This is a genomic window from Kitasatospora sp. NPDC001309 (assembly GCF_042896295.1).
Classification (GTDB): domain Bacteria; phylum Actinomycetota; class Actinomycetes; order Streptomycetales; family Streptomycetaceae; genus Kitasatospora.
In genome coordinates this window covers 1-57,671 of sequence record NZ_JBIAXC010000020.1, presented here as the reverse complement: position 1 = coordinate 57,671, position 57,671 = coordinate 1, and the positions used below count along the sequence as shown (strand labels likewise).

42 protein-coding genes and 1 rRNA gene (1 of these 43 running past the window's edge) are annotated in these 57,671 nt (G+C 73.9%); 12 read left to right on the top strand and 31 right to left on the bottom strand.

Annotation, left to right across the window (positions count from 1 at the left end; all coding sequences use genetic code 11):
* The 5 genes in view from ACFY2K_RS21030 to ACFY2K_RS21010 are tightly spaced (at most 12 nt apart) and all read right to left on the bottom strand, a layout consistent with a single transcriptional unit that may run on beyond the window.
* On the bottom strand, window positions 1-167 hold the 5' end (the start) of the coding sequence (locus tag ACFY2K_RS21030) for an ATP-dependent DNA helicase (RefSeq protein WP_375889353.1). The gene continues 1,963 nt to the left of window position 1, outside the view; 167 of the gene's 2,130 nt are visible here — the first part of the coding sequence; it begins with the start codon at window positions 165-167; its stop codon lies off the left edge, out of view.
* 12 nt (window positions 168-179) lie between these two features.
* Window positions 180-2,015, bottom strand: a complete 1,836-nt coding sequence (locus tag ACFY2K_RS21025) for an IucA/IucC family protein (RefSeq protein WP_387713081.1) — start codon at window positions 2,013-2,015, stop codon at window positions 180-182.
* The gene (locus ACFY2K_RS21020; RefSeq protein ID WP_380526497.1) at window positions 1,993-3,423 is read right to left on the bottom strand and encodes a lysine N(6)-hydroxylase/L-ornithine N(5)-oxygenase family protein; all 1,431 of its coding nucleotides are present in this window, start codon (window positions 3,421-3,423) and stop codon (window positions 1,993-1,995) included. Before ACFY2K_RS21020 ends, ACFY2K_RS21025 begins: the two co-directional genes overlap by 23 nt.
* Before the next feature lie 9 nt (window positions 3,424-3,432).
* Window positions 3,433-4,107, bottom strand: coding sequence for a GNAT family N-acetyltransferase (locus ACFY2K_RS21015; protein WP_375889462.1), 675 nt, complete (start codon window positions 4,105-4,107; stop codon window positions 3,433-3,435).
* The gene (locus ACFY2K_RS21010) at window positions 3,999-5,909 is read right to left on the bottom strand and encodes an IucA/IucC family protein (RefSeq protein ID WP_375889465.1); all 1,911 of its coding nucleotides are present in this window, start codon (window positions 5,907-5,909) and stop codon (window positions 3,999-4,001) included. The genes ACFY2K_RS21015 and ACFY2K_RS21010 overlap by 109 nt, the downstream gene beginning before the upstream one ends.
* A gap of 255 nt (window positions 5,910-6,164) precedes the next feature.
* Between ACFY2K_RS21010 and ACFY2K_RS21005 the strand changes: the two genes are divergently transcribed.
* Both ACFY2K_RS21005 and ACFY2K_RS21000 read left to right on the top strand, forming a co-directional pair.
* A complete protein-coding gene (locus ACFY2K_RS21005; RefSeq protein ID WP_380526495.1) occupies window positions 6,165-7,343 on the top strand; it encodes a trypsin-like serine peptidase in 1,179 nt (392 codons plus the stop codon).
* Between the two features lie 28 nt (window positions 7,344-7,371).
* Window positions 7,372-8,556: a trypsin-like serine peptidase gene (locus tag ACFY2K_RS21000; protein WP_380590469.1), complete on the top strand. Its 1,185-nt coding sequence runs from the start codon at window positions 7,372-7,374 to the stop codon at window positions 8,554-8,556.
* Window positions 8,557-8,628: 72 nt separating this feature from the next.
* Here the strand turns inward: ACFY2K_RS21000 and hflX are convergent, their stop codons facing one another.
* The 5 genes from hflX to miaA form a co-directional block, all read right to left on the bottom strand.
* Window positions 8,629-10,131: a GTPase HflX gene (gene hflX / locus ACFY2K_RS20995; protein ID WP_375889364.1), complete on the bottom strand. Its 1,503-nt coding sequence runs from the start codon at window positions 10,129-10,131 to the stop codon at window positions 8,629-8,631.
* Entirely contained in the window at window positions 10,128-12,470 is a 2,343-nt protein-coding gene (locus tag ACFY2K_RS20990) for a RelA/SpoT family protein (protein WP_380590466.1), read from the bottom strand. The genes hflX and ACFY2K_RS20990 overlap by 4 nt, the downstream gene beginning before the upstream one ends.
* Before the next feature lie 167 nt (window positions 12,471-12,637).
* Complete coding sequence (gene dapF, locus ACFY2K_RS20985) at window positions 12,638-13,552, bottom strand: diaminopimelate epimerase (protein WP_375889369.1); 915 nt, start codon at window positions 13,550-13,552, stop codon at window positions 12,638-12,640.
* A 47-nt stretch (window positions 13,553-13,599) separates the two neighbouring features.
* Window positions 13,600-14,112 (bottom strand): hypothetical protein, encoded by a 513-nt coding sequence (locus ACFY2K_RS20980; RefSeq protein WP_375889370.1) that lies wholly within the window; start codon window positions 14,110-14,112, stop codon window positions 13,600-13,602.
* A 239-nt stretch (window positions 14,113-14,351) separates the two neighbouring features.
* A complete protein-coding gene (gene miaA / locus ACFY2K_RS20975; RefSeq protein WP_380526488.1) occupies window positions 14,352-15,287 on the bottom strand; it encodes a tRNA (adenosine(37)-N6)-dimethylallyltransferase MiaA in 936 nt (311 codons plus the stop codon).
* 179 nt (window positions 15,288-15,466) lie between these two features.
* On the opposite strand from miaA, the gene ACFY2K_RS20970 reads away from it, so the two are divergent.
* Entirely contained in the window at window positions 15,467-15,712 is a 246-nt protein-coding gene (locus ACFY2K_RS20970; protein ID WP_380526486.1) for an antitoxin, read from the top strand.
* Between the two features lie 24 nt (window positions 15,713-15,736).
* Here ACFY2K_RS20970 and ACFY2K_RS20965 read toward each other — a convergent pair whose 3' ends face one another.
* On the bottom strand, window positions 15,737-16,435 hold the full coding sequence (locus tag ACFY2K_RS20965; protein ID WP_375889376.1) for a hypothetical protein: 699 nt from the start codon (window positions 16,433-16,435) through the stop codon (window positions 15,737-15,739).
* Between the two features lie 264 nt (window positions 16,436-16,699).
* Window positions 16,700-18,202 (bottom strand): tRNA (N6-isopentenyl adenosine(37)-C2)-methylthiotransferase MiaB, encoded by a 1,503-nt coding sequence (miaB, locus tag ACFY2K_RS20960; protein WP_380595071.1) that lies wholly within the window; start codon window positions 18,200-18,202, stop codon window positions 16,700-16,702.
* A gap of 119 nt (window positions 18,203-18,321) precedes the next feature.
* Between miaB and ACFY2K_RS20955 the strand changes: the two genes are divergently transcribed.
* Entirely contained in the window at window positions 18,322-19,341 is a 1,020-nt protein-coding gene (locus ACFY2K_RS20955; protein WP_375889380.1) for a TAXI family TRAP transporter solute-binding subunit, read from the top strand.
* Window positions 19,342-19,390: 49 nt separating this feature from the next.
* Here the strand turns inward: ACFY2K_RS20955 and ACFY2K_RS20950 are convergent, their stop codons facing one another.
* Window positions 19,391-20,821: a sensor histidine kinase gene (locus tag ACFY2K_RS20950; protein ID WP_375889383.1), complete on the bottom strand. Its 1,431-nt coding sequence runs from the start codon at window positions 20,819-20,821 to the stop codon at window positions 19,391-19,393.
* A gap of 6 nt (window positions 20,822-20,827) precedes the next feature.
* A complete protein-coding gene (locus tag ACFY2K_RS20945; protein ID WP_375889384.1) occupies window positions 20,828-21,586 on the bottom strand; it encodes a response regulator transcription factor in 759 nt (252 codons plus the stop codon).
* 392 nt (window positions 21,587-21,978) lie between these two features.
* Here ACFY2K_RS20945 and ACFY2K_RS20940 point away from each other — a divergent pair, with 392 nt between their 5' ends.
* From ACFY2K_RS20940 to ACFY2K_RS20920, 5 genes are all read left to right on the top strand, one after another.
* Window positions 21,979-22,752, top strand: coding sequence for an amino acid ABC transporter ATP-binding protein (locus ACFY2K_RS20940; RefSeq protein ID WP_360237471.1), 774 nt, complete (start codon window positions 21,979-21,981; stop codon window positions 22,750-22,752).
* 160 nt (window positions 22,753-22,912) lie between these two features.
* Window positions 22,913-23,821, top strand: a complete 909-nt coding sequence (locus tag ACFY2K_RS20935) for a glutamate ABC transporter substrate-binding protein (RefSeq protein WP_375889387.1) — start codon at window positions 22,913-22,915, stop codon at window positions 23,819-23,821.
* 47 nt (window positions 23,822-23,868) lie between these two features.
* The gene (locus tag ACFY2K_RS20930; protein ID WP_375889390.1) at window positions 23,869-24,519 is read left to right on the top strand and encodes an amino acid ABC transporter permease; all 651 of its coding nucleotides are present in this window, start codon (window positions 23,869-23,871) and stop codon (window positions 24,517-24,519) included.
* Window positions 24,516-25,364, top strand: a complete 849-nt coding sequence (locus ACFY2K_RS20925) for an amino acid ABC transporter permease (protein ID WP_375889392.1) — start codon at window positions 24,516-24,518, stop codon at window positions 25,362-25,364. Before ACFY2K_RS20930 ends, ACFY2K_RS20925 begins: the two co-directional genes overlap by 4 nt.
* Before the next feature lie 122 nt (window positions 25,365-25,486).
* Window positions 25,487-27,232 carry an FAD-dependent monooxygenase gene (locus tag ACFY2K_RS20920; RefSeq protein WP_375889395.1) on the top strand — a complete coding sequence of 582 codons (1,746 nt, stop codon included), beginning with the start codon at window positions 25,487-25,489 and terminating at the stop codon, window positions 27,230-27,232.
* Between the two features lie 167 nt (window positions 27,233-27,399).
* On the opposite strand, the gene rny is transcribed toward ACFY2K_RS20920, so the two are convergent.
* The 6 genes from rny to ACFY2K_RS20890 form a co-directional block, all read right to left on the bottom strand.
* Window positions 27,400-28,836: a ribonuclease Y gene (rny, locus tag ACFY2K_RS20915; protein ID WP_387713068.1), complete on the bottom strand. Its 1,437-nt coding sequence runs from the start codon at window positions 28,834-28,836 to the stop codon at window positions 27,400-27,402.
* Between the two features lie 77 nt (window positions 28,837-28,913).
* Window positions 28,914-29,918, bottom strand: coding sequence for a regulatory protein RecX (locus ACFY2K_RS20910; RefSeq protein ID WP_387713066.1), 1,005 nt, complete (start codon window positions 29,916-29,918; stop codon window positions 28,914-28,916).
* A gap of 7 nt (window positions 29,919-29,925) precedes the next feature.
* Window positions 29,926-31,050, bottom strand: coding sequence for a recombinase RecA (gene recA, locus ACFY2K_RS20905; RefSeq protein ID WP_375889400.1), 1,125 nt, complete (start codon window positions 31,048-31,050; stop codon window positions 29,926-29,928).
* A gap of 258 nt (window positions 31,051-31,308) precedes the next feature.
* Window positions 31,309-32,517 carry an AI-2E family transporter gene (locus tag ACFY2K_RS20900; protein WP_375889403.1) on the bottom strand — a complete coding sequence of 403 codons (1,209 nt, stop codon included), beginning with the start codon at window positions 32,515-32,517 and terminating at the stop codon, window positions 31,309-31,311.
* Window positions 32,518-32,541: 24 nt separating this feature from the next.
* Window positions 32,542-32,736 (bottom strand): DUF3046 domain-containing protein, encoded by a 195-nt coding sequence (locus ACFY2K_RS20895; RefSeq protein WP_375889406.1) that lies wholly within the window; start codon window positions 32,734-32,736, stop codon window positions 32,542-32,544.
* 67 nt (window positions 32,737-32,803) lie between these two features.
* A complete protein-coding gene (locus ACFY2K_RS20890) occupies window positions 32,804-34,294 on the bottom strand; it encodes a S8 family serine peptidase (protein WP_387713062.1) in 1,491 nt (496 codons plus the stop codon).
* A 297-nt stretch (window positions 34,295-34,591) separates the two neighbouring features.
* Between ACFY2K_RS20890 and ACFY2K_RS20885 the strand changes: the two genes are divergently transcribed.
* A complete protein-coding gene (locus tag ACFY2K_RS20885) occupies window positions 34,592-39,346 on the top strand; it encodes an ATP-dependent helicase (RefSeq protein WP_387713059.1) in 4,755 nt (1,584 codons plus the stop codon).
* A 64-nt stretch (window positions 39,347-39,410) separates the two neighbouring features.
* Here ACFY2K_RS20885 and ACFY2K_RS20880 read toward each other — a convergent pair whose 3' ends face one another.
* The 9 genes from ACFY2K_RS20880 to ACFY2K_RS20840 all read right to left on the bottom strand — a co-directional run bounded on the left by ACFY2K_RS20880 (window position 39,411) and on the right by ACFY2K_RS20840 (window position 52,687).
* Window positions 39,411-39,704 (bottom strand): hypothetical protein, encoded by a 294-nt coding sequence (locus tag ACFY2K_RS20880; RefSeq protein WP_387713056.1) that lies wholly within the window; start codon window positions 39,702-39,704, stop codon window positions 39,411-39,413.
* A 75-nt stretch (window positions 39,705-39,779) separates the two neighbouring features.
* On the bottom strand, window positions 39,780-40,148 hold the full coding sequence (locus ACFY2K_RS20875) for a helix-turn-helix domain-containing protein (protein ID WP_030290911.1): 369 nt from the start codon (window positions 40,146-40,148) through the stop codon (window positions 39,780-39,782).
* Between the two features lie 316 nt (window positions 40,149-40,464).
* Window positions 40,465-40,950 carry a CinA family protein gene (locus ACFY2K_RS20870; RefSeq protein WP_380529442.1) on the bottom strand — a complete coding sequence of 162 codons (486 nt, stop codon included), beginning with the start codon at window positions 40,948-40,950 and terminating at the stop codon, window positions 40,465-40,467.
* Between the two features lie 18 nt (window positions 40,951-40,968).
* Window positions 40,969-41,607 (bottom strand): CDP-diacylglycerol--glycerol-3-phosphate 3-phosphatidyltransferase, encoded by a 639-nt coding sequence (gene pgsA, locus ACFY2K_RS20865; RefSeq protein ID WP_375889418.1) that lies wholly within the window; start codon window positions 41,605-41,607, stop codon window positions 40,969-40,971.
* Window positions 41,604-43,109 (bottom strand): 30S ribosomal protein S12 methylthiotransferase RimO, encoded by a 1,506-nt coding sequence (rimO, locus tag ACFY2K_RS20860; protein WP_375889420.1) that lies wholly within the window; start codon window positions 43,107-43,109, stop codon window positions 41,604-41,606. The genes pgsA and rimO overlap by 4 nt, the downstream gene beginning before the upstream one ends.
* Window positions 43,110-43,206: 97 nt before the next feature.
* Window positions 43,207-44,067, bottom strand: a complete 861-nt coding sequence (locus ACFY2K_RS20855; protein ID WP_380529440.1) for a helix-turn-helix domain-containing protein — start codon at window positions 44,065-44,067, stop codon at window positions 43,207-43,209.
* 319 nt (window positions 44,068-44,386) lie between these two features.
* A complete protein-coding gene (locus ACFY2K_RS20850) occupies window positions 44,387-47,086 on the bottom strand; it encodes a DNA translocase FtsK (RefSeq protein WP_380529438.1) in 2,700 nt (899 codons plus the stop codon).
* 147 nt (window positions 47,087-47,233) lie between these two features.
* Entirely contained in the window at window positions 47,234-47,869 is a 636-nt protein-coding gene (locus ACFY2K_RS20845) for a response regulator (RefSeq protein ID WP_375889428.1), read from the bottom strand.
* 297 nt (window positions 47,870-48,166) lie between these two features.
* Window positions 48,167-52,687: a HAMP domain-containing protein gene (locus ACFY2K_RS20840; RefSeq protein WP_380529450.1), complete on the bottom strand. Its 4,521-nt coding sequence runs from the start codon at window positions 52,685-52,687 to the stop codon at window positions 48,167-48,169.
* A 586-nt stretch (window positions 52,688-53,273) separates the two neighbouring features.
* Between ACFY2K_RS20840 and ACFY2K_RS20835 the strand changes: the two genes are divergently transcribed.
* Window positions 53,274-55,835, top strand: a complete 2,562-nt coding sequence (locus ACFY2K_RS20835) for a SpoIIE family protein phosphatase (RefSeq protein WP_387713050.1) — start codon at window positions 53,274-53,276, stop codon at window positions 55,833-55,835.
* Window positions 55,836-56,102: 267 nt separating this feature from the next.
* Complete coding sequence (locus tag ACFY2K_RS20830; RefSeq protein WP_375897104.1) at window positions 56,103-56,666, top strand: GPR1/FUN34/YaaH family transporter; 564 nt, start codon at window positions 56,103-56,105, stop codon at window positions 56,664-56,666.
* 11 nt (window positions 56,667-56,677) lie between these two features.
* Here the strand turns inward: ACFY2K_RS20830 and ACFY2K_RS20825 are convergent, their stop codons facing one another.
* Together ACFY2K_RS20825 and rrf are read right to left on the bottom strand one after the other, a co-directional pair.
* A complete protein-coding gene (locus ACFY2K_RS20825) occupies window positions 56,678-57,523 on the bottom strand; it encodes a phosphatase PAP2 family protein (protein ID WP_387713048.1) in 846 nt (281 codons plus the stop codon).
* Between the two features lie 61 nt (window positions 57,524-57,584).
* Window positions 57,585-57,671: ribosomal RNA gene (gene rrf, locus ACFY2K_RS20820) — 5S ribosomal RNA — on the bottom strand; the annotation flags it as partial.

Sequence of the window (57,671 nt, the reverse complement as noted above, 5' to 3'; positions counted from 1 at the left end):
GCCATCCGCATCTGGCCGGGGCGCTCCACACCGCCGACGGCCTCGACCGCGGCGTGCAGGAGCTCGGGAATCCGCGAGCGCGGGACGGCGACGGCTTCCTCGGCCGCGTCGCCGAGGTCCGTCGCCCGCTGGGATTCGGAGTCGTGGGATTCGGAGTCGTTCGTCATGACCCTTCCACCCTACGGGGCGGGGGTGACAATCCGGTCCCGTTGTCCGGGGCGGGGGCCGGGCGGCCGCACCTCCACGCCGACCAGGGCGTTCGGCACGGTGCCGTGCCGGACGGCGTGCGGGCGGTGCGGGCGGTCCTGGTAGCCGTCCATGAGCAGCCGGTTGCGGTTGAGGCAGAGCCGGTCGATCCGGGGGCGGAACAGGTCGAACAGGTCGAAGCGCTCGCGCAGCTCGGGGAAGCGGGCCTGGTAGCGGTGGATCTCCGCGCGCAGCAGGGCCCAGAACTCGGTCTCGGCGAGGCCGGCCTGCGCCTCCAGCAGCGGGGCGAGGTAGCGGAAGACGCCGATGAACAGCCCGGAGTGGATGAACTGGCACAGCCCCTGGGGGTTCTCCCGCAGCAGCACGTCGGCGACCTCGGGGGGCAGCGCGCGCAGCTCGGGGAGGTCCTGGTCGCTGAGGTTGACGTCGTCGACGAAGTCCTTGACCGCGAGCCGGGTCGGGGTGCCGCGGTCGTCGAAGACCACGACGGCGTTCTCGCCGTGCGGGGAGAAGACCAGTCCGTAGCGGTAGAGGAAGTGCAGCAGCGGCGGCAGCAGCGCGGCGAACAGCCGGGCGGTCCACCCGGCGGGGGTGAGGCCGGAGCGGGTGATCAGTTCGACGGCGAGGGCGCGCCCGTCGGAGCCGCTCTGCAGCAGGGCGGCGAGGGTGCGGGCGCGCTCGTCGCCGGCCAGGAAGGGGCCGAGCGGTTCGCGCCAGATCGCGCCGAGCAGTTCCTTGTACTGGTACGGCGAGTCGGGCATCTCCCGGTAGAGCGGGTGGTCGACGGTGACGGAGGCGATCTCGCCGAGCAGGATCACCCGGCACTCGTCCCGCAGGTACGGGTCGGCGTCGCGCAGCCCGTGCAGCCAGGCGGTGACGGCGGGCGCGGCGAGGGTGCGTTCGACCGGCAGCCCGCGCCAGACCAGGGTGTTGAGGATGGACAGCGGCAGCTTGACGGTGCAGCGCTCGGGGTGGGCGGTGTTGAAGAAGGAGCGGATGGACTGCTGGGGCAGCCGTGGGTCGCCGTCCGAGGCCAGCGGGACGATCTCGCCGGAGGCGATCCAGGGCGCGAACAGCGGCAGGACCGTCTCGTCCCACTGCCAGGGGTGGACGGGCAGCAGCAGGTAGTCGTCGGCGTCGGCGCCGAGCGGGGCGCGCAGGGCGGCCTCGTCGTCCAGTTCGCGGGCGTACAACTGCTCGGGGCGTTCCAGGCCGGGCACGCCGCGGTACTCGGCGAGCCGGCGGTGGACGGCGATCCAGGGCAGCGGCCGGGGGCTGCGGGCCTCCGGGGCCCAGCGGGCGGCGTCGGTGCCGGAGAAGCCGATCCGGCCCTTGCTGGGGACGATCCACGGGTGGCCGCTCTGCCGACCCTCCAGGGCGGGGTGGTCGAGGTCGGCGAGCTCGGCGGCGGTGAGCGCGGTGGCGAGCTGGCGGGCGTCGGCGGTCAGCGTGGCGGACAGCTCGCGGACCAGGTGGGCGGTGGTGTCGCCGCGCATCCCGAGCGCGTCCCGGGCGTACGGGAGGAAGCGCAGCGGGTCCAGGCCGTCCGGGCGGGAGCAGCGGATCGACCCGGGGTCGACCTGCCAGCTGTCGTAGGCGCCGCGCCGGGCGGCGAAGCGGTACTCGGCCTCGGGGAGCTTCAGCAGGTACTCGCCGTCGAGGGGGCCCGGGACGGGCTTGAGCAGGTCCTCGTAGGCGAACTCGCCGAGCATCTTGGCCAGCAGGGCGCGGCCGGCCCGCTGCCAGTGCCCGGCGGTGAGGTGCGGGGGCAGGTAGAGCGGCGGTTCAGCGGCCGACGGTTGCGGCACGGGTCAGCTCCTGGGGGTGGGGGACGACGGGGGTCTGCTCGATCGGAGCGCCTACGGGCCCGGCCGCGGCCGGCGCCGCGGTCGACGCCCCGGGCGGCGCGAAGCCGGTCCAGGCGGTGCGGTCGGGCAGCCGGTGGACGGTCCGGCCGGTGACGGCGTTGAGGATGACGGCGGCCCGGTGGGCGCCGAGGCCGAGGTCGGGGGCGCCGACCCCGTGGGTGTGGAGTTCGGCGTTCTGGACGTAGAGGCCGCCGGTGAGCTCGGGCCGGGTGGCGACCCGGTGGTCGAGGTCGACCCGGTAGCGCCCGGTCTCGTCCCAGTCGATCAGGTGGGCGAGCGGTTCGAGCGCGGCCGGGCGGGCGGCGCGGTAGCCGGTGGCGAGCACCACGGCGTCGGTGCGCAGCACGTGTTCGGCGCCGGAGTCGGTGTGCCGGCAGTCCAGTTCGAGTCCGCCGCAGGGCCCGGGCCGGGCCGCGGTGACGGCGGTGCCGGGGGTGATCTCGACCGGGGCGGTGTCGATCGGGCGGCCGATGGTGCGCTCGTAGAGGTGGTCGTGGATCTCGGCGAGGGTCTCCGCGCTGGCGGCCTTGTGCAGCTGCCACTGGGCGGTGACCAGGGCGTCCCGGACCGGGCCGGGCAGGCCGTGGAAGTAGCGGGTGTAGTCGGGGGTGAAGTGTTCCAGGCCGAGCTTGGAGTACTCCATGGGGGCGAGCGCCCGGGTGCGGGTGAGCCAGCGCAGCCGGACGCCGTCGTCCTGGTGGCGGCGGAGCAGGTCGAGGAAGACCTCGGCGCCGGACTGTCCGCTGCCGACCACGGTGATGTCGCGGGCGTCCGCGAGCTCGGCCCGGCGGTCCAGGTACTCGGCGGAGTGGAAGGCCCGCGGGCGGTCGGCCAGGGCGGCGAAGGCCTCGGGGAGCACCGGCCGGGTGCCGACGCCGAGCGCGAGGTTGCGGGCCCGTACGGCGGTGCGCCGGCCGGTCGCGGTGTCGGTCAGCTCGGCCCGGAACAGCGGGCCGTCCCGGTGCAGGGCGGTGACCTCGGTGCCGAAGCGGCAGTTGGGCAGCCGGTCGGCGGCCCAGCGGCAGTAGTGGTCGTACTCGCGGCGGGGCAGCTGGAAGCGTTCGGCGAAGTAGAACGGGAACAGCCGGTCCTGGGCGCGCAGGTAGTTGAGGAAGGACCACGGGTTGGTCGGGTCGACGAGTGAGACGAGGTCGGCCAGGAAGGGCACCTGCATCCGGGCGCCGTCCACCAGCATGCCGTGGTGCCAGCGGAACTCGGGGCGCTGGTCGCAGAAGAGCGTGCGCAGCCCGGGTACCGGCTCGGCGAGGGCGGCGAGCGAGAGGTTGAACGGGCCGATGCCGACGCCGAGCAGGTCGTAGGGGGGTTCGTGGGGTGTCGAGGTGTCCACAGGGGTGTCCTAGGCGGGGAGTGGCGCTTCGCGGTCGCGCACCATCAGCGCGGCGCGCTTGTCGGGCAGGTCGAGTTCGGCGGCGGCCCGGAATCCGGCCCGTTCGAAGGCCCGGACCGAGCGCCGGTTGCGGACGTCCGGTTCGGCCACCACCCGTTGGCAGTCGGGCCGGTGGCGCAGCACGAGGGCGGCGACGGCGGCCAGCAGCTGGGCGCCGAGGCCGCGGCCGCGGCTGGCGGCCGGGCCGAGCAGCAGGTGCACGCCGGTGTCGTGCGGGCGGGCGGGGTAGTGCCCGGCGAGCGGGTCGAGGTCGGCGCGGTAGACCTCCCAGTAGCTCATCGGGGTGCCGTCGAGCAGTCCGAGGCAGGGCAGGCTGCGTCCGTCGCCGTCCAGTTGGGCCCGGACGTGCCGTTCGGTGACGGCGGGCGGCCCGGCGAGCTCCCAGAAGGCGTCGACCTCGGGGTCGTTCATCCATCCGGTGAGCAGCTCCAGGTGGTCGGGCAGCCGGACCGGGCGGAGCCGGAACCGGCCGGCCGGGGTGGGGACTTCGCCCCACCCGGGCAGCTCGTCGGGCATCAGGCGCCCGCCACCGGGTTGGGGATGTCCACGTACACGGACTGGGTGGCGACCGGGCCGACCAGTTCGTCGAGGCCGTTGATCCGGGTGAGCAGGTTGGCCTTGCAGGGCAGGGTGGGCGCGTCCAGCAGCAGGGCGGGCAGGGCGGAGCCGGTGGCGGCGGCCCGCGGGCCGGCCAGGAACCGGCGCAGCCCGGCCAGCAGCACCGTCTCCTCGGCGAGGCCCTGGGAGCCGAAGGCGCCGATCAGGCCGAGCACGTGGTTGATGCCGAGGTAGTAGGCGAAGTGGTGGTCGATGACGTCGTCCGGCAGGAAGGTGTCGCTCTGCTCGCCGAGTCCGGGCAGCCGGGCGGTGAGCCGCTCGGCGGCGCTCTCCCGGTAGTAGTAGCCCTGGTTGTCGCGGTAGCGGCCGCCGCGGGGCCAGCCCTCGGCGTCCAGCAGGACGATGCTGTTCTGCTGGTGGGCCTCCAGGGCGATGCCGCCGTGGCCGTCCAGCCAGAGCACGGGCAGCACGACGGCGTCCAGGTAGCGCAGGAACCATTCGGCGGCCACGGTGCGCAGCGGGCGGCCGGTGCGGGCGGCGAGCGCGCGCAGGGTGTCGCCGAGGGCGGACGGCACGGTGGCGCCGGTGCCGCGCGGCTGTTCGGCGACGAACCCGGCGACGCAGAGGGCGCGTTCGGCCGGTCCGAAGGGCTGGGCGCGCAGCACGGTGTCCAGCCCGCCGGGGTCGCCGAGGTCGGGGTGGTCGACGCCGATCCAGGCGGGGTCGCGGACGATGTCGAAGCCGGGGTGGGCGGCCCGCCACTCGGCGGCGAGGCCGCTCTCCAGCAGCCGGTGCACCTCCAGGCCGCGGTGGAGTTCCTTGCGCAGGTTCTCCCGGCGGGAGTTGGTGATCCGCAGGCCGAGCGAGAGCTTGAGCATCCACGGGGTGCCGGGCCGGTAGACGGTGCGCACCGAGGAGGTGGGGTACCAGGGTTCGCCGGCCGGGCCGAGGTCGTGCAGCAGCCCGTCGGCGAGCAGCGCGGCGACGGTCGGGCGGTGGGCGAGCTCGCGGGCCTGCCAGGGGTGCAGCGGCAGGGCGGCGGTGCCGGGCGGCAGGGTCGCGTGGCCGCCGAGGAGGGCGGCGGTGATCCGGTCGGCGCTCTCGGCGACGGCGGAGCCGGCCGCGAGCAGGCCGCGGTCGACAGCGTACCAGTGGACCTGGAAGGAGCCGTGGAGTTCGGGCGAGTAGGCGGCGCTCTGGGCCGGTCCGAGGCCGTCGCGGCTCTTCGGGGTGGGGTGCAGGGGGTGGCCGAGCAGCAGGGCCTGTTCGGCGGCGAGGAAGGCGGAGCGTTCCGGCCCGCCGGGTTCGGCGGCGGTGCGGCGGTGGGCGAGGATCTCGGCGGTGCGCACCACCGAGTCGGCGACCCGGGCGGCGAGGTCGGCGACCTGCCCGGGGTCGGGCCGTTCGGCGGCCGCGGCGGCGAGCAGGGCGGCGGCGGTGACGGCGTCCACCGGGGCCGCGGCGCCGTCTCCCGCCGGGGCGCCGTCCCCAGCCGAGAGGGTGGCCGGGCCGAAGCGGTGCCAGCCGCCGGGCGACCAGTGCCGGACGGCGGCGGTGAGCCGGGCGGCCCCGCCGAGGACGTCGATCCGCAGTCGGCCGTCCGGCCCGGGGCGGGCCCCGGTCTCCCGGGCCCAGCAGCGCAACAGGGCTTCCAGGGCCGCCTGTTCGGCGGCGACGGCGGGGTCGGGGTGCAGCAGCGGGTCGGGCCCGGAGGCGGCCCGCTGCACAGTGGGCGGCGGTACGGGCGGGGCTCCGGTGAGGGCGGTGCTCAAGGCTGCTCCTTGGTGCGCGTGGGGGTGCGGACGCGCGCGGGTGGTGGAGAGGGTCGGCGGGCGCTCGCACCGTCGCGTCAGGTAAGGGTTACCTATCCCTGACGGGTGATCACAAGGACGGCTCACTCGTCCGGGTGAAGATCGGGGATAGTGCGTCACCGGGCGGGGCGGCCCTGCTGTGCCAACGACGGGGCCGGTTCCGCGTCACGGATCGGTGACCTCCGGGCGGTCGCGGAACCCGGGGGGCGGCCGCCGCCGTCCTCCACGGCGATGGAAGACTCCAGGGCGGCGGGCCGCCGCACCGAGGACCGACCCGACACCGTCCGACCGAGTACAGGGGGAAGCCCACCGATGCCACCGATCCACCGGTCAGCCCTGGCCGCCGCACTGGTCGCCGGAACGCTGCTGGCCGTCAGCGCCTGCGGACCGGACGGCCCGGCGGGCGCCGACCGGACCGTCGCCGCACCGCCGCCCAGCACGGACGCGAGCGGCTCCGCCGCCCCCGGCGGCGTCATCGGCGGGATCACCCTGCCGTCCGGCCTGCCGACCAGTCTGCTGGAGGGCCTGCCGAAGACCTGGGACGACCTCAAGAAGTGGAAGTACGACGACTGGGACAAGTGGGCGTCCAAGCACGTCTTCAACAACCCGGTGGTGAAGGACTTCTGGAACCCGGACAAGATGGGCGACGCCAAGCCCGCCGACCCGGCGCCGCCGACCGCCAAGCCGGCCGCCGCCGACGGCGTGACCGACCCGGAGCCGCCGGTGGTCAAGGCCGTCCAGGTGCCCCGCCCGTACCTCAAGCAGCCCTCCGGGAAGGTGTTCTTCTCCGCCCAGGGCGGCCGGGGCAACTGCTCGGCGACGGTGATCGCCGACCCCCAGCACCCGGGCAGGAGCAATCTGGTCTGGACGGCGGCCCACTGCGTGCACGAGGGCAAGGGCGGCGACTTCTACAAGAACCTGGTCTTCGTCCCCGCCTACAACAACTCGGGCGCCTCCAGCGGCGGAAAGAAGGCCCCGCTGTCCGACCTCGCCCCGCTGGGCACCTGGTGGGCCGACCAGATCGTCACCTCCCCGCAGTGGATGGTCGAGGGCGGGCAGACCGGTGACGCCGCCAACCAGTACGACTTCGCCGTGATGCGCGTGCACAACCAGAACGACACCGGCAAGTCCCTGGAGGAGACGGTCGGTTCGGCCGTCCCGGTGTGGTTCGACGCGCCCCGCGACCAGCTCAAGGTCTCGGCCACCGGCTACCCGCTGGTCAAGCCGTTCGACGGCCAGGAGCTGTACAAGTGCGACGGCGGCACGCCCGTCCGGCTGTCCTTCGACCCCAAGCGCCCGTCCATGCTGACCATCGGCTGCAACATGACCCAGGGCGCCAGCGGCGGCGGCTGGTTCGCCACCATGCCGGACGGGCGGACCGCCCTGGTCAGCAACACCTCGATCGGCACCCAGGAGCACACCTCGCTGAGCGGCCCGTACCTGGAGACGGTCGCCAAGCAGGCCCTGGACTGGATCTCCAGGAAGCAGTGACCGGCACCACCACGGGGGACTCCTCAGCTTGCGCACCATCAGCACCACCCGCACCACCGGCACCACCAGCACCACTGACTCCACCGGCACCACCCGCCGCACCCCCCGCACCGGGGGGCGGCGGGCCGCCGCGGCCGGCGCCGCGCTGCTCGCCGCCCTGACGCTCACCGCGGCCGCCTGCGCACCGGACGGCCCCGCCGCCCCCGCCCCCCCGCCCGCGGCACTGCCCAAGGCCGCGCCCACCAGCCTGGGCGACCTGAGCGGCTGGAAGCTGGAGGACTGGGCCCGCTACGTCGCCGACAGCGGCTTCGCCAACCAGGTGCCCCCGGGCTACTGGACGGCGGCCCGGACGGAGGCCGCCAGGGCCCGGCCCACCCCCGAGTACGTCCCGACCGCCGCCGCACCCCCCGGCGTCGACCGGGACGCCCCGCCGGCCGTCGTCCAGGCCCGGCCGCAGCCCCACCCGTACGGCCCGGACTCCGCCGTGGTCGGCAGGCTGCTGATGACCACGCCGCAGGGCGACGCGGCCTGCTCCGGCACGGTGGTCGCCGACCCGCTCAACCCGGGCCGCAGCAACCTGGTCCTCACCGCCGCGCACTGCCTGCACGACGGCAGGGGCGGCGGCTGGGTGAAGAACCTGGTCTTCGTCCCCGCCTTCAACCGGGACGGCCGGGCGGCCCGCGGCAAGCCGTACGACGAGCAGCAGGCCGCCCCGTACGGCCGGTGGACGGCGGTGCGCGCCATGGTGTCGCCGACCTGGCTCCAGGAGAGCGGGGTCGGCGCCCACGACCAGTACGACTACGGGATCGTCCGGGTGCGCGGCGAGTCCGCGGCCGGCCCGTCCCTGGAGGAGGCGGTCGGCGGTTCCGTCCCGGTCTGGTTCAACGCCCCGCGCGAGCAGATCACCGCGGCGGTGGTCTTCGGCTACCCGGTGGAGCGGCCCTTCGACGGCATGGAGCTGGAGCGCTGCGACTCCCCCGCCCCGCCAGGCCGGCTGTCCTTCGACCGGTCCCGCCCGCCGATGTACGCGATCGGCTGCTCCATGGGCGGCGGCGCGGGCGGCGGCGGCTGGTTCATCACCAGGGACGGCCGGCCCAACCTGGTCAGCGTCAGCTCGCTCGGCGGCCGCGGCCCGGCGGGCTACCGGGCCGGGCCGTCCCTCCAGGACCAGGCCAAGCAGGCCTTCGACTACTTCGCCAAGAACGTGAAGTAGCCCCCGGACGCGGTACGTCCGGGGGCCACCCCGACGAGCGGGGACGAGCGGGAACGAGCAGGAACGCGCCGATCAGCCCTGCAGGGCCACCGCGAAGTACTCCAGCTCGGCGGCCAGCTCGGCCGGCACCTTGGCGTGCACCAGCGTGCCGTCGGCCGTGTGCTCGGTGGCGATCAGCTCGCCCTCCTTGTGCACCCGGGAGACCAGCGCGCCCTGGGTGTAGGGCACCAGGGCCCGCACCTCGACGGCCGGTCGCGGCAGCTCGTCGTCGATGAGCCTGAGCAGCTCCTCGATGCCGGCCCCGCTGCGGGCCGACACCACGATGGCGTGCGGCTCGCGGCGCAGCAGGCGCTGCAGCACGTGCGGGTCGGCGGCGTCGGCCTTGTTGATCACCACGATCTCCGGCACGTTCTGCGCGTCGACCGAGACGATGACCTCGCGGACGGCGGCCAGCTGCGTCTCCGGCTCGGGGTGCGAGCCGTCGACCACGTGCAGGATGAGGTCCGCGTCGGCGACCTCCTCCATGGTCGAGCGGAAGGCCTCGACCAGGTGGTGCGGCAGGTGCCGGACGAAGCCGACGGTGTCCGCCAGGGTGTAGAGCCGCCCGCTCGGGGTCTCGGCCCGGCGCACGGTCGGGTCCAGGGTGGCGAACAGCGAGTTCTCCACCAGCACGCCCGCGCCGGTGAGCCGGTTGAGCAGGGAGGACTTGCCGGCGTTGGTGTAGCCGGCGATGGCCACGGACGGCACCTGGTGGCGCTTGCGCTCCTGGCGCTTGGTGTCGCGGCCCTTCTTCATGTCGGCGATCTCCTTGCGGAGCTTCGCCATCTTCTCGCGGATCCGGCGCCGGTCGGTCTCGATCTTGGTCTCACCGGGACCACGGGTGGCCATGCCGCCGCCCGAGGAGCCGGAGCCACCGCCACCCATCTGCCGGGACAGCGACTGACCCCAGCCGCGCAGGCGCGGCAGCATGTACTGCATCTGCGCGAGCGAGACCTGCGCCTTGCCCTCCCGGGACTTGGCGTGCTGGGCGAAGATGTCCAGGATCAGGGCCGTCCGGTCGACGACCTTGACCTTGACCACGTCCTCCAGCTGGATCAGCTGGCCGGGGGTGAGCTCACCGTCGCAGACCACGGTGTCGGCGCCGCTGGAGGCGACGATGTCGCGCAGCTCCTTGGCCTTGCCGGAGCCGATGTAGGTGGCCGCGTCGGGCTTGTCGCGGCGCTGGATGACGCCGTCCAGCACCTCGGAACCGGCGGTCTCGGCGAGCGCGGCGAGCTCGGCCATCGAGTTCTCCGCCTCCTCCAGGGTGCCGTCCGTCCAGACGCCGACGAGCACCACGCGCTCCAGGCGGAGCTGGCGGTACTCGACCTCGGTGACGTCTTCGAGTTCGGTGGAGAGGCCGGCGACACGGCGCAGGGCGGCGCGCTCACTGCGGTCGTACTGGTCGCCGTCGTAGTTGTGGCCGAGGTCCTCGTCGATGGCCGCGAGGTCCTCGTCCATGAGGGCTTCCGCTCGCAGACCGTCGAGGCGGCGCGGGGCGTCGGCGTGGTCGCGGGCTTCGAACGTGGAGGTCATTCTGTCCTTTGGTCGCTGGATGGCTTCGGCGTGGTCCCTTGGATCCCACCGGGGCTCCTGTGCCCTGAGAACGCCGTGGACCGGCCGTGAATTCCCCACGATGGTCGCACGCCCGGTGCGGGCCGGTCACCCCCATTTCCACCGGAGTGGCGGGTCTGCGTCCCCTCGGGGGCGTGCGGGCGGCTGACGTCGTACACCCCGGAAACCTTGAGCATCGCCCGCATCAGGGCGGGCAGCGCGCCCGGCTCGGGCAGCTCGACGGTGTAGGTGTGCCGGACCCGCAGCTCCTGCGGCGGTTCGACCTCGGCGGAGACGATGCCGACGCCCTCGGCGGAGATCGCCGCGGTGAGGTCGGCGAGCAGCCGGGGCCGGTTCAGCGCCTCGGCCCGCAGGGTCACCCGGTGGCCGGCCGCCGGGGCGTCCCCGGGCTGCCAGCGGACCTCCAGTTCGGCCCGCCCGTCGGCGCGCAGCCGCTGCCCGGCGGGGCAGGCGGTGCGGTGCACGGCCACCGCGCCGCCGCGGATCGGGTAGCCGGCCACCGCGTCCGGGGGCACGGGCGTGCAGCAGCGGGCCAGCCGCACCTGCGCCCCGGGCCGGCCGGCCACCACGACGGGGGCGGCGCGGCGCTCGCCGGGCCGGTGCGCGGGCGGGGCGGGCTGGCCGCCGGCCGGGCCGGTGCGCACCACCGGCAGCCGGGCCGGGTGGTCGGCCAGCCAGCGCTCGATGGCCAGCCGGGCGGCGGGGGTGCGGGCGTGCGCCAGCCACTCCGGGGACGGCCCGGACGGCTGGGCCCCGCCGCCGGGCGGGAGGCTCTCGGTGAGCACCGCCAGGACGTCCCCGTCCTGCAACGGGGTGGACAGCGCGGTGAGCCGGCCGTTGACCCGGGCGCCGATACATCGGTGGCCGGTCTCCTCGCCGAGCAGGTAGGCGGCGTCCACGCAGCTGGCCCCGGCCCTCAGCTGAAGCGTTTCACCGCTCTCCGTCACCACGGTGATCTCGCGGTCCCCGGCCAGGTCGGCGGTGAGCGCGGACCAGAAGGCGTCCGGGTCGGGGGTCTCCTGCTGCCACTCCAGCAGCCGGCTGAGCCAGCCGGGCCGGGCCGGGTCGGTGCGGTCCAGTTCGTCGGTGTCCTGGGCCGGACCGGCCGGGGTCGGGTCGCCGAGCGCGACCACCCCGGTCTCGGCCACCTCGTGCATCCGCCGGGTCCGCACCAGCACCTCGACCACCGCGCCGCCGTCCAGCGCGACGGCGGTGTGCAGCGACTGGTAGAGGTTGAACTTGGGGGCGGCGACGAAGTCCTTGAACTCCCCGGGCAGCGGCGTCCAGCAGGTGTGCAGCTCGCCGAGCACCGCGTAGCAGTCGGCGTTCTCCTCGACCACCACCAGCAGCCGCCCGAAGTCGGCCGGCTGCGGCTCCTGCGGCCGGCCGTCCCGCCCGGGCGCGGCGGCCCGCTTGATCAGCACCCGGTGCAGCGAGACGCAGTGCCGGGGCCGTACCGTCACCTCGGCGGCGACCCCGGTCTCGGCGAGCTGGCGGGCCAGCCGGCGGGCGAAGGGCTCCAGCAGGGCGTCCGGCTCGGACTCGTGACCGGCCATCAGGCCCCGGGTGCGGGCGTGCTCCTCGGGATGCAGGGTGGCGAAGACGATGTCCTCCAGCTCCGCCTTGAGCACCTGGATGCCGAGCCGCTCGGCCAGCGGGATCAGCACGTCCCGGGTGACCTTGGCGATCCGCACCTGGCTGGCCGGCTTCATGTGCCGGATGGTGCGCATGTTGTGCAGCCGGTCGGCGAGCTTGATCACCATCACCCGGACGTCGTCCCCGGTGGCGACCAGCATCTTGCGGAAGGTCTCGGCCTCGGCGGCGGCGCCGAAGTCGACCTTCTCCAGTTTGGTCACCCCGTCGACCAGGTAGGCGACTTCGGGACCGAACCCGGCGCCCACCTGCTCCAGCGTCAACTCGGTGTCCTCGACGGTGTCGTGGAGCAGCGAGGCGACCAAGGTGGTCGTCCCGGCGCCGAGTTGGGCCAGGATCATGGTGACGGCCAGCGGATGGGTGATGTACGGCTCACCGCTCTTGCGCTTCTGGCCGCGGTGGCTGGCCTCGGCCAGCCGGTACGCCCGGGCCAGCAGGGCGAGGTCCGCCTGCGGGTGGTGCCGCCGGTGCACCTGGACCAGTGGTTCCAGGGCGTCCGGCACGGGTGGCCGGCCGGTGGCCAGCAGGGCGGCCCGCCCGGCCCGGCCGAGCGCGGCCCGGCCGAGCTCCCCCAGGGGCCTCCTGGCCCCGGCCTGCCGTGCGGTCGTCGGCTGCCCCGTGAGGGACTGCCCGGCTTCGATGGTCATCGGCACCTCCGGCAACGTCGCCGGGCGCGGCCCCTCCCCGTGGGGTGACCCGGTGGTCCATGCTACCGAGCAGAGCACGTTCCGCGACGCCGTGATTCCCGTCCGCGACCGGTATCACCCGATCGGGGGGATTCGTCACCGTACGAAGTGGGCAAACCGGGCCATCGCTACGAGGCCCGGGCGATCGACTCCCACCAGCGCGGGTCGATCCGCCCCTCCGCCACGATCACCGCCGGACCGGTCATCTCCACCCGGCCGTCCGGGTGCTCGGTGATGACCAGCCGGCCGCCCAGCACGTCCACCGTGTAGGCGACCGCCTCGCCGGTGACCGCCGGGTCCGCGCCGTCCCGGCGGATGGCCGCCACCGCGACGGCGCAGGCGCCGGTGCCGCAGGAGCGGGTCTCGCCCGAGCCGCGCTCGTGCACCCGCATCGCCACGTGCCGCGGGCCGCGGTCCACCACGAACTCGACGTTGACGCCCTCCGGGTAGGCGCCCGCGGGGCTGGTGAGCGGGGCGGTGAAGAGGTCCCCGGCGTGGTCCAGGCTCGCCACGAAGGCCACCGCGTGCGGGTTGCCCATGTTGACGTTCAGGGCGGGCCAGCGCCGCTCGCCGACCGCGACCTCGATGCCGTCCGGCCCGGGCAGCCTCGCCCGGCCCATGTCGACGGTGACCTCGCCGGGCGTGCCGTCCGCGGCGTCCTCGGCGACCGTCGCGGTGAGCACCCCGGAGCGGGTGGCGATCGCCAGCCCGCCGGGCTTCGCCAGGCCGGCCTCGACCAGGAAGCGGGCGAACACCCGCAGGCCGTTGCCGCACATCTCGGCGATGCTGCCGTCGGAGTTGCGGTAGTCCATGAACCACTCGGCCCGGTCGGCCTGGTCCGCGGCGGCCGGGTCGGCGGCCGCGCGCACCACGCGCAGCAGCCCGTCGCCGCCGATGCCGGCCCGGCGGTCGCACAGCGCGGCGACGGCCTCCGGGCCGATCTCCAGCACGCCGTCCGGGTCGGGCACGATCACGAAGTCGTTCTGGGTGCCGTGCCCCTTGAAGAAGGGGAGGCCGGCCCGCGGGGAAGAGGATGCGCTCACCCCACCGATGGTACTGAGGGCGGCGGCGGGGCAGGCCGGGGCCCGGCTCAGCGCAGGTAGGCGACCCGCCACACCGCGAGCGCGCAGGCGGCCAGGGCGATCAGGGTGTAGACCGCGATGGCCTTCCAGCCGGCCCGCTGCGCGGAGCCCCGGCGCGGCAGCCCCGGCCACTTGTAGCCGGCGTGCCGGGCGGCCATCGCGCCCCAGCCGAACGAGGCGGCGGTGAACAGCAGCCCGAGCATCCCGACCATGGTGGCCCGCGCCCCGGCCGAGCCGAAGGCGAGCGGGAAGGCGAACATCAGCGAGCCGAGGGTGCCGAGCAGGGCGATCGGCAGGGTCTGCCACCAGCGGAGCCGGCGCAGCGGCCGGATCTCCCGCTCGTGCACGGCGGCGTCCGGCGGGGTGCGGGTGTCCAGTGCGGGCACCGCGGCCGCGTACGAGGTCGGCGCCTCCAGGCCGGTCAGCACGGGGAGGTCGCCCCTGGTCGACTCGTCGAACTCCTCGGCCGGTGCGGTGACACTCCCGCTCTGGCCGGATTCGGGGCCGGTACCCGTCGACACGCGGCCTCCCCTGACAGTTCGACACGAGCGGACTCGCGGCCGGGCACGGTCGGCCCGCGCGGGCCGACCCTTACGGCATCGATGATGGCATGTCCAGAGGGGACGTTCGGGGCCTGACGGGGTCCTCGGGTGATCCGTGGCCATCACGTGATCGGGCCGTGACCCCCGGTTCGTCCTGCACGGTCGCCTGCGCGCGCAGCTGCACCGCCGAATTGGCCGGAACGGACCCCAGGGCCCGACTACGCGGCCGGAACCCCCTGACGGCCGATCAGTTCCAGGGAGCGTTCCAGCAGCTCGACCGGGTCGGTCCCGGCCGGGCGGGAGAGCCAGTGGATGCGGTCGTCCCGACGGAACCAGGACTCCTGCCGGCGGGCGAAGCGCTTGGTGGCCCGGACCGTCTCGGCCCGTGCCTCGTCCTCGGTGCACTCCCCGGCGAAGTGGTCGAGCACCTGCTGGTAGCCGAGCGCCCGGGAGGCGGTCCGGCCCTCCCGCAGCCCGACCCGCTCCAGCGCGCGCACCTCGTCCAGCAGTCCGGCCTCCCACATCCGGTCGACCCGCAGGGTGATCCGCTCGTCCAGCTCGGGGCGCGACACCGCGACGCCGATCTGCACCGCCTCGTAGACCGCGGTGTTGCTCGGCAGGTTGGCGGTGAACGGCTGCCCGGTGATCTCGATGACCTCCAGGGCACGGACGATCCGGCGCCCGTTGCCGGTCAGGATCGCCTCGGCGGCCGCCGGGTCCAGCCCGGCCAGCCGCCGGTGCAGCGCGTACGGGCCGTCCTGCTCCAGTTCGGCCTCCAGCCGGGCGCGGACCTGCGGGTCGGTGCCGGGGAACTCCATCTCGTCGATCGCGGCCCGGACGTACAGCCCGGAGCCGCCGACCAGGACGGGGGTGCGCCCGGCGGCGAGCAGCCGGTCGATCTCGGCCCGGGCCAGCCGCTGGTACTCGGCGACGCTGGCGGCCTCGGTGACGTCCCAGACGTCCAGCAGGTGGTGCGGCACTCCCCCGCGCTCCGCCACGGTCAGCTTGGCCGTGCCGATGTCCATGCCCCGGTACAGCTGCATCGAGTCGGTGTTGATCACCTCGCCGCCGAGGCTGCGGGCGATGGCGACGGCCAGGTCGGACTTTCCGGCGGCGGTCGCGCCGACGATGCTGATCACACGGGAGCTGCTCACCGCTCCAGTCTCCCAAACCGTCGCGGCACCCGGGGCCGGGCTGCCGCCCGCCGCCGACTGCGCGAGGATGTGACTGTTCCCCGGACTGCCTCCGGCCTGCCCCGCACCCCGGCCCGGCTTTGCGAACTCTTGACCGGTCACGTGCGTTGTGCAGGAGACAGGGAACGAAGGAGATCACCATGGGCCTGATGGACAACCTCAAGGGCAAGGCCGAGGAGCTCAAGGAGAAGGCCAGCGAGCTCGCGGGCAAGCACAGCGACCAGATCGACCAGATGGTCGACAAGGCCGGCGGCGCGATCGACAAGGCGACCAAGGGCAAGTACAGCGACAAGATCGAGCACGGCGCCGACAAGGCCAAGGGCGCGGTGGGCGACTTCGCCCACAAGCCGAAGCCGGGCGACGGGGGCCAGCCCCCGCAGTCCTGACCGGCCGGGGCCCGGAGACGGGCCCTACGCCCAGGACGCCACGAAGTACCCGACCCCGTACGGCGCGTCCTGGTAGCCCAGCCGCGCGGTGAGGCCGGCGCCCTCGGCGGCGCCGGCCAGCACCTGCCAGGGCGCCCGGCCCTCGGCCTTGAGCTCGGCGGCCAGCGCCGGGTCCAGGGCCGCCAGGGCGGGCAGGTCGGCCGAGCCCAGGGCGGCGGCCAACCCGGCGTCGAAGCCCTCGGCCCGCTCGTCCAGGTAGCCGGGGGCCTTCAGCGAGCGGCAGGCGCTGCCGTCGCCGAGCACCAGCAGGGCGACCTTGTCGGCCAGCCCGGCCAGGCCCTGGCCGAGGCCGAGCATCCGGTCGACGGGGGCGTCCGCGGGCACCGCGCAGGCGTGCGTCGGCACGGTCACCCCGGCGCGCTCCAGCAGCCAGGCCCCGACGGTCAGCGAGGGCGCCAGCTCCGGCCCCTCGACCCGCCCGCCGGGCAGCTTGGCGACCAGCGGCACCCCGTAGCGGTGGAAGGACCCGGCCCCGCCCTCGGTCCACACCTCGGCCTCCGGCCCGGCGCCCACCACCACGACCAGCTCCGGCCCGGCCGCGACCAGCGCCGCCAGCGCCTCGTCACAGGCGGCGCGCAGCCCGTCCAGCTCGGGCGCGGCCCCGGCGGCGACCTCGGGGACGAGCAGCGGCGGACAGGGGCACACGGCGGCGGCTACCAGCATGCGGATCACCTTAGGGCCTGTCCGGCGGATCTTGCCAGGCGCGCGACGCCGGGCATCCCGCCTGGACGCACGCCCGAATCGCCCAAGTACGTCCAGTACGAGGCCGACTCGGGCGCACGCCCAGCCGGGCGCCCAACGCCGCGCGCTGATCTGCCAAGATCCGCCGGACAGGCCCTAGCCGGAAAGCCGAACGGCCCGGCCGGAGCTCCGAGCCGCGACTCGCGCGCTCGCTCCGGCCGGGCCGTTCGGCCTCCGTCACACGGGTCAGTCGCCGCAGCAGGCGCCGCCCGCCGGGGCGGCCGACGGCAGCTCGGCCGGGGCGCCGATCTTCGGCAGGCCGAGCATGACGCCCGCCGGCTTGTCGGCCGGCTTGGCCTGACGCTTCTCCCAGGCGTCGCCGGCCCGGGTGCGGCGCACCCCGAGGGTCGGGCCCTCGGCCAGCAGGTGGTGCGGGGCCGCGTAGGTGATCTCGACGGTCACCACGTCGCCGGGGCGCACCGGCTCGTCCGGCCTGGTGAAGTGGACCAGCCGGTTGTCGGGGGCGCGGCCGGACAGGCGCTGGGTCCTGTCGTCCTTCTTGCCCTCGCCCTCGGCGACCAGGATCTCCAGGGTGCGGCCGACCTGCTTCTTGTTCTCGTCCCAGGAGATCTCCTCCTGGAGCGCGATCAGCCGGTCGTAGCGGGCCTGGACGACCTCCTTGGGCACCTGGTCGGCCATCTCCGCGGCGGGGGTGCCGGGGCGCTTGGAGTACTGGAAGGTGAAGGCGTTGGTGAAGCGGGCCTCGCGGACGACGTGCATCGTCTGCTCGAAGTCCTCCTCGGTCTCGCCGGGGAAGCCGACGATGATGTCGGTGGAGATCGCCGCGTCCGGCATCGCCTCGCGGACCTTGCGGATGATCCCGAGGAAACGGTCCTGCCGGTACGAGCGGCGCATCGCCTTGAGGACCTGGTCCGAGCCGGACTGCAGCGGCATGTGCAGCTGGTGCATCACGCTCGGCGTCTCGGCCATCGCGGCGATCACGTCGTCGGTGAAGTCGCGCGGGTGCGGCGAGGTGAAGCGGATCCGCTCCAGGCCCTCGATCTGCCCGGCGGCGCGCAGCAGCTTGGAGAAGGCCTCGCGGTCGCCCAGGTCGGAACCGTAGGCGTTGACGTTCTGGCCGAGCAGGGTCACCTCGATGACGCCCTCGTCGACCAGCGCCTCGATCTCGGCGAGGACGTCGCCGGGGCGGCGGTCCTCCTCCTTGCCGCGCAGCGCCGGGACGATGCAGAAGGTGCAGGTGTTGTTGCAGCCGACCGAGATCGCGACCCAGGCCGCGTACGCCGACTCGCGGCGGGTGGGCAGCGTGGAGGGGAAGGTCTCCAGCGACTCCAGGATCTCGACCTGGGCCTTGCGCTCGACCGCGGCCCGCTCCAGCAGCGCCGGCAGGTGCCCGATGTTGTGGGTGCCGAACACCACGTCGACCCAGGGGGCGCGCTTGACGATGGACTCGCGGTCCTTCTGGGCCAGGCAGCCGCCGACGGCGATCTGCATGCCCTGGTGGCGGCCCTTGACCGGCGCGAGCTGCCCGAGGTTGCCGTACAGCTTGTTGTCGGCGTTCTCGCGCACCGCGCAGGTGTTGAACACGACCAGGTCCGGGTCGCCCTCGGCACCGGCCTTGACGTACCCCGCGTCCTCCAGCAGGCCGGACAGCCGCTCGGAGTCGTGGACGTTCATCTGGCAGCCGTGCGTGACGACCTTGTAGCTCTTCAATCCGCTCTCACCGCTCACCAGACCAGGGTACGGGCAGCCGCGGACCGCCTTTCCCCGGATCTTCGCGGAACGGCTCCCCGAGCTTTCCACCGGTCGTTCCCCTCCCGTTCGGCCCGGGCGCCTGGCACTATCCCTGCATGACCCCCACCGATCCGTCACGACTCGGCGCCGCCGTCCGCCGCGCGGCCCGCAGCCCGCTGTGGCGGACCGTGCTGGTCCTGGTGCTGCTGGTGGCCGGGTTCGGCGGCTGGTGGCTGTCCGCGGGCCGCTCGCCCGGCTACCCGCGCGGGGAGACCCGCTTCGCGACCGGCGTCCCGCGCGGCGTCTACGACCGGTACGGGCAGCTGCTGCAGAGCCACGTCTCGCAGACCATGCCGGGGGTGCGGCTGGCCCTGGACAGTTCCGAGGGCTCGGTGGACAACCTCCGCCGGGTGATCGACGGCAAGGACACCTTCGCGATCGCCACCGCCGACGCGGTCGCCGCCTACCAGGGCCAGGGCAAGGACCGGCTCCGGGCGATCGCCCGGCTGTACGACGACTACCTGCAGCTGATCGTCCCGGCGGACTCCCCGGTGCACCGCACCGCCGACCTCAAGGGCCTGCGGGTGGGGGTCGGCCTGCCGCAGTCCGGGGTGAACCTGGTCACCAGGCGGCTGCTGACCGCGGCCGGCCTGGACCCGGACCACGACATCACCCCCGTCCCCGGGGGCGTCAGCGACGGCTCGGACGAGCTGCGCGACCACAAGATCGACGCCTTCTTCTGGTCCGGCGGCCTGCCGACCAGCGCGCTCACCGACCTCTCCGACCACATGCGGATCCGGGTCGTCCCGCTGGGCGACCTGTCCGAGGCCCTGCACAAGGCCGAGGGCGACGGCGTCGACGCCTACCGGGCGGCCACCATGCCCAAGGGCACCTACCCGAACGCCGAGCCCAAGGACGCCGTCGCCACCATGGCCGTGCCCAACCTGCTGGTCACCCGGGACGACGTGGACCCGGGGCTGGTGGAGGGGATGACCCGGGCGGTGATCGACAGCCGGGACCAGATCGGCGCCCAGGTGCACGCCGCCCAGCTGGTCGACCTACGCACCGCCGTCTACACCGACCCGCTCCCGCTGCACACGGGCGCCGCGCGCTACTACCGCTCGGTGAAACCCTAGGAGCCGCAGGAGCCGCAGGAGCCGCGGCAGGCCGTGGCGGCCCCGGGTGCTACGGCCGTCCCGGCCGCGGCACCGCCAGCGTCACCGCGAGCCCGGTCGGCCGGACCGGGGCGAAGCCGAGCGAGCCGCCGCCCGCCGCCAGCAGGGTGCGGGCGATGGACAGGCCCAGTCCGGAGCCGTCCACGTTCTGGTGCCGCGCGCTGCGCCAGAACCGGTCCCCGGCCCGGGCGAGCTCGTCCTCGGTCAGCCCGGGCCCGGTGTCGCTGACGGTCACCGCGACCTCGTCCCGGAACACCGAGACCCGCAACAGCACCTGGCTGCCGGCCGGGCCGAACTTGAGCGCGTTGTCCAGGACGGCGTCCAGCGCGGAGCCGAAGCCGATCGGGTCGGCCATCCCGATCGCCAGCGCCGGGCCGTCCCAGCGCAGCTCGATCCCGCGCTGCTCGGCGACCGGCCGCCAGCCGTCCACCCGGGCGAGGGTCAGCCGGGCGAGGTCGGTCTGCTCGGGTTCGGGGCGGGCGTGCTCGGCGGTGGCCAGCCCGAGCAGGTCGTCCAGCACCCGGGCCAGCCGGGTGCCCTCCTCCCGGACGCCGCTGAGCTCCTCCTCGTGCCCCTCGGGCAGCTCCAGGCCGAGCACCTCGACCCGCAGCAGCAGGGCCGAGAGCGGATTGCGCAGCTGGTGCGAGGCGTCCGCGACGAAGGCCTTCTGCTGGTCCATGGCGTGCACCACGTGGTCCGCCATCTCGTTGAACGAGCGTGCCAGCCGCTGGAGTTCGGGCGGCCCGCCGCCGGGGGCGACCCGGGCGGCCATCCGGCCGGTGGCGATGTCGTGGGTGGCCCGGTCGAGGGTGCGGACGGGGCGCAGCACCCACTCGGTGAGCCGGACGGCCAGCAGCACGGCGACGGCCATCGCGGCCGCCTCGCCGCCGGCCAGCACCAGCCACTTGTGCAGCACCCGGGCCCGCAGCGCCCCGGTCGGCGACTCGCTCAGCACCACCGCGACCACGTCGCCGTCGCGCACCACGGGGGCGGCGACGGTGATCGTCCGGTCCTCGGTCCACGGCCAGACCTGCGGCGGGTTGTGGCTGCGCCGCCCGTCCAACGCCTCCTGGAAGGCCTGGGCGCCCCAGCCGACGGCGGGCACCCCCCAGTCGCGGGGGGCGACCGCTATCGACGTGCCGTCGCGCTGGAAGATGCCGAGGCGGACGCCGTACAGGTCGTAGTAGCGCTGGACCTCGGTGGCGATCGCGTGCCGCCGGCTGAGGTCGCCGGGGGCGGGCTCCGGGTCGCCCTTGCGGGCGGAGTCCAGGGTGGCGCCGGAGGTGGGCAGGTCCTGGGCGAAGCGGGCGGCGTCGTCGAGCCGGTCGACCACCACCCTGCTCTGCTCGGCCGCCGCGAACGCCGCCGCGAGCGGCAGCCCCAGGGCGGCCAGGACGCAGAGCATGAGGGCGATCAGGATGCCGAGCAGGCGGGTGCGCACGTGCGGTCAGTGCTCCGCGGGGGCGGGCGGGGTCCGGTCGGACCCGGGGGAGGCCGGGGAGTCGGGGATCAGCCGGTAGCCGACGCCGCGCACGGCCTCGACCAGGCCGGGCAGCGCCAGCTTGTTGCGCAGCGAGCCGATGTGCACCTCCAGGGTGCGGCCGTTGCCCTCCCAGCCGCTGCGCCAGACCTCGCTGAAGATCTGCTCGCGCCGGTAGACCACGCCGGGGCTCTGGGCGAGCAGCGCCAGCAGGTCGAACTCCTTGCGGGTGAGCGGCACGTCGCGGCCGTCCACGCTGACCCGGCGGCGCTCGCGGTCGATCCGGATGCCGCGGGACTCCAGCGGGCCGCGCTGCTGCGGCACGGCGTCGGGCGCGGGCACCGCGACCGAGGACGGCTGGGCGCCGCGGCGGGCGACGGCGTGGATGCGGGCGAGCAGTTCGCCCATGTCGTACGGCTTGGTGACGTAGTCGTCGGCGCCCAGGTTGAGACCGTGGATCCGGGAGCGGATGTCGGCGCGGGCGGTCACCATGATCACCGGGACTCCGCTGCCGGCCCGGATCCGGCTGCACACCTCGAAGCCGTCGCGGTCGGGCAGCCCGAGGTCGAGCAGCACGACGCGGTACGGGTCGTTGCCGTCCGGCACCAGGGCGTCCAGCGCCTCGTGCCCGCTGCGGGCGTGCCGCACCTGGAAGCCGTGCCGGCCGAGCACCGCGACCAGTGCCGCGGCCACGCGTTCGTCGTCCTCGACGAGCAGCAGTCGCATCCTGTTCTCCTCCTTCCCCCTTGTGATCACCGGACCGATCGGTCCGGGACCGGTCCTGCGCAGTATGGGCCAGCGGGCGGCCCGGCGCCAGGTTCGCCCGCGGACCGGGCTCGCGGGGGACGGCGAGCACCGGCACGGATCCCCGCTGTGACATGCCCCGTCGACGCACTCGCGAACAGTACGTACGGATCGCGTGGCCGTTTCGTGATCCTCAAGTTCCGCTCAGATCGGCTGACGGGGCACCGTCACCGCTCCTATGGTCGCCCCACCGGGGGCTGCGGCTCCGCCGGTCGCGGCTCCCGGATTTCTTATCACCATTGCCGCCCAAGGGAGTTGGAACTTCCCGGGCAGGCAGGGTTCACCCCAGTTCGACACAGTAGGGAGCAGGCGCGATGTCCGAGAGCCCGGTCGAGGACTCCACCCCCGCAGCCGCCCCGCTGGTCGTGCTGAACAAGGTCAACAAGCACTACGGCGCGCTGCACGTGCTCCAGGACATCGACCTGGAGATCCGCCAGGGCGAGGTCGTGGTGCTGATCGGCCCCTCCGGGTCGGGCAAGTCCACGCTCTGCCGGACGATCAACCGGCTGGAGACCATCGACTCCGGGGAGATCACCCTGTCCGGCCGCCCGCTGCCCGCCGAGGGCCGGGAGCTGGCGCGGCTGCGCGCCGAGGTCGGCATGGTCTTCCAGAGCTTCAACCTCTTCGCGCACAAGACCGTGCTGGAGAACGTCGTCCTGGCGCAGGTCAAGGTGCGCAAGGTGCTCCGCGGGCACGCCGAGAAGACCGCCCGCGAGCTGCTCGACCGGGTCGGCGTCGGGGCCCAGGCGGACAAGTTCCCGGCCCAGCTCTCCGGCGGCCAGCAGCAGCGCGTGGCGATCGCCCGGGCGCTGGCGATGAAGCCGAAGGTGATGCTCTTCGACGAGCCGACCTCGGCGCTCGACCCGGAGATGGTCAACGAGGTGCTGGAGGTCATGCGCCAGCTGGCCGCCGACGGCATGACCATGGTCGTGGTCACCCACGAGATGGGCTTCGCCCGCTCCGCCGCCAACCGGGTGCTGTTCATGGCCGACGGGAAGATCGTCGAGCAGAACACCCCGGACGCCTTCTTCACCGCGCCGCGCTCCGACCGCGCCAAGGACTTCCTCTCCAAGATCCTCCACCACTGACGCCCGGGGCCGGCCGCAACCGGCCGGGACCGTTCAGGACCGCCTCCCAGACCACCGGGGCCGCCGCCGGCAAGGACGCCGGCCGACCCCGCACGTGTACCGACTTCCAGACGCCAGAGCCCGGTCGACACCGTGGCCCAGCCCCAGGAGACCAACCCTCATGAGGACTTCCCGCACCCTCGCCGTGGCGCTCTGTGCCGTCGCGCTCACCGCCACCGCCGCCTGCGGCAAGGACGGCACCCCCGCCGCCTCCAACAACGCGGCGAGCGCCAGCAACGCCCCGGCGCTGCCGACCTACACGGTCAAGACCGACGTCAAGATCGACTCCGCGGTGCTGGCCGAGGCCAAGAAGCGCGGCCAGCTGATCATCGGCGCCAAGGCCGACCAGCCGAACCTCGGCTGGGAGGACGTCGCCAGCGGCGACCGCAGCGGCTTCGACATCGAGATCGCCAAGATGGTCGCCGCCGACCTCGGCTTCACCCCGCAGCAGATCAAGTGGCAGACCCTGGTCTCCTCGCAGCGCGAGCCGGCCATCGCCAAGGGCCAGATCGACTTCTACGTCGGCACCTACAGCATCAACGACGAGCGCAAGAAGACGGTCTCCTTCGCCGGCCCGTACTACATCGCCGGCCAGGACTTCCTGGTGAAGAAGGACAACACCTCGATCACCGGCCCGGAGAGCATCAGCGGCAAGAACGTCTGCACCGCCACCGGCTCGACCTCGATCAAGAACATCCAGCAGTACAACCCGAAGATCACCCAGTTCGACACCTACTCGGCCTGCGTCGAGAAGCTGCTCTCCGGCGAGGTCGACGCGGTCACCACCGACGACGCGATCCTCAACGGCTACGCCTCCAAGTACGCCCCCAAGCTCAGGGTCGTCGGCAAGCCCTTCACCAAGGAGAACTACGGCGTCGGCCTCAACAAGGACGACAAGGCGCTGCGGGACGCGATCAGCGACGCCCTCAAGGCCCACGAGGACAACGGCGACTGGAAGAAGGCCTACGACGCCACCCTCGGGGCGTCCGGCTCGGCCGCCCCGGCGGTCCCGACCCTCGACCGCTACTGATCCGCACACTGTCCGCCCCTGACCATCTGTGAGAGGAGGGCCGCCGGATGGGGTTCCTGTTCGAGCAGGACAACTTCGCGTTGTTCCGCGACGGCTTCCTGCAGACGATCGAGCTGAGCGCGCTCAGCGCCCTGCTCGCCCTGCTGCTGGGCACCCTGCTGGCGGCCTTCCGGGTCTCCCCGGTGCCGGTCCTGCGCGCCTTCGGCACGACCTGGGTGACGCTGTTCCGCAACACCCCGCTGACCCTGCTGTTCTTCGCCGTCACCTTCGGCCTGCCACCGCTGGGCGTGCACTTCAGCCACCTCGTCTTCGCGGTGCTGGCGCTCGGCGGGTACACCGCCTCGTTCGTCTGCGAGGTGATCCGCTCCGGCATCAACACCGTGCCGCTCGGCCAGGCGGAGGCCGCCCGCAGCCTCGGCATGAACTTCTTCCAGACCCTCACCCTGGTCGTGCTGCCGCAGGCCACCCGGACGGTGCTGGCCCCGATGAGCAGCGTGTTCATCGCGCTGCCGAGGAACTCGGCGATCGCCGGCGCGTTCAGCGTCGGCGAGCTGTACAGCGCCCAGCAGACCTTCTCCGAACGCGGCTACTCGATCTTCGCGATCTTCTTCTGGGTGGCCTGCGCCTACCTGCTGATCAGCGCGACGGTCGCCTCGTTCTTCCGTTTCCTGGAATCCCGACTGGCGGTGGCCCGATGAGTGTTTTCCAGCGCCAGGCGTCGGCGAGCGTCCTCTACGACACCCCCGGCCCCCGGGCCCGGGCCCGCTACCGCCTGTTCGGCGTCCTCGGGGCGATCGGCATCGCGGGCCTGCTCTGGTACGTCGTCTCCGCGCTCGCCGACAACGGCCAGTTCGACGCCGACCTGTGGGACCCGTTCCAGTACACCTTCGTCCAGCAGATGATCGTGGACGGCCTGCTGTCCACCCTCAAGGCCTTCGGCCTGGCGGCCGCCCTCTCGCTCACCCTGGGCGCGCTGCTGGCCGCCGGACAGCTGTCCGACCACAAGCCGGTCCGCTGGACCTGCACCTCGGTCGTCCAGTTCTTCCGGGCGATGCCGCTGCTGATCCTGATCGTCGCGCTCTACTACGCGTTCTTCGCCAAGGACCCGATGTGGGCGCTGGTGCTCGGCCTCACCCTGTACAACGGCGCGGTCCAGGCGGAGATCATCCGCAGCGGCGTCAACGCCGTGCCGCGCGGCCAGGGCGAGGCGGCGTACGCCCTCGGGATGCGCAAGACCCAGGTGATGTCCGGCATCCTGGTGCCGCAGGCCGTCCGCTCGATGCTGCCGACGATGATCGGCCAGCTGGTCGTCACCCTCAAGGACACCTCGCTGGGCTACATCATCACGTACAACGAGCTGCTGTTCATGGGCAAGAAGATCGCCAGCCAGCCGTTGAACGCCGCGGGCTTCCCCTACATCCCCGTGGTCCTGGTGATCGCCCCGATCTACATCGTCCTGTGCCTCCTGTTGACCGCGCTCGCGCGGTGGATCGAAGCACGTGGCCGTCGCGGCGCGAACCGGCGCACTTCATCTGCTGCTTGACGGACACCCAGGCGAACTGTTGCATTGCTCTTCGTGACACCTCCCGGGAGCATCCACGCGGCATATGCGGCAGCGGTAACTGACGCCGGCCCATGGGCCGGTTCGTCCCCGGAGGTCCCCGCATGGATCCGGTGATCGTGGTCGGGGCCGGACCGGTCGGTCTGGCCCTGGCCCTCGCGCTGGCCCGGCACGAGGTCCCGACCGTCGTCCTGGACGAGGGCTCCGGGCTCTGCCCGGAGGGCCCCCGCAGCGTCGTCCTCGGCGCCGACACCACCGCCTTCCTGACCCGGATCGGCTACTCCCGGGCCGTCTCCGACTCGGCCCTGTGGGACACCTTCGAGGTCTGGCGCCGCCGTCAGGAGGTGCTGAAGATCGACCTCACCGACTCGCCCACCTTCCACCTCCCCCAGCACCGCCTCCAGCGCGGACTGCGGGACGCCCTGACCGGCACCCCGCTGGTCCGGCTGGTCCCGCTGAACCGGGTGGTCGAACTCGAACAGGACCGCGACGGGGTCAGCGTCCGCACCCACGGCACCCAGGACGGCTCCAGCACCTGGTGGCGCGGCAGCCACCTGGTCGGCTGCGACGGCGCCCGTTCCGCCGTCCGCAAGCTGTTGAAGATCCGCTTCCCCGGCCGCCCCGCGGTCGACCGCAACGCCATCGCCACCGTCCGGGTCGACCTGCCCTTCGACGGCGCCCGGCTGCACCGCGAACCCCCGTGGCGCGGCGACCGCGAGGCCACCGCCCGCCCGCTGCCCGACGGCGTCTGGCGGATCGACTGGCGCCTGCCCCCCGGCCGCCCCGCCCCCACCGAACAGGTCGACCCGCACGCCACCTGGCCCGGCGTCGTCACCGGCGACACCCTGCTCACCCGGGTCACCGCCACCCTCACCGGCTGGTGCGGCGAACTCCCCCGCTACGAGCTGCTCGCGGCCGCCGACCACACGGCCCAGCAGCGCCTCGCCGCCCGCTTCCGCAACGGCCGCTGCTTCCTCGCCGGCGACGCCGCCCACCTGCACGGCGCCCTCGGCATGCAGAACCTCGCCGACGGGCTGCGCGACGCCGACAACCTCGCCTGGCGGCTCGCCCTCGCCTGGCACCTCCACTCCGGCGGCCCCCAGCCCGGCGGCTCGCTGCTGGACGGCTACGAGGCCGAGCGGCGCGGCGCGGTCGGCGCCCGGCTGCGCGCCGTCGACCAGTCGATGCCGCTGCTGCGCCCGCTGCGCGGCTGGCAGCAGACCCGCCGCTCACTGCTGGTCGGCGGCTTCCGCAAGCACGCCCCGATGCTCGCCGACGGCCAGCTGGGCAGCGGCCGCTTCGGCGGCGCGCCCGCCTACCCGGCGGCGCCCTCCGGCGTCCCCGGCCGGGTCCCGGTCCAGCGCGGCGCCCGCGGCACCACCTCGCTCAGCGAACTGCTGCCCGCCACCGCCCCCGGCGTACTCGTCCCGGACCTCCCGGTGCTCGCCGCCGACGGCACCCCGGACCACCTGCACGCCCGGCTGGGCGCCACCTTCCTACTGCTGCTGGTCGCCCCCGGCACCGCGGTCTGGTCGGCCGAGCACTGGCTGGGCGCCGGCCTGATGCCCCGGCTCGCCGAGGTCTGCGCCGCGCTGCCGGTGCCCGCCGAGGTGCTGGTCACCGAGGAGTACCCGGGCGCCGGGCCGCACACCGTCCTGCTGATCCGGCCGGACGGGCACCTGGTCGGCGTCACCCAGGGCGCCGCCGCCGAGGACCTCCTGGCCCTCGCCGACCACGCCCGCGGCGGCCCGGCCCCGATCGCCGGCCCGCCCGGGCCGGAACCCGAGCCCGAGCCCGGGACCGCGCCGGAACCCGAACCCCAGCAGGTCGACTCGGCGAGCCAGAGCTAAGGCCTAGGGCCTGTCCGGCGGATCTTGGCAGATCAGCGCGCGGCGTTGGGCGCCCGGCTGGGCGTGCGCCCGAGTCGGCCTCGTACTGGACGTACTTGGGCGATTCGGGCGTGCGTCCAGGCGGGATGCCCGGCGTCGCGCGCCTGGCAAGATCCGCCGGACAGGCCCTAACCCGCCACCGCCGTGGCCCGGCTCTCCCGCACCACCGTCACCCGGATCTGGCCCGGGTAGGTCAGCTCCGCCGAGACCTGCCGGGCCACCTCCCGGGCGATCAGCTCCGCCCCGAGGTCGTCCACCGTGTCCGGCCGGACCATCACCCGCACCTCGCGCCCGGCCTGCATCGCGTACACCTCGGCCACCCCCTCGTGCGAACGGGCGATCTCCTCCAGCCGGGCCAGCCGCCGCACGTGCAGCTCCAGCGACTCCTTGCGCGCCCCCGGCCGCCCGCCCGAGCAGGCGTCCGCGGCCTGGGTCAGCACGGCCGTCACCGTCCGGGGCTCCACCTCGCCGTGGTGGGCGGCGATCGCGTGCACCACCTCGGGGGACTCCCCGTGCCGCCGGGCGAAGTCCGCGCCGACCGCCGCGTGGCTGCCCTCGACCTCGTGGGTGAGCGCCTTGCCGATGTCGTGCAGCAGCGCCGCCCGGCGCACCGGCTCCGGGTCCACCCCCAGTTCGGCGGCCATCATCCCGGCCAGGTGCGCGGACTCCAGCAGGTGGCCGAGCACGTTCTGCCCGTAGGAGGCGCGGTAGCGCAGGGAGCCCAGGGTGCGGACGAGTTCGGGGTGCAGCCCGCCGATCCGGGCGTCCAGCAGGGCGTCCTCGCCGGCCCGGACGCAGCGCTGCTCGACCTCGGCCCGGCTGCGCTCGTGGACCTGCTCGATCCGGCTCGGCTGGATCCGGCCGTCCTCGACCAGTTGCTCCAGGGTGAGCCGGGCGGCCTCCCGGCGGACCGGGTCGAAGCAGGAGAGCTGCACCGAGGCCGGGGTGTCGTCGATGATCAGGTTGACGCCGGTGACCGCCTCGAAGGCGCGGATGTTGCGGCCCTCGCGGCCGATGATCCGGCCCTTCATCTCCTCGCCCGGCAGCCGGAAGACGGTGACGGCGGTCTCCGCGGTCTGCTCCGAGGCCAGCCGCTGGATCGCCCCGGCCAGGATGGACCGGGCCCGGCTCTCGCCCTCCTCCTTGGCCCCGCGCTCGATCTCCCGGACCGTGACGGCCGCCTCCCGCCGGGCCGACTCCTCGGCCTCGCGCAGCAGTTGGGCGTGCGCCTGCTCGGCGGAGAGCCCGGCGGCGTGCTCCAGGGCCGCCGCCCGGCGGGCCGCGAGCGCCTCGACCTCGCCCCGGGAGTGCTCCAACTCGGCCGAGCGCGAGGCCAGTTCGTCCTCGCGCTGGCGCAGCCGGCGGAGCTCCTCGGCCAAGTCCTCCTCGCGCCGCGCGAGTTCGTCCTGCCGGCGGCCGGCCTCGGCCAGCGCCTGCCGCCGGGCGGCCTGTGAGCGCCTGAACACCAGCACGACCAGCACCGCGATCACCAGCAGGACGGCGACGGCCGACCCGACGATCGGCACCAGGGAGCCACCGGTAGCGGTGCCCGCCGAGATCCTCATGCGTGCGAGGCTAGGTGCGGGTCACGAAAGGGTCAAGACTCGGCCTGGTCCGGACCAAGAAAGCCACCGAACTGCCACTACTCCCCCGCGTGTCCCGACGGGTCCGCGGCCGCTTCCTCCTCCAGCGCGGCGCGCACCACCCGGAAGGCCAGGCCCTCGGAGTAGCCGCGCCGGGCCAGCACGCCGACCAGCCGCCGGGTGCGGACCTGCGGGTCCAAGCCGCGGGTGGACCGAAGCTTGCGCTCGACCAGCGCCCGGGCCGCGTCCGTCTCGTCGTCGTGGTCGACCTGGACGAGGGCCTGCTCGACCAGGTCGGCGGCGACGCCCTTGGTGCGCAGCTCCTGGGCCAGCGCCCGCCGGGACAGGCCCCGGACGGCGTGCCGGGACTCCACCCAGGCCGCGGCGAAGGCCGCGTCGTCGATCAGCCCGACCTCTTCCAGCCGGGTGAGCACCTGCTCGGCGACGTCCTCCGGGATCTCCCGCTTGCGCAGCGCGTCGGCGAGTTGCTTGCGGCTCTTGGCGGTGCCGGTGAGCAGCCGCAGGCAGATGTCCCGGGCCCGGGTCTCCGGGTCGGCCTGCTCCTCGGCCCGCTTGCGGGAGGTGCGGGCGGTGCCCTTCTCCTCCACCGGCACGCCCTCGTCGGAGCGTTCGCCGCGCCGGGCCCGGCGCGGGCGGGCGGGCGGGGCGGCCGCACCCCCGTGACCGGCCGCCCCGGCCTCGCGCCGCCGGCCGACGGCATCCGGCTCCTCGGCCGCCAGCGCCGAGCGGCGCCGGCGCCGGCCGGTGGGCAGCTCGGAGGCGGCGACCAGGCCGAGCGCCTCGACCGAGGGCTCCGCCGGCTCCGGGCCGGACGCCGCGCCGCGCACCGCCCGGGCCGGAGCCCGGTCGAACTCCGGCTCGGGGCCGGATGTCCACTGCTCGGTGGCCGCGCGCGCCCACGACCGGGTCGCCGACGGTCGCTGCTCGGGCTCCGGCGCCGGTTCGGGCTCCGGTTCCTCGGCGACCGCGGCGAACCAGTCCGGCGGGCCGTAGTCGTCGTCCTCGGGGCCCGCCGGGCCGCCGCCCACCACGTCGTACTGCATCAACGGCTCAGGCCTTGGCAGCCGCCGTCTTCTTCGCCGCGGCCGTCTTGGCGGCGGTCGCGGCGGTCGCGGTGACCGGCTTGGCCGCGCCGTCGGCAGCGGCGGCCTCCGGCTCGCCCTCGGCCGGCTCCTCGGTCTTCGGACCGATGCCGAGCTTGCCCTTGATCTTCCGCTCGATCTCGTCGGCGAGCTGCGGGTTGTCCCGCAGGAAGTTGCGGGCGTTCTCCTTGCCCTGGCCGAGCTGGTCGCCCTCGTAGGTGTACCAGGCGCCGGACTTGCGGATGAAGCCGTGCTCGACGCCCATGTCGATCAGGCCGCCCTCGCGGCTGATGCCGATGCCGTAGAGGATGTCGAACTCGGCCTGCTTGAACGGCGCGGCGACCTTGTTCTTGACGACCTTGACGCGGGTGCGGTTGCCGACCGCCTCGGTGCCGTCCTTGAGGGTCTCGATGCGGCGGATGTCCAGCCGGACCGAGGCGTAGAACTTCAGCGCCCGGCCACCGGTCGTGGTCTCCGGCGAGCCGAACATGACGCCGATCTTCTCGCGCAGCTGGTTGATGAAGACGGCGGTGGTGTTCGACTGGTTCAGCGCACCGGCGATCTTGCGCAGCGCCTGGCTCATCAGACGGGCCTGCAGACCGACGTGCGAGTCACCCATCTCGCCCTCGATCTCGGCGCGCGGGACGAGCGCCGCGACCGAGTCGATGATCACCAGGTCGACCGCGCCGGAGCGGATCAGCATGTCGGTGATCTCCAGGGCCTGCTCACCGGTGTCCGGCTGGCTGACCAGCAGGGCGTCGGTGTCCACGCCGAGCTTCTTGGCGTACTCGGGGTCGAGCGCGTGCTCCGCGTCGACGAAGGCGACCGTGCCGCCGGCCCGCTGGGCGTTGGCGGCCAGGTGCAGCGTCAGGGTGGTCTTACCGGAGGACTCGGGGCCGTAGATCTCGACCACCCGGCCGCGCGGGATGCCGCCGACCCCGAGGGCGACGTCCAGGGCGGTCGACCCGGTGGAGATCACCTCGATCGGCTCGTTCGCCTTCTCGCCGAGGCGCATCACCGAGCCCTTGCCGAACTGTCGCTCGATCTGGGCGAGCGCGGCCTCGAGGGCCTTCTCCTTGTCCGTACCTGCCATGGCTTTTTCCCTCGGGTTCTGTGCTGTGCGCTTCATCGTCCTCGACGCTAGCGCGTCCCACTGACAAACGAGCCCCACCCGGCTCGCCCTGTGGAAAACTCCACGCCGGAGAGTACAAAAGAACATCTGTTCGATTCAAGCCCCGCACTCACCCGAACACGCCGCGGGGCGGGCGGCCGGATCCCTCCCGACCACCCGCCCCGCCGACCGCCACCCCGTCGAGCGTCATCCCCGTCGAGCGTCACTCCCCGCCGACCGTCATCCCCCGTCGCCGCCGACCATCCGCCGCAGCCGCCGCGCCGCCTCCCGGCGCAGCTCCCGCCGGGCCCGCCGCTGCTCCCCCCGGTCGATCCGCGGGTCGGTGGCCACCTCGTACCGCCGCACGTACGTCCCGACGAAGCCCTGCAGGGTCGCCGCCGCCGGGATCGCGATCAGCGCGCCCACCGCACCCAGCAGCGCCGCCCCCGCGATCACCGCCCCGAAGGCCACCGCCGGGTGCACGTCCACCGTCCGGGCGGTGATCCTCGGGTGCAGCACGTAGTTCTCGACCTGCTGGTAGACCACCGTGAAGACCAGCACCCACAGCGCGTCCACCGGCTCCAGGGTGAGTGCCACCAGCACCGGCAGCGCTCCCGCCAGGTACGTCCCGATGGTCGGCACGAACTGGGACATGACGCCCACCCAGATCGCCAGCGCCGCCGAGTACGGCAGGTCGATCAGCGCGAACATCACCCAGTGCCCGGCCGCCGACACCACCGCCAGCACCGCCCGCGAGTACAGGTAGCCGCCGGTCTTGGCCAGCGCGATCTCCCAGGCCCGCAGCACCTCGCCCTGCTTGGCCGGCGGCAGCAGCGAACAGACCGTCCGGCGGACCCGGGGCCCCTCGGCGGTGAAGTAGAACGTGAACAGCCCCACCGTGAAGGTCTGGAACAGCCCCCCGAGCAGGGTGGAGGACACCCCCCAGACGTTGTCGGCGGCCTGCTGGACGTAGGTCTCCAGCGTCCCCGAGTCCTTCAACAGCCGCTTCTGCAGCTCCCCCAGCGACAGCTCCTGGTGGAACGTCCGGTTGACCCAGCCGATCAGGTTGTCCACCAGGTGCGGCAGGTCCCCCGCGATCTTCGCCACCTGATCCACCAACAAGGTGCCCAGCGCCGCCAGGAATCCCACCACCGCGACCCCGACCGCGACGAACACCAGGAAGGTCCCCACCCCCCGGCGCACCCCCCGCGCCGCCATCCGGTCCACCGCCGGCTCCAGCGCCAGCGACAGGAAGAACGCCACCAGCAGCATCACGAACAGGTCGATCAACTGCCGGAACGCCCAGTCCGCGAGCTGGAACAGCCCCACCAGCACCAGGAACAGCACCATCGCGCGCGGCAACCAGGGCGGCATCCCGCCCCACGACCGCTCCCCCTCGACACCCCGCACCGGCTCGCCCCGGCGCTTCTGCTCTCCGCTCGTAGTCACCCGGACAGTCTGTCCCACCGCCCCTCAGCGCAACTGCGCCGAAACCCCCTGGGTCTCACACACCACCCGCCACACGTCCTTGGCCTCCCACCCCGCCTCCAACGCCTGGTGCACCGTCCGCCCGCCCAACTCACTCATCACGTGATCGGACGCGAACGACTCCGCGTACCCCTCCCCGAAGTGCGCGTACATCCGTCGCCAGAACTCGGTCAGCCTCATGCCCCCAAGTATCCCGAACCCCCCACGCCCCCACCCACCCCCACGCACCGGCCCCGCGCAGCGGCCCTCACCGCGGCACGACCACCACCCCCACCCCGACGTACTGCCGGTCGCCGCACCCCCGGGCCCCCACCGGACACCCTCCGGCCGCCGCCCCGGCCGCCGCCGCCCCCACCACCACGCCCGCCAGCTCCCCCGACCCGGCCCCCGGGTGCAGCGCCGCCGCCACCGCCACCGCCCCCGTCACGTGCGCCGCCGCCATCGAGGTCCCCGCCAGCGCCGCGTACTGCCCGCCGGGCCAGTCCGAGACGATCGCCCCCTGCGGCCCCCCGTCCGGGTCGCCCCCCGGGGCCGCCAGCGAGACCCTGCCCCGCCCGTAGTTGGTGTAGGAGGACGGCCGCCCGTCCCGGTTGACGGCCGTGACGGTCAGGACCCCGGGCAGCTCGCCGGGAAGGCGGATGCACTCGGTGCCCAGGTGGCGGGTGAGGGGCGGCCCGGAGACCCGGTCGTTGGGGCTGCGCCCGTCGGTCCGGGCGGCGCCGAGGTCCTGTCCGTCGTTGCCCGCCGAGGCCACCACCACGGCCCCCTTGCGCTGGGCGTACGCGACGGCCCGCCCGACGGCCGCGATCAGGGCCGCCTGGTCCCGGTCCTCGGGGCAGTTGTACTTCCACGGGTCGGCGAAGTAGCTGTCGTTGACGGCCTTGGCCCCGTGGTCGGCCGCCCAGAGCATCCCGCAGACGATGTTCTCCGCGTAGTACTGCCCGAGCGGCCCGAGCAGCCGCACGGCGGCGATCCGCACCCCGGGGGCGACCCCGGTGACGCCCTGCCCGTCGCGGGCCGCGCCGATGATCCCGGCGACGTGGGTGCCGTGCCCGCTCTCCGTCACTCCGGGGTCGGGCCGCCAGGCGCCGGTGCGGGCGTCGGGGCGTCCGTCGGCGCAGGAGGCCGAGGCCTTGGGGTCGACGGCGGCCCGCAGGTCCGGGTGGGTGTCGTCGACGCCCGAGTCCAGGACGGCGACCAGCACCTTGCGCATCGCCTCGGCCCCCGGCGCACCGCCTCCGGCGGCGTCCCCGGTCCGCCCCTGCTCCGCGTGCACCATGCTCAGGTTCCACGCCCCGCCCTCTCCCGGGTCCGGAAGGGTCGCGGTCCCGCCGTCCCGCCCCTCCGACCCCCGGACACCCCACCCGCCGCCTCCGGCGCTCCCGCTCCCGACGGCCCCGGCACTGCCGCCCACGGCATCCCCCGCCGCGAAGTCCCCCGCCCCGTCGACCGCCCGCGGCGGCCCCACCACCGGCGCCGTCCGGGTGGCCCCGACCGCCGCGATCCCGGGCCGGGCCCGCACCCGGTCCGCGAAGCCGCCGGTCGCGTACGCCAGCACCGCCCCGATCTGCGGGTACTCCTGCACCACCTGCCCGCCCGCCGCCCGGCTCTGCGCCCCGGCCAGGGCGGCGCCCGCCGCGTCGTCCTGCCGGGCCAGCACCAGATAGCTGAGGTACGCCCGCCCGGGCCCGGAGGCGTACGGCACGGCGCCGCCGAGCACCAGCGCCGTGAGCAGCATCGCGAGCAGCACCCAGGTGGGCCCGCAGACCCTGCGCCGACGGCCCCCCGGGCACCGACCCCCGTGAACGGCCCCGGACCGGTGCGCCTGCGCCATCCCACGCCCTCCGCTTCTCGCTCCGGTCTCGGTCACGGTCACGGATGGATCACGCGCCCGATTCATCACGATATGAGCGGATCATCATTCCCGCTCCCGCAACTGCACCCGCCCCCACCTCCGGCACCCCGACCCCGACCACTCACCCCGTCACGCCCCACCACCACCCCACGTGTCAGTCCCACCCGGCACCATGGGGGCATGGCGCCCCCGCACCCGACCCCGCCCGGCGACCCCACCGGCCCCGGCGACCCCACCGACCCGCTGGCCGGCTTCACCCCCGCCACCCGGGCCTGGTTCTCCGGCGCCTTCTCCGCCCCCACCGCCGCCCAGTCCCAGGCCTGGCAGGCCATCCAGCAGCAGACCGACGTCCTGGTGGTCGCCCCCACCGGCTCCGGCAAGACGCTCGCCGCCTTCCTCGCCGCTCTCGACCGGCTGAGCAGCACCCCGCCCCCCGCCGAGCCCGAGCGCCGCTGCCGGGTGCTCTACGTCTCCCCGCTCAAGGCCCTCGCGGTGGACGTCGAGCGGAACCTGCGCGCCCCGCTGACCGGCCTGCGCCAGGCCGCCGTCCGGCTGGGCCTGCCCGAGCCCGAGGTCCAGGTCGCGATCCGCTCCGGCGACACCCCGGCCGCCGACCGCCGCCGCTTCGCCACCCACCCGCCGGACATCCTGATCACCACCCCCGAGTCGCTGTTCCTGCTGCTCACCTCGGCCTCCCGGGAGGCCCTGCGCGGGGTGGACACGGTGATCCTGGACGAGGTGCACGCGGTCGCCGGCACCAAGCGCGGCGCCCACCTGGCCCTCACCCTGGAGCGGCTGGACGAGCTGCTGGACCGCCCGGCCCGCCGGATCGGCCTGTCCGCGACCGTGCGCCCGGTCGAGGAGGTGGCCCGCTTCCTGAGCCCCCAGCGCGGCGCCGTCGTGGTCCAGCCGCCCTCCACCAAGGAGTTCGCCCTCTCGGTGGTCGTCCCGGTCCCCGACCTGGACGACCTGCCCGCCGCCCCGGCCACCGGCGGCGCCGCCGACTCCGACCCGCAGCGCCAGTCCTCGATCTGGCCGCACGTCGAGGAGCGGATCGTCGACCTGGTCGAGGCGCACCGCTCGACCATCGTCTTCGCCAACTCCCGCCGCCTGGCCGAGCGCCTGTGCAACCGGCTGAACGAGATCGCGCACGAGCGCGCCACCGGCGCCGCCGCCCCCGAGGCGCACGCCCCGGCCGCGCTGATGGGCGGCTCGGGCGCCGCCAGGGGCGTGCCCCCGGTCATCGCCCGGGCCCACCACGGCTCGGTCTCCAAGGAGCAGCGCTCCCTGGTCGAGGAGGAGTTGAAGGCCGGCCGGCTGCCCGCCGTGGTCGCCACCTCCAGCCTGGAGCTGGGCATCGACATGGGCGCGGTGGAACTCGTCGTCCAGGTCGAGTCCCCGCCCTCGGTCGCCTCCGGCCTGCAACGCGTCGGCCGGGCCGGGCACCAGGTCGGCGCCGTCTCCACCGGCGTCTTCTTCCCCAAGTACCGGGGCGACCTGGTGCAGTCCGCCGTGGTCACCGAGCGGATGCGGGAGGGCCGGATCGAGGCGCTGCGGATCCCGCGCAACCCGCTGGACGTACTGGCCCAGCAATTGGTCGCGATGACGGCCCTGGACACCTGGCCGGTGGACGAGCTGCTCACCGTGGTCCGCCGCGCCGCGCCCTTCGCCACCCTCCCGCAGTCCGCCTTCGACGCCGTGCTGGACATGCTGGCCGGCCGCTACCCCTCGGACGCCTTCGCCGAGCTGCGCCCCCGCCTGGTCTGGGACCGTGTCGCCGGCACCGTCACCGGCCGCCCCGGCGCCCAACGGCTGGCCGTCACCTCCGGCGGCACCATCCCCGACCGCGGCCTGTTCGGCGTCTTCATCGCCGGCTCGGCGGCGTCCGGTTCGACGACGGAGAAGAAGAAGGGCGGCGGCGGTCGGGTCGGGGAGCTCGACGAGGAGATGGTCTACGAGTCCCGGGTCGGCGACGTCTTCACCCTCGGCACCACCTCCTGGCGGATCGAGGAGATCACCCACGACAAGGTACTGGTCACCCCCGCCCCCGGCGTCCCCGGCCGGCTCCCGTTCTGGAAGGGCGACACCCTCGGCCGCCCGCTCGAACTCGGCCGCGCCCTGGGCGCGTTCACCCGCGAGCTGGGCGCCCTCGCGCCCGAGGCCGCCACCGCGCGCCTCCGGCGGGCCGGCCTGGACGACTGGGCGGCCGCCAACCTGCTGGACTACCTCGCCGAGCAGCGGAAGGCCTGCGGCCACCTCCCCGACGACCGCACCATCGTGGTCGAGCGCTTCCGGGACGAACTGGGCGACTGGCGGATCGTCATCCACTCCCCCTTCGGCGCCCAGGTGCACGCCCCCTGGGCGCTCGCCCTCGGCGCCCGGCTGCGCGAGAAGCACGGCCTGGACCCGCAGGTCATGCACGCCGACGACGGCATCGTGCTCCGCCTGCCGGACGCGGACCTCCTCGCCCCCGACTTCGATTTCAGCAGCCCCCCGGACCAGGCCGCCTCCGACGAGGCCCCGGTCGGCGCCGACGCCGCCCTGTTCGAGCCCGACGAGATCGAGCAGCTGGTCACCGAGCAGGTCGGCGGCTCCGCCCTGTTCGCCTCCCGCTTCCGCGAGTGCGCCGGCCGCGCCCTGCTGCTCCCCCGCCGCAGCCCGGGCCGCCGCACCCCGCTGTGGCAGCAGCGCCAACGCGCCGCCCAACTGCTCGAAGTCGCCTCCGAGTACGGCTCGTTCCCGATCGTCCTGGAAGCCGTCCGGGAGTGCCTCCAGGACGTCTTCGACGTCCCCGGGCTGGTCGAGCTGATGGCGGACCTCGAATCCCGCGCCGTCCGCCTGGTCGAGGTCACCACCGCCGAGCCCTCCCCCTTCGCCCGCTCCCTGCTGTTCGGCTACGTCGCCCAGTTCCTCTACGAGGGCGACTCCCCGCTCGCCGAACGCCGGGCCGCCGCCCTGTCGTTGGACTCCCGGCTGCTGTCGGAGCTGCTCGGCCAGGCCGAGCTGAGCGAGCTGCTCGACCCGCAGGTGCTCGCCGAGCTGGAGGCCGAGCTCCAACGCCTCACCCCCGAGCGCCGGATCAGGGACGCCGAGGGCGTCGCCGACGCGCTGCGCCTGCTCGGCCCGCTCTCCGAGGCCGAGTTGACGGCGCGCGGCGCCGAGCCGCTCTGGCCCCTGGAGCTGGAGGCCGCCCGCCGGGTGATCCAGGTCCGGATCGCCGGCGAGCAGCGCTGGGCCGCGGTCGAGGACGCCGGGCGGCTGCGCGACGCCCTGGGCACCCCGCTGCCGGTGGGCGTCCCCGAGGCCTTCACCGAGCCGGTCAAGGACCCGCTGGGCGACCTGCTGGCCCGGCACGCCCGCACCCACGGCCCGTTCACCGCCGCCGAGGCCGGCGCCCGCTACGGCCTCGGCACCGCCGTCGTCACCGGCACCCTGCAACGGCTGACCGCCGCCGGCCGCCTGGTCCAGGGCGCCTTCCGACCCGCCGAGAGCCAGGTCTCCCCCGAGCGGCACACCGCGACCGCCGAGTGGTGCGACGCCGAGGTGCTGCGCCGGCTGCGCCGCCGTTCACTGGCCGCGCTGCGCCAGGAGGTGGAGCCCGTCCCGCCGCGCGCCCTGGCCGCCTTCCTCCCGCAGTGGCAGCACCTGGCCGGCCACCGGCTGCGCGGCCCGGACGGCCTGCTCCGGGTGGTCGAACAGCTCCAGGGCACCGCCCTGCCCGCCTCCGCCCTGGAGAAGCTGATCCTCCCGGCCCGGCTCGCCGACTACTCCCCCGGCCTGCTGGACGAGCTGACGGCGGCCGGCGAGATCGGCTGGTGCGGTGCCGGCGCGCTGCCCGGCAAGGACGGCTGGCTGAGCCTGCACCTGGCCGAGAACGCCCACCTGCTGCGCCCGGAGCCCGTCCCGCCCGCCCTCACCCCGCTGCACAGCGCCCTCCTCCAGGCCCTGGCGGGCGGCTACGGCCTGTTCTTCCGCCAGCTCGTCCAGCAGCTCCCGGAGGACACCCCGGAGCCCGAGGTCGTGACGGCCCTCTGGGACCTGGTCTGGGCCGGTTACGTCAGCAACGACACCCTGGCCCCGCTGCGCGCCCTACTCGGCTCCGGCCGGACGGCGGGCGCCACCGCCCACCGCGCCCCCCGGGCGACCCCGCGCGGCCGGTACGGCGGCGCGGGCCGCGCCTTCGGCCGGGAGGGCGGGGCGCTGCGCAGCGGCCCGCCGACGGTGGCCGGGCGCTGGTCGCTGCTGCCCGCCTTCGCCACCGATCCGACCGTCCGGGCGACGGCCAGGGCGCAGAGCCTGCTGGACCGGCACGGTCTGCTGACCCGCGGCACGGTGGCCGCCGAACGGGTGCCCGGCGGCTTCGCCGGGGTGTACCGGGTGCTCTCCGCGATGGAGGAGCGCGGCCGGGCCCGCCGGGGCTACTTCGTCGAGGGCCTGGGCGGTGCCCAGTTCGCCATGGAGGGCGCCGCCGACCGGCTGCGCTCGGTCAACGGCCGACTGGAGCGGGCCCGGGCCACCGAGTGGCCGGCCGCTCCGGCCGCCGAGCCGCCGCAGCTGCTGGTGCTGGCCGCCGCCGATCCGGCGAACGCCTACGGCGCCGCGCTGCCCTGGCCCGAACCGCCCGCCGCCGCGGGGGCCGCGGACGCCAAGGCGCACCGCCCGGGCCGCAAGGCGGGCGCCCTGGTGGTCCTGGTGGACGGTGAGCTCGCGCTGTACGTGGAGCGGGGCGGCAAGTCCCTGCTGGCCTGGCCGGAGGACGACGCGACCCTGGCCCTGGCCACCGGGGCGCTCGCGGGGGCGGTCCGCGCGGGCGCGCTCGGCAGCGTCACGGTCGAGCGGGCCAACGGCGGGCCGGCCCTGGGCTCCGAGCTCGGCCGCGCCCTGGAGGAGGCCGGCTTCCACGCCACCCCCCGCGGGCTCCGGCTGCGCCCCTGAGGAGTGCCGGAGAAGCGCCGGAGGCCGCGGAGTCAACGACCCCGCGGCCTCCGGCCACGTCGATTCACCCGATCGGCGGAGGCTGCACCTCCACCCGGCCCACGGCCTCCTCGTGCCCCTGCGGGCGCCGGGCCGGTCCGGTCGCATTCCGGTCGGCATGGACCGGGATCAGACCGAGTCCCCAGCCGCCGGCCGCCAGCAGGCCGAGCACCGCGCCGTCGGCGAGCTGTCCCCGGACGGCCACCAGCCACCAGGCGAGCCCGCCCGCGAGTGCCACCAGGACCCAACGGGCCGGCCAGGGCATCAGACGCCGCAGCCGTATTCGGGCCACCGCGCACACCGTCGCGAGTCTCCGCACGACCGCCCTCCTCCGCTCGCCCCGGGGTTCCTCGGGCCCGTCGTGGGACGGGCACCCGGGAGGTGCGAGGCCGGGTCAGGCAGCGACCACGTCCATCGCGGCGGCCTTGGGCGACATGTTCGCCCGGTCGGCGCCGGGGGCGGGCAGCGGAACCGGTTCGAGCACCGGCCTCAGCAGATCACCTTCGGAGAGGGTGGCCATCGCCGCAAGTTCGGCGAGCGACAGTTCGTCGCTGACCTCGCGCATGACCTCGGACATCCGGACGTCGAGTGCGTCGCAGATGGCGGAGAGCAGCTCCGAAGAGGCCTCCTTCTGTCCCCGCTCGACCTCGGAGAGGTACCCGAGCGAAACCCTGGCGGCCGCCGACACCTCGCGGAGTGTGCGGCCCTGGCGCTGGCGCTGCCGACGCAGTACATCGCCCAGTAGGCGACGGAGCAGGATCATCGGTGCCTCCCTCCTCGGACTGCGGATCGAGATGTCACGCCCCCACCGTACCGCCTTGCCCGCTTCGCGTGCGGGGACCCTGGTCGTGTTCACTGTGGGCTGCAAGGCCGTCCCCCTCCTCGTGCCGGTGTCGTACCCGGGTTCGCGGGCCCCTCGTGGTACCCGACTCGGCCCGCCCCGCCACCGTCACGCAACTCGTTCGCCACCTGGTTTCTGCCCAACCAGGCCGTTGGATGTAACACGATCCTCCAGCTGTGTCATACCCCGTGCGCGGGTTCGGCAGATCTCGGTTCGGTGGAGATCCGCCCGCGGGCCGTCATCGAGCGAGCCGGCCGACGAGCAGCTCCAGTGCGGCGGTCACCGCTCCGTGACGGATTGTGGCACGGGCGCCCGACAGCAGGGGCGAACTGACCAGAGTTCCCCCCGGACCGGCGACCGCCAGGTGTACCGTGCCCACCGGCTGCCCGCCCTGCGGCTCCGGACCGGCCACGCCGGTCGTCGCGAGCCCGTACGTGGCCCCCAGCAACCCGCGCACGCCTTCGGCCATCTGTCGGGCCACCACCGGGTGCACGGGACCGTACACGTCCAACAGGCCCTCGTCCACACCGAGTACCGAGGCCTTCACCTCGGTCGCGTACGCGGTGACCGACCCGCGGAAGGTCGCGGACGCCCCCGGGACGTCCACCAGGGCGGCGGCCAGCAGCCCGCCGGTCAGCGACTCGGCGACGGCGAGCGTGCCGCCCTCGGCCCGCAGCGCCGCGTGCGCCCGCTCGGCCAGCCCGTACAGCTCGTGGTCCGTCACCCCGGCCCCCTCCGTCCGTCAGCGGTCCGCGCGCTCCGCGGCCGTGCCCTCGCGGCGCAGGCGCAGCGCCTGGCCGATGTAGTCCAGCGCGGTGGCGACGGTCAGCAGCACCGCCGCGGCCATCAGGACCGCCCGCCCGGTGGCCAGCCAGCCGGTCAGCGGCAGCACGTACATGCCGACCGCCGTGCCCTGGGTCAGCGTCTTGAGCTTGCCGCCGCGGCTGGCCGGGATGACGCCGTAGCGGATCACCCAGAAGCGCATCAGGGTGATGCCGAGCTCGCGGGCCAGGATCACCACGGTGACCCACCAGGCCAGGTCGCCGAGGACGGAGAGGCCGATCAGCGCCGAGCCCATGATCGCCTTGTCGGCGATCGGGTCGGCGATCTTGCCGAAGTCGGTGACCAGGCCCTTGCGGCGGGCGATCTCGCCGTCGAACAGGTCGGTGATCATCGCGATCGCGAACGCCGCCCAGGCGACCGCGCGCCACTTGGGGTTGTGCCCGTCGTCGGCGAACAGCAGGGCCACGAAGACCGGGACGAGCAGCACCCGGACCATGGTGAGCACGTTGGCGATGTTCCAGACCCCCGGCGCCGGCGGAACCGCGGCCGCCGGTCTGCCCGGGTGGGCCGCGGCCGGGGCCCCGGGCCCCTTGGTCATTCCCCGGCTCCCGGAGCCTCGGCCCCCGACGTCGCGGGCCGGCGCACCTGTTCCAGCGCCTCGGCGATCAGGTCGACGCCCTCGCTGGCCACCACGGTGGCCCGCCAGAACTGCCCGATCCGCGGGTCCTCGACGCCGTGCAGGGTGGTCAGGCCGTCGGTCTCCGGGGCCTGGTGGGCGGAGCGGCCCTCGACCACGCCGTCCTCGATCGACTCGATCAGCACCTCGACCTCGGTGCCGATCCGCTGCTCGGCCCGCTGGGCGGTCATCTCCTCGGCGAGCCGGCTGAGCCGGGCCAGCCGGTCGGCGACGACGTCCTCGGGCAGCTTGCCGTCGTAGGTCGCCGCCTCGGTGCCGTCCTCGTCGGAGTAGCCGAAGACGCCGATCGCGTCCAGCCCGGCCTCGGTGACGAAGCGCTCCAGCTCGGCGAAGTCCTCCTCGGTCTCACCGGGGAAGCCGACGATGAAGTTGGACCGGGCGCCGGCCTGCGGGGCCTTGTCCCGGATGGTCCCGAGCAGTTGGAGGAACTGGTCGGTGGAGCCGAAGCGGCGCATCCGGCGCAGCACGGCCGGCGCCGAGTGCTGGAAGGACAGGTCGAAGTACGGCAGCACGTCGGCGGTGCCGGTCATCGCGTCGATCAGGCCGGGGCGCATCTCGGCCGGCTGGAGGTAGGAGACCCGCACCCGCTCGACGCCCTCGATCGCGGAGATCTCGCCGAGCAGGGTCTCCAGCAGCCGGATGTCGCCGAGGTCCTTGCCGTACGAGGTGTTGTTCTCGCTGACCAGGACGATCTCGCGGACGCCCTGCCCGGCCAGCCACTGGGCCTCCTGCAGCACGTCGGAGGGGCGGCGGGAGATGAAGGAGCCGCGGAAGGCGGGGATGGCGCAGAAGGAGCAGCGCCGGTCGCAGCCGGAGGCGAGCTTGACCGAGGCGACCGGGCTGTCGTCCAGCCGCTTGCGCAGGGTGCGCGGGCCGGAGGCCGGGGCGAGGCCGTCGGGCAGGTCGGTGATCGGCTCGGCGGCGGCCTCGGCGCCGTGGCCGGGCAGCGCGACGGCCTCGGCGGCGGACTGCCGCTCGGCCGGGCTGATCGGCAGCAGCTTGCGGCGGTCGCGCGGGATGTGCGGGGCGTGGTGGCCGCCGGAGAGGATGGTCTGCAGGCGGTCGGAGATGTCGGAGTAGTCGTCGAAGCCGAGCACCCCGTCGGCCTCCGGCAGCGCGTCGGCGAGCTCCTTGCCGTACCGCTCGGCCATGCAGCCGACCGCGACGACGGCCTGGGTGCGGCCGTGCCCCTTGAGGTCGTTGGCCTCCAGCAGGGCGTCGACGGAGTCCTTCTTGGCGGCCTCGACGAAGCCGCAGGTGTTGACGACGGCGACATCGGCCTCGGCGGCGTCGTCGACGAGCAACCAGCCGTCGGCTTCCAGTCGCCCGGCGAGTTCCTCGGAGTCCACCTCGTTGCGGGCGCATCCGAGCGTGACAAGGGCGACAGTGCGGCGTTCAGGCATAGGGCCAAGATTAACGCGCGGCCTCCGGTGCCGTTCGCCCCGGAGGCCGCGTGCCACGAATCAGCTGATCATCGACGGCCCTCGACGGGCCCTGTGGTCAGCCCGCCTGCGGGTCGCCGGGGGTGTACGTGACGTGCACCACCTGGCCGTCCTTGCCGAGGACGCCGAGGTCCTTGCCGTTGACGTACGCGTGCACGGCCCCGCCGTTGCCGAGCACCAGCTTGATCTGCTTGGGGTCGGTGAAGGTCTGGTCCTGGCCGTCGCTGATGTTGTTCTGGAACAGCGACTTGCCGCTGCCGTCCGTCGCGGAGACCCAGCTGGTGCCCTCGGCGACCAGCTTCACGGTGACCTTGTCGGCCGGGACGGCGGCGATCGCGGCGGCGCTCGGCGCGGGTGCCGGCGGCTGGACGGTCGGCGTGACCGGGGCGACCGAGCCGGTGCCGGAGCCACTGGGCAGCGGCGCGCTGGCCGAGCCGGTGGTGCCGTGGCCGCTCTTGCCGCTGACCAGGTTGAAGCCGATCAGCGCGACCACCGCGACGATCGCGGCGACCATGGCGGCCGCCCAGTTCGGCCGGCTGCGGCCGGGGACCTTGATCGGGCCGCTGTCCATCAGCTGGGTGGCGGGGCGCTTGGAGGCCGGTGAGCCGCCGTGCGCGGCGTCGTAGCGGGCGACCAGGGCCTCGCCGTCCGCGCCGACCGCCTGGGCGATCGCGCGGATGTGCCCGCGGGCGTAGAAGTCGCCGCCGCAGCGGTCGAAGTCGTCCTCCTCGATGGCATGGACGATCGGCACCCTGACACGGGTGGCGGTACTCACCTGGTCCACCGTGAGTCCCGCCTCGATCCGGGCGGCGGACAGCACCCGGCCGATGCTCGGGGCATCGGCCGCCTGCACCACGTCGTCGGTCGGCTCGACGGACGACGGGGCGTTCTCGCGGTCGGAGGACTTGCCGATGGTCACGGGGCACGCCTTTCGAGCGGATGGCCACCTGCTGGAGAACAGTCTAGGGGCGTGGGTGGATCGTTTCTCAAGCGGAACGGGCCCGAATGCGCGTACCCGCCCCGGCCGGGCGCCGGCCCCCCGCTGAACGGCCGTCAGCGAGGGCGCGCCGGGAAGGCCGGAGTGCGCTTTCCGGCCTGTGACGCCGCGTACGCACATTCGGTTCCCCGCACCGCGCCTACCCTCCTCCGAACGAGTGAATCCACCCGGAGGGCACGATCCGTCAGCCCTGCGGGGCCGGTGCCCGGCCCCGCGGGCACGCCCGGCCCCACGGCCCCGCTCAGCCCCGCAGGATCACCAGCACGCCGTCCAGCTCGTCCGGCTTGACCAGCACGTCACGGGCCTTGGAGCCCTCGCTCGGGCCGACGATCCCGCGCGACTCCATCAGGTCCATCAGCCGGCCCGCCTTGGCGAAGCCGACCCGGAGCTTGCGCTGGAGCATCGAGGTCGAGCCGAACTGGGTGGAGACCACCAGCTCGGCCGCCTGGATCAGCAGGTCCAGGTCGTCGCCGATCTCCTCGTCGATCTCCTTCCTGGGCCCGCCCCCGACCGTCACGTCGTCCCGGTAGACGGCGGTCAGCTGGTCCTTGCAGTGCTGCACCACCCGGGCGATCTCCGCCTCGGTGACGAACGCGCCCTGCATGCGGACCGGCTTGCTCGCGCCCATCGGGAGGAACAGCGCGTCGCCCTTGCCGATCAGCTTCTCGGCGCCGGGCTGGTCCAGGATGACCCGGGAGTCGGCCATCGCGGAGGTCGCGAAGGCCAGCCGGGACGGCACGTTGGCCTTGATCAGGCCGGTCACCACGTCCACCGAGGGCCGCTGGGTGGCGAGCACCAGGTGGATGCCGGCCGCCCGGGCCAGCTGGGTGATCCGGACCACCGAGTCCTCGACGTCGCGCGGCGCGACCATCATCAGGTCGGCCAGCTCGTCGACGATCACCAGCAGGTACGGGTACGGCCGCAGCTCCCGCTCGCTGCCCAGCGGCGGGGTGACCTTGCCGGCCTTCACCGCCGCGTTGAAGTCGTCCACGTGCCGGAAGCCGAAGGCCGCCAGGTCGTCGTAGCGCAGGTCCATCTCGCGCACCACCCACTGGAGGGCCTCGGCGGCCTTCTTGGGGTTGGTGATGATCGGCGTGATCAGGTGCGGGATGCCCTCGTACGCGGTCAGCTCGACCCGCTTGGGGTCGACCAGCACCATCCGCACCTCGTCCGGGGTGGCCCGGGCGAGGATCGAGGTGATCAGGCAGTTGATGCAGGAGGACTTGCCCGCCCCGGTCGCGCCGGCCACCAGGATGTGCGGCATCTTGGCGAGGTTGGCCATCACGGTGTGGCCCTCGACGTCCTTGCCCATGCCGACGACCATCGGGTGGGTGTCCTCGGCGGCGGTGCGCGAGCGCAGCAGGTCGCCGAGGTTGACCATCTCACGGTCCCGGTTGGGGATCTCGATGCCGACCGCGGACTTGCCCGGGATCGGGCTGATGATCCGCACGTCCGGGCTGGCCACCGCGTACGCGATGTTCTTGGCGAGCGCGGTGATCCGCTCCACCTTGACGGCCGGGCCGAGCTCGACCTCGTAGCGGGTGACCGTCGGGCCGCGGGTGAAGCCGGTGACCTTCGCGTCGACCTTGAACTCGGCGAAGGTGCCGGTGAGCTGGGCCACCACCTCGTCGTTGAGGGCGCTGCGGGCCTTGGCCGGGCCGCCGCGCTCCAGCAGGTCGAGCGAGGGCAGCGCGTAGGTGATCCCCTCGCCGAGCTGGAGCTGCTCCATCCGCACCGGCGCCGGGCCGTGTTCCGCGGGCGCCCCCGGGCCGCCGCTGCGGGCGGCCGGGACGGCGGGCTCCTCCGGCGCCGCGGTGAGGTCCTTGACCTGGTGCATCATGTCCGCCACGGCGGAGGAGGCGGGCACCCCGTAGACCAGGGCGCCGTCCAGGTCGGCGGCGGCGCCGGCGGCCAGGTCGCGGGTGGCGTACGGGTCCAGCGGCTCCTGGTCCGCCGGTTCCTTGTCCAGGGAGATGCGGCCGACGGCCTCCGGCTGCCCCTCGTCGTCCTCGGCGGACTGCTTGCGCCGACGGCGGCGCCGCCGGGCGGCCACCTCGTCGTGGGGGCCGTCACCGTCGGTGTCGACGGTGTAGGGCAGCGCCTCGGGGTCGGCGTCCTCCGGCGGATCGGTGGACGGCTCGTACCCCGGCGTGCGCCCCCAGCGCAGCTCGTCCTCGGGCCCCGGCTCGACCACGCCGAGCCGTATCCCGAGCCCGCGGACCCGCTCGCCGATCCGGTTGACCGGGGTGGCGGTGACCACCAGCAGGCCGAAGAAGGCCAGCAGCAGGAGCAGCGGCACGGCCAGGACCGCGCCGGCGGCGGCCATCATCGGGGTCGAGGCGGCCCAGCCGATGATCCCGCCGGCCGCCCTTATCCGGGAGGCGCCGCTGCCCATGGTGGGCGCGCCGCAGCCGATGTGGACCAGGCCGAGGACGCCGATCAGCAGGGTGCTCAGCCCGATCACGATCCGGCCGTTGGCCTCCGGCAGCTCCGGGTGGCGCCAGAGCCGGATGGCGATCCCGGCCAGCAGGAACGGCACCAGCACGTCGAGCCGCCCGAACAGCCCGGACACCACGGCGGTGGCCGCCCCGTTCAGCCAGCCCTCCGAGCTGAACCAGGTGCCGGCCGCGACCACCAGCGCCAGGCCGAACAGCAGCAGGCCGATGCCGTCCTTGCGGTGGTCCGGGTGGAGGTTCTTGGCGCCGTCGCCGAAGCCGCGGAAGATCGCGGCGATCGGGCTGGCGAGGGCGTTGAGGGCGCCCATCACGAACCCCCGGCGCGGCGGGGGCGGCGGGGCCGGCTTGGCCGCCGTCCTCTTCGCGGGGGCCCGGCGGGCGGCCGCCTTCTTGGCGGGCGGCTTGCCCGGGGCCTTTGCCGCGGCCTTCTTGGACGGTCCCGGACTCGGTTTGCGTGCGGCGTTTCCGGGCGTACGAGTGGCCATGGGTCAGCAGCCTACCGGGGAGGGGGACCAGCGCCCACGCGGCCGAGCCCGGGCACCGGGCCGTGTCGCAGACACACCGTCACGCTGACCCGGTTTCACCCAGGTGCAGCAGCAAACCACCCGGACGGGTGAACGTCCGGGGCCGACCTACGGCGTACCGGGGCGCATCGCGTCGAGGGCCCGGCGCAGTCCGGCGAGCTTGCGCTCCAGGTGCGCCGCGGTGGCGGCCACCCCGGCGTCCTCGGCCCCGTCCAGCTGCTTGCCCAGCGCCTCCGCCTGCTCCTCGACCGCCGCCAGCCGCGCGGACAGCTCGCCGAGCAGCGCCCCGCCCAGGGACGGCTCGCCGCCGCCCGCCTCCAGCTGCAGCCGCAGCAGCGCGGCCTGCTCCTTCAACTGGCAGTTCTTGACGTACAGGTCGACGAAGACCGAGACCTTGGCGCGCAGCACCCACGGGTCGAAGGGCTTGGAGATGTAGTCCACCGCGCCGGCCGCGTAGCCGCGGAAGGTGTGGTGGGGGCCGTGGTTGATCGCGGTCAGGAAGATGATCGGGATGTCCCGGGTGCGCTCGCGGCGCTTGATGTGGGCGGCCGTCTCGAAGCCGTCCATCCCGGGCATCTGGACGTCCAGCAGGATCACCGCGAAGTCGTCCGTCAGCAGCGCCTTGAGCGCCTCCTCGCCGGAGGCGGCGCGGACCAGCGTCTGGTCCAGGGCGGAGAGGATCGCCTCCAGCGCCAGCAGGTTCTCCGGCCGGTCGTCGACCAGGAGGATCTTCGCCTTCTGCATCGGGGCTCGCCCTCCTGTCGCCTGCCTGCCGCCCGGTGCGGGCACTCGCGTACTGCCCACCGCTACCCCGGTCATGCTAGCCGCACCCCCTCGCCCGGCACATCGCTCCGTCGGGACCCGATCCGGAGCGGCGCACAGCCGGTGCTCCGGCGCACGCTCAGCAGCGTGTCGCCGTCCGGTCACTGTTCGCAACGCTCGGTGACCCTACCGGGTTCCCGGGCCGCTCCGCCAGCAAACCGGCCGAGCGGCAGGCGCGAACCCCGGGGCGGGCCCCGGGGTTCGCGCCAGGCGCCTCGCTCACGCGCGGTCGCCGTTCAGCCACTCCGACATCACCGACAGCAGGTGGTCGGTCTCCACCGGCTTGGTGATGTGGTCGGTGGCACCCGCCTCCAGGGACTTCTCCCGGTCGCCCTTCATCGCCTTGGCGGTCAGCGCGATGATCGGCAGGCCGGCGAACTGGGGCATCCGGCGGATCGCCTCGGTGGTCGCGTAGCCGTCCATCTCCGGCATCATGATGTCCATCAAGACCAGCGCCACGTTCTCGTGCTGCTCCAGCATCTCGATGCCCTCGCGGCCGTTCTCCGCGTACAGGACGGTCAGCCCGTACTGCTCCAGCACGCTGGTCAGGGCGAACACGTTGCGCACGTCGTCGTCCACGATCAGCACCTGCTGGCCGTCGAAGCGGGTGTCGGCGCGGACCGGCCGGGGCTGCTGCGCGGGCTCCACCGCCCGCGGCACCGCGGCGCTCTCCAGGGCGGCGCTGCGGCGGCGCTCCACCGCCCCGCGGCGGCGCTCCTCGGCCATCTCCCGGACCTCCTGGGCCCAGTGGTCGGCCGGGCTCTCGCCGACCGGCACCGGCAGGCCCACCGGGGTCACCCCGACCGAGGCGCGCAGCGCGGGCGGGTTCGCCGGACCCGGGCGGTCCAGGAGCCGCTCGGCGGCGGCGTCCGGGGCCTCGGTGCGCAGCGGCAGGTAGAGCGTGAAGGTCGAGCCCTTGCCGAGCTCGCTCTCGGCGTGGATCTCGCCGCCGAGCAGCCGGGCGATCTCGCGGCTGATCGACAGCCCGAGGCCGGTGCCGGCGTACTTGCGGCTGATGGTGCCGTCGGCCTGCTTGAACGCCTCGAAGATCTCCCGCAGCTTGTTGCCGGGGATGCCGATGCCGGTGTCGGAGACCGAGAAGGCGATCAGCTCCTCGTCCGGGCCCTGGATCGAGCCGAACTCCAGCAGCCGCTCGCGCACGTGCTGGGGGACGTCCCGGCCGGCCGGGCTGATCGAGAAGTCGACGCCGCCGGTGTCGGTGAACTTGACGGCGTTGGAGATCAGGTTGCGCAGCACCTGCTGGAGCCGCTGCTCGTCGGTGTGCAGGGTGACCGGCAGGGCGGGCGAGACCCGGACCGCGAAGTCGAGGTTCTTGTCCAGGGCGACCGGCTGGAAGGTGGCCTCGACGTAGTCGACCAGCTGGACCAGGGCGATCCGGGCCGGGCGGACGTCCATCTTGCCGGCCTCGACCTTGGACAGGTCGAGGATGTCGTTGATCAGCTGGAGCAGGTCGGAGCCGGCGCCGTGGATGGTGTCGGCGAACTCGACCTGCTTGGGCGAGAGGTTGCCCTCGTTGTTGTCGGAGAGCAGCTTGGCCAGGATCAGCAGCGAGTTGAGCGGGGTGCGCAGCTCGTGCGACATGTTGGCGAGGAACTCGCTCTTGTACCGGGAGGCCAGGGCGAGCTGCTCGGCGCGCTCCTCCAGGACCTGCCGGGCCTCCTCGATCTCGCTGTTCTTGATCTCGATGTCGCGGTTCTGCTGGGCGAGTTGCTCGGCCTTCTCCTGCAACTCCTCATTGGTGCGCTCCAGTTCCTCCTGGCGCGCCTCCAACTCGGCGGACCGCATCGAGAGTTCGGCGGTGAGCCGCTGGGACTCCAGCAGCAGGCCCTCGGTCTTGGTGTTGACGCTGATGGTGTTGACGGTGACACCGATCAGGTCGGCGATCTGGTTGAGGAAGTCCAGCGCGACAGTGGTGAAGGAGCTGAACGTGGCCAGCTCGATCACGCCCAGCAGCCGGCCCTCGAACTGCACCGGCAGCACCACGATGTGGGCCGGCGAGGCCTCGCCGAGGCCGGAGGCGATCTTGAGGTATCCGGGCGGCGCCTCCTTGACGATGATCGCCCGCTTCTCCGTCGCGGCCTGGCCGATCAGCGACTCGCCCGGCCGGAAGGTGGTCGGCATCGCCCGCCGCTGGTAGCCGTAGCTGCCGATCAGGCGCAGCACGGTGTCGTTCTCGTCGTCGTCCTCGGTGATCAGTTCGGCGGTCCGCCCGGCCGGCTGGGCCAGGAAGAAGGCGCCGTGCTGGGCGGAGACCACCGGGGTCAGCTCGGTCATGATCAGCGAGGCGACGGCCTCCAGGTCCCGGCGGCCCTGGAGCAGGCCGGAGATCCGGGCCAGGTTGGTCTTGAGCCAGTCCTGCTCCTGGTTGGTCCGGGTGGTCTCGCGCAGGTTGGCGATCATCTGGTTGATGTTGTCCTTGAGCTCGTCGAGCTCCCCGGCGGCGTCCACGTCGATCCGCAGGCTCAGGTCGCCCCTGGTCACCGCGGTGGCGACCTGGGCGATCGCGCGCACCTGCCGGGTCAGGTTGTTGGCCAGCTCGTTCACCGACTCGGTGAGGTCCTGCCAGGTGCCGTCCACCCCGGGCACCCGGGCCTGGCCGCCGAGCCGCCCGTCGGTGCCCACCTCGCGGGCGACCCGGGTGACCTCGTCGGCGAAGGCGGAGAGCTGGTCGACCATGGTGTTGATGTTGGTCTTGAGCTGGAGGATCTCGCCGCGCGCGTCCACGTCGATCTTCTGCGAGAGGTCGCCGCGGGCGACCGCGGTGATCACCAGCGCGATGTTGCGGACCTGGCCGGTGAGGTTGTTGGCCATCTGGTTGACGTTGTCGGTCAGGTCCTTCCAGATGCCGGCCACGCCCGGCACGCTCGCCTGACCGCCCAGGGTGCCGTCGGTGCCCACCTCACGGGCCACCCGGGTCACCTCGACCGCGAACGCGGACAGCTGGTCGACCATGGTGTTCAGCGTCCCGGCGAGCGTCGCGATCTCGCCCTGGGCGTCGATGGTGATCTTCTTGGAGAGGTCGCCGCGGGCCACCGCGGAGGCGACCTCGGCGATGTTGCGGACCTGTCCGGTCAGGTTCGACGCCATGAAGTTGACGTTGTCGGTCAGGTCCTTCCAGATGCCCGACACCCCGCGCACCCGGGCCTGGCCGCCCAGGATGCCCTCGGTGCCCACCTCGCGGGCGACCCGGGTCACCTCGTCGGCGAAGGCGGAGAGCTGGTCGACCATGGTGTTGACGGTGGTCACCAGCTCCAGGATCTCGCCCCGGGCGTCGACGGTGATCTTCTTCGACACGTCGCCGCGGGCCACCGCCGTGGTCACCTCGGCGATGTTGCGCACCTGGTTGGTCAGGTTGTTGGCCATCAGGTTGACGCTGTTGGTCAGGTCCTTCCACGTCCCGGACACCCCGGGCACGCTGGCCTGGCCGCCGAGGATGCCCTCGGTGCCCACGTCCCGGGCGACGCGGGTGACCTCGTCGGCGAAGGCCGAGAGCTGGTCGACCATGGTGTTGATGGTGTTCTTCAACTCCAGGATCTCGCCCCGGGCGTCCACCTGGATCTTCTGCGACAGGTCGCCCTTGGCGACCGCCGTCGTCACCTGGGCGATGTTGCGCACCTGATCGGTGAGGTTGTTCGCCATGAAGTTGACGTTGTCGGTCAGATCCCGCCACACCCCGGCCGCCCAGGGCACCTGGGCCTGCCCGCCGAGCCGCCCCTCGGTGCCCACCTGGCGGGCCACCCTGGTCACCTGTTCGGCGAAGCCGGAGAGCTGGTCCACCATCGTGTTGATGGTGTTCTTGAGCTCCAGCATCTCGCCGCGCGCGTCCACCTCGATCTTCTGCGAGAGGTCCCCGCGCGCCACCGCCGTGGTCACCTGGGCGATGTTGCGCACCTGGCCGGTCAGGTTGTCGGCCATGAAGTTCACCGAGTCGGTCAGCTCGCGCCACACCCCGGCGACGCCCGGCACCTGCGCCTGACCGCCCAGCCGGCCCTCGGTGCCGACGTCCCTGGCCACCGTCGTCACCTGGGCGGCGAAGCCGTTCAGCTGGTCCACCATCGTGTTGACGGTGTTCTTCAACTCCAGCATCTCGCCGGCCACGTCGACGGTCACCTTGCGGGACAGGTCGCCCTTGGCCACCGCCGTGGTCACCTGGGCGATGTTGCGCACCTGCGCGGTCAGCCGCCCGGCCATGGTGTTGACCGAGTCCGCCAGGTCCTTCCAACTGCCCGACACGCTGCGGACCTTGGCCTGCCCGCCGAGCTTGCCCTCGGTGCCCACCTCGCGGGCCACCCGGGTCACCTCGTCGGTGAACTCGGAGAGCTGGTCCACCAGCCCGTTGACCGTCCGGCCGATCCTCAGGTACTCGCCGCGCAACGGGTGGCTCACCCCGTTGCTGTGCAGCGAGCGCAGCTCCATCTTCTGGTCCAGGTCACCCTCGGCGATCGAGGTCAGCACCCGGCCCACCTCGGCCATCGGCCGGGCCAGGTCGTCGATCAGCGCGTTGCAGTTGTCGACCGCCGCCATCCAGGCGCCCTCGCCCGCACCGGTCTCCAGCCGCTCGTTCAGCCGGCCCTCGCGGCCCACCGCCCGCCGCACCCGGGCCAGTTCACCGGTCAGGTGCTGGTTGCGCTCGGCGACCTCGTTGAACACCGCGGCGATCTCCGCCAACGGCCCGTCGCCCGGCACCGTCAGCCGGCGGCGGAAGTTCCCGTCCCGCATCGCGGTGAGCGCGGCCAGCAGCTTGCGCAGCTCGGCGGGCTCCGCGCCGCGGCTGTGGCCCGCTCGCCGGCCGGCCGCGATCCGCGGCGCGGCCCCGGCCCGCCCGCCGCGCGGAGCCTGCGGCGTCGTACCGGTGGCGTCCTTGGTGGCGTCCTTGGTGGCCGAACTCAACGGGCCCCTCCCACATCGTGTGTACTGTCCGGTGACCGCCGCGCCGGAACGGCACGGGACCGGGCACCGGCCCGGCTGGGCTGCGTACCGGCCGGACCTCACGGCCCACCGGCACCCACACGACCGTACTGCTCCCACCGGCCGTCGCGGACCCCCCAGTCTGGCAGCACCGGCGCCGGGTATACGGCTGGTTGCCCACGGTTGTCCCCGCACCGTCCGAAACAGGTGGGCAGAATCACCCTCCGGTGCCTGTTTCGCCGCCCCGCCCCCACGGGGAACCAAGCGGAAAGTAGGGTGGAGCGCTGCACCGGGCCACGACCCGACCCGACGACGCCGCCCACCCGACGGCCCGCCCGGGAAGGTCGGCACGAGCCCCGGACAGTCAGGGCCAGAGCAGCAGAGGAGAAGTGGCAACGTGGTCACCGCGCGCGCAGCCGCCACCTTCGACCCCGACGGCCGGTCCGCGGCCGCCGCCAGGGGCTTCGTCCGGGACGCGCTGCTCGGCTGGGGCCTGCCCGAGGTCGTCGACGACGCCGTCGTGCTGGTCAGCGAGCTGGTCACCAACGCCGTCGTGCACGCCGGCACCGCCGCCGAGGTGTGCTGCCTGCGCGAGGAGGAGAGCGTCCGGATCGAGGTCACCGACCACCACCCCGAGCGCGGCCTGCCCTCGCTCGGCGACGGCCCGGTGTCCGCCTCCGAGCGCTTCGCCGACCCCGACGGCGAGGGCGGCCGCGGCCTGCTGATGTGCTCCGCCCTCGCCGAACGCTGGGGCGTCGAGTACGCGGCCGGGCAGAAGACCGTCTGGTTCCGGCTCGCCCTGCCCGCCCACGTGGCCGGCACCCGCTACGCCGTCCCCGCCACCCCCGGCAGCGACCTGCCCAGCAGCCCCGGGCCGGTGCACGTCGCCGTCGTCCAACTCGACGAGGACGGCCGCGTCCTGGCCTGGAACCCGGACGCCGAATCCCTCTTCCACTACCCCGCGGCCACCGTGCTGGGCCGCCCCTGGGTCGACCTCGCGGTCTGGCCGCAGTCCCCCGGCCGCGGCCTCGGCCTCACCGACACCCTCCGGCTGGCCCGCTGGGAGGGCGACTACGGCGTACGCCGGGCCGACGGCGAGGAGGTCGAGGTCTACGGCGTCCAGGTGCGCGTGCGCGACACCGAGGGCGTCGCCTCCACCCTCTGCCTGCTCGTCCTCGAACCCGACCGCGCCGTCCTGCGCTCCCCCGCCCGCGCCCTGCCCGGCGAGCGCCCCGACCAGACCGGTCCCCGGCTCGACCTGCTGGCCGGCCCGGTCGCCACCGACGACCTCGAAACCCTCCTCCAGCGCACCGTCGAACGCGCCCGCGACCTGCTCGACGCGGACGCCGCCTACCTGCTGCTCACCACCGACGACGAGGCCGAGTTCGAGGTCCGCGCCGCCACCGGCCTGACCACCGGGCACCGCCGGCACACCCGCTTCCCGGTGGGCAGCGGCAACCGCTACGACTCCGCCCGGCTGCCCACCGTCCACGAGGACCTCGCCGCCCGCCCCACCGGCCTGCCCCTGCTCACCGGCAGCGGCATGCGCTCCCTGGTCACCGTCCCGCTCAAGGTCGAGGGCCGCCTGATCGGCTCGCTCGGCATCGCCACCGCCGCCCCCGGCCGCTACGACAACGAGGACGCGCTGCGCCTCCAGTTCGCCGCCGACCGGGTCGCCCTGGCCGTCGAGAGCACCCGACTGACCGAGCTCGAACGGCTGCGCCGCGGCTCGCTCTCCTTCCTCGTCGAAGCCTCCGACCTGCTGGCCGGCACCCTCGAACACGAGCAGACCCTGGCGCTGATGGCCCAGATGGCCGTCCCCACCCTCGCCTCCTGGTGCGCCGTCTACACCAACGGCGACCACAGCTCCTCGGCCGGCCTCGCCTTCGTCCTGCACGAGGACGAGGACCGGATCGACGCCCTGCGCGACCTCCTCGACAAGACCCCCGCCCCCGAGGCCGGGCCCACCCACGGCGTCCGCTTCTGGACCGCGCCCACCGAGACCGCCGGAGCCCGCGGCCTCACCGACAGCCCCGAACTCGCCGGCCTGCTCGGCGAGACCGTCGTCCTGCCGCTGACCGCCCGCAACCGGGTGATCGGCCTGCTCGCCCTCGGCGTCCCGGCCGGCGTGCGGTTCCGCCAGGAGATCCTCGAACTCGCCGAGGACCTCTCCCGCCGGGCCGCCCTGGCCCTCGACAACTCCCGCCTCTACTCCGAGCGCACCGCGACCAGCCAGGCCCTGCAGCGCAGCCTGCTCCCGCCGGACCTGCCCGAGATCCCGGGCGTCGAGGTGGACGTCTACTACCAGGCCGCCGGCGAGGGCAACGAGGTCGGCGGCGACTTCTACGACCTGTTCACCATCCGCGAGGGCACCTACGGCTTCGCGATCGGCGACGTCTGCGGCACCGGCCCCGAGGCCGCCTCCGTCACCGGCCTGGCCCGGCACTCGCTGCGCCTGCTCGCCCGCGAGGGCCTGGACGCCCCGCAGGTGCTGCGCCGGCTCAACGCGGCCATCCTGGACGAGGGCGCGCGCAGCCGCTTCCTCACCCTGCTCTACGGCGAGTTGACGCCCCGCCCGGACGGCAGCACCGAACTGTCCCTGGTCTGCGCCGGCCACCCGCTGCCGCTGCGGCTGCGCACCGACGGCCAGGTCGACCGGGCCGCCACCCCGCAGCCGCTGCTCGGTGTCATGGAGGACCTCGAACTCACCGCCGAGCACCTGGTGCTGGCGCCCGGCGAGGTCCTGCTCTGCGTCACCGACGGCGTCACCGAACGCCGCGAGGGCCGGCGGATGCTCGGCGACGACGGCCTCGCCGAGGTGCTCACCGGCTGCACCGGACTGACCGCCGGCGCGGTCGCCATGCGGGTGCAGCGCGCGGTCGAGCGCTTCGCCCCCGAGCCGCCGTCCGACGACATGGCGATCCTGACGCTCCGGGTTCCGACCCGGCGCCAGTCCTGAGCGTTCCCCGGCTGACATCGTCACAAATTGTTATCTTCACAAGGGTACAAGCGAGCAGGGCCGGGTAAACCGATCTCGCCGGGGAATCCCCCGGCGGGGACGTGACCAGCGGCTCTCCGCAGGCCCGTCGCTTCTGACCTCACTTCTGACCGCAGCCCGCGCACGCTCACAGCCGTGCGCCCTCGGCGCGGTCGCGCGCATCCACTCATCGGAACGACACCAAGCGTCACTGCGCCCTGCGCGCGCCCAGAGTGAAAGGAGCCTCCGGTGAGCAACGACGCTACCGGGGCAACGAACGCCCGCTCCACCGGAGCCGACGCGGGTAACCTCGGCTACCTCGCCCTCGGCCTGACACTGCTCGCCTACGGTCTGCTCTCCACCGGGATCCTGCACGGCACCGGTGTCGGGGACGCGGCCCACCTCGCCCACCTGCTCGGCGGCGTCACCCTCTTCATCGCGGGCCTCTGGCAGCTCCGCGGCGGCGAGGGCTTCACCGGGACCGCCTTCACCAGCCTCGGCGCCTTCTGGGCGACCTGGTCGGTGGCCGGCGGCGCGAGCAAGAACGCCGCCGGTCTGTTCCTGCTGCTGTGGGCCCTGCTCGCCCTCAGCCTCACCGCCGCCAGCTGGGGCGCGGGCCTGTTCAGCCGCGCCGTCTACGGCCTGTTCACCGTCTCCCTCGTGCTGGACGCCATCGCCGTCCTCGGCGGCTACAGCGGCCTCGGCAAGGCCGCCGGCTGGGTCGCGGCCGTCTCCGGGGCCATCGCCTGGTACTGGGCCACCTCCCGCCTGAGCAACGGCTCCTGGGGGAAGGTCGCCCTGCCGGTCAAGTGACCTGCCGGGGCTCAACCGACCTGCTGGGGCCGCTCCTCGGCACCGGCCCGGGGCCGGGTCTCCGTCTCGACGGGGACCCGGCCCCGTCGCCGTGCCGCCAACGCCAGGACGGCGTAGGCGAACAGCAGGATGGCGACGGCGACGATGCCGTCCGCCCAGAAGTGGTTGGCCGTCACCACGACCACCGCGACCGTCAGCAGCGGGTGCAGCACCACCACCCAGCGGAACGGGCTCGGCGACACCCGCACCACCGCGACCGCCGCCAGCACGCACCAGGCGACGTGCACCGACGGCATCGCCGACAGCTGGTCCGCCACCACCACCCCGCCGACCGCGCCGCCGTACACCGACTGCCCGTACTCCGCGGCCACGTCCACGAAGCCGCTCTGCGGCAGCATCCGCGGCGGCGCCACCGGGATGAACTGCACCAGCAGGCAGACCGCCGTGGTGATCACCACCGTGTTGCGCACCCACGCGTAGCGCTCCCGGTGCCGCAGGAAGACCCAGAGCAGCACACCGAGCATGACGGCGAAGTGCATCACCGCGTAGTAGTAGTTCGCCAGCCGCACCAGCACCGGGTACGGCGTGACCGCCGCCTGCCAGGAGGCCTCGTCCGGCAGGCCGATCGCCCGCTCGGTCCGGTGGATCCAGCCCGCCCGGTCCAGCGCGTGATCGGCACTCATCACCGACAGGTGCCCGACCAGCTGCCAGAGCGCGAACAGCGCCAGCAGCGTGCCGGCCTCCCGCAGCAGCGCCGACGCCCCCGGTTTCCGGACCCTCGCAGCGGCGTACGCGCCTCCGTAGAGGACGACGGCGGCACCCCCGGCGGTCTGCCAGGTCAGGGTCAGGTTCTGCATTGGCAGAGGGTAACGCAAAAAGACCCCCTCCCGAATGGGAGGGGGTCTTTTTGGAATGATTGTTCGGCGGCGTCCTACTCTCCCACAGGGTCCCCCCTGCAGTACCATCGGCGCTGTGAGGCTTAGCTTCCGGGTTCGGAATGTAACC

Bases quoted from the DNA above. Each gene is read 5' to 3' on its own strand.
- ACFY2K_RS20970 (WP_380526486.1), top strand. From the start codon at position 15,467: ATGGGCCTGATGGACAACCTCAAGGGCAAGGCCGAGGAGCTCAAGGAG.
- ACFY2K_RS21005 (WP_380526495.1), top strand. From the start codon at position 6,165: ATGCCACCGATCCACCGGTCAGCCCTGGCCGCCGCACTGGTCGCCGGA.
- ACFY2K_RS20910 (WP_387713066.1), bottom strand. From the start codon at position 29,918: ATGCAGTACGACGTGGTGGGCGGCGGCCCGGCGGGCCCCGAGGACGAC.
- rimO (WP_375889420.1), bottom strand. From the start codon at position 43,109: ATGCCTGAACGCCGCACTGTCGCCCTTGTCACGCTCGGATGCGCCCGC.
- ACFY2K_RS20925 (WP_375889392.1), top strand. From the start codon at position 24,516: ATGAGTGTTTTCCAGCGCCAGGCGTCGGCGAGCGTCCTCTACGACACC.
- recA (WP_375889400.1), bottom strand. From the start codon at position 31,050: ATGGCAGGTACGGACAAGGAGAAGGCCCTCGAGGCCGCGCTCGCCCAG.
- ACFY2K_RS20850 (WP_380529438.1), bottom strand. From the start codon at position 47,086: ATGGCCACTCGTACGCCCGGAAACGCCGCACGCAAACCGAGTCCGGGA.
- ACFY2K_RS20840 (WP_380529450.1), bottom strand. From the start codon at position 52,687: ATGCGGGACGGGAACTTCCGCCGCCGGCTGACGGTGCCGGGCGACGGG.
- ACFY2K_RS20940 (WP_360237471.1), top strand. From the start codon at position 21,979: ATGTCCGAGAGCCCGGTCGAGGACTCCACCCCCGCAGCCGCCCCGCTG.
- ACFY2K_RS20935 (WP_375889387.1), top strand. From the start codon at position 22,913: ATGAGGACTTCCCGCACCCTCGCCGTGGCGCTCTGTGCCGTCGCGCTC.
- ACFY2K_RS20930 (WP_375889390.1), top strand. From the start codon at position 23,869: ATGGGGTTCCTGTTCGAGCAGGACAACTTCGCGTTGTTCCGCGACGGC.
- ACFY2K_RS20920 (WP_375889395.1), top strand. From the start codon at position 25,487: ATGGATCCGGTGATCGTGGTCGGGGCCGGACCGGTCGGTCTGGCCCTG.
- rny (WP_387713068.1), bottom strand. From the start codon at position 28,836: ATGAGGATCTCGGCGGGCACCGCTACCGGTGGCTCCCTGGTGCCGATC.
- ACFY2K_RS20965 (WP_375889376.1), bottom strand. From the start codon at position 16,435: ATGCTGGTAGCCGCCGCCGTGTGCCCCTGTCCGCCGCTGCTCGTCCCC.
- ACFY2K_RS20955 (WP_375889380.1), top strand. From the start codon at position 18,322: ATGACCCCCACCGATCCGTCACGACTCGGCGCCGCCGTCCGCCGCGCG.
- hflX (WP_375889364.1), bottom strand. From the start codon at position 10,131: ATGACCTCCACGTTCGAAGCCCGCGACCACGCCGACGCCCCGCGCCGC.
- ACFY2K_RS20875 (WP_030290911.1), bottom strand. From the start codon at position 40,148: ATGATCCTGCTCCGTCGCCTACTGGGCGATGTACTGCGTCGGCAGCGC.
- ACFY2K_RS20845 (WP_375889428.1), bottom strand. From the start codon at position 47,869: ATGCAGAAGGCGAAGATCCTCCTGGTCGACGACCGGCCGGAGAACCTG.
- ACFY2K_RS20890 (WP_387713062.1), bottom strand. From the start codon at position 34,294: ATGCTGCTCACGGCGCTGGTGCTCGGCGGCGCCGTGCCGTACGCCTCC.
- ACFY2K_RS20945 (WP_375889384.1), bottom strand. From the start codon at position 21,586: ATGCGACTGCTGCTCGTCGAGGACGACGAACGCGTGGCCGCGGCACTG.
- pgsA (WP_375889418.1), bottom strand. From the start codon at position 41,607: ATGACCAAGGGGCCCGGGGCCCCGGCCGCGGCCCACCCGGGCAGACCG.
- ACFY2K_RS20895 (WP_375889406.1), bottom strand. From the start codon at position 32,736: ATGAGGCTGACCGAGTTCTGGCGACGGATGTACGCGCACTTCGGGGAG.
- ACFY2K_RS20885 (WP_387713059.1), top strand. From the start codon at position 34,592: ATGGCGCCCCCGCACCCGACCCCGCCCGGCGACCCCACCGGCCCCGGC.
- ACFY2K_RS20990 (WP_380590466.1), bottom strand. From the start codon at position 12,470: ATGACCATCGAAGCCGGGCAGTCCCTCACGGGGCAGCCGACGACCGCA.
- ACFY2K_RS20825 (WP_387713048.1), bottom strand. From the start codon at position 57,523: ATGCAGAACCTGACCCTGACCTGGCAGACCGCCGGGGGTGCCGCCGTC.